This window comes from Arthrobacter sp. AB6 (genome assembly GCF_031844545.1).
Taxonomy (GTDB): domain Bacteria; phylum Actinomycetota; class Actinomycetes; order Actinomycetales; family Micrococcaceae; genus Arthrobacter.
This window is the reverse complement of record NZ_JAUZVL010000010.1, coordinates 57672-115342: the sequence shown is the minus strand read 5'-3', so window position 1 is coordinate 115342 and position 57671 is coordinate 57672. Positions and strand designations below refer to the sequence as shown.

The following is a 57671-nucleotide window of genomic DNA, read 5'->3' as shown; positions in this document are numbered from 1 at the left end:
CAAGGCCCGGGGCCTGGTCCAGGCACAGCGGTGACGGCGGTCGAGGAAGAGGGCAGGACTGTCGTCCCGCTCAAGGGAATCAGGCGGACTGCCGCGCGGCGCATGGTGGCCGCGTGGGAGGCGCCCGCCTTCCACCTTGCCGTTGAGGCGGACATGGGGGCTGCGCTCCGCGTGAAGGAGCGCAGCCCCGGTGCCACGGTCACGGATGCCATCCTTGCCGCCTGCGCGGCCGCGCTGCGGGAGCACCCGGCCCTGAACGCGCACTACGCCGACGAGACCGTCACCCGGTTCGAGCGCGTCAACGTCGGCATGGCCGTCGATACTCCGGCAGGGCTGGTGGTTCCGGTCATCAAGGACGCTGCGTCGCTTGACCTGGCGGGTATGGCGGATGCGCGCCGGGACATCGTCCAGCGCGCCCGCGAGGGCAAGCTCACCATGGACGACGTGACGGACGGTACCTTTACCGTCTCCAACCTGGGCATGATGGGGATCGACGGGTTCGATGCCATCCTCAACGTCCCGCAGGTTGCCATCCTCGCCGTCGGCGCCACGCGCCAGCAGTTCGTGCCGACCGACGACGGGCAGGGTGCGTGGAGGCCCCGTGCGAGGCTTACCCTCACCTGCGACCACCGGGCCATTGACGGCGCCACCGGCGCCCGGTTCCTGGCCGCAATACGCGAAAACCTCGAATCAAGCTGACTGGAAGCACCCGCGGCAAAGGAGGCCGGACAACCGCAAGGTTGTCCGGCCTCCTTTTTGTGTGCTGACGGCGGGTCCCGTGGATACCGAGGACATGTCACCTGCGGAGTAGCAGCTGTTGACCGCGGTGCGGGCCCGCTATCTGTTCCGGTAGGGCAGTTGCCTGTTCGCGCCCACTTACGGGCGCCGACGCACGTTTGTTGGAGTGGCACCGTGGGTATGCGCCGTATCCCGTCTGCCCTGGACCGCATTTCCGGCGCCGCCTGACGGACAGCAGGCTAACGCGACGAACAGGGGACGACGCCGGGCAGCGGCTGCGTCGGGTGGCCGCAGCCGGGGCCTCAGCTCCGGGATGGGTCAGCCTTAGCGGGACAGGCCCAGGGGCCCTGGACACGCAGGAAACCCCCGGCCTTTATGCCGGGGGTTTCCTTGGTTTCAGTGGACGGGTGCCCGTTTATTTCAGACGGGACACAACCTCCTTGACGAGGGGCCATACGCGGGTGACCGAAGTATGGTTCACCGTCTCCTTGGGCGAGTGGAGATCGTGCAGTTCAGTGCCGATCGAGATGATATCCAGTCCGGGGATTTTCTGGCTGAACATACCCAGTTCCAGGCTGCACTGGGAGACGTGGACGTCTGCTTCCTGGCCCATGACATCGCGGAAAGCTTCCCGTGCCACTTTCAGCAGCGGCGAGTCCGGCCGGTAGGGGAATTCGGCCGCGTCCAGCCCGTACTCCTCCACGGTGACCCCGCCGCCTGCGAGTGCGGCGAGCGCCCGGACCCGGTCAAGGATCTCGTGCTTGCGGGAAGTCACCGCGGCGGTGATGGTGGACATGAGCCTGGCGCCGTTGGCCGTGGTGCGCACGGTGCCCAGGTTATTGGAGCTCTCCACGATCCCCGGAACGGTGAGGCTCCAGCTGAGGACGCCGTTCGGGATGAGTGCAGTCAGGCGGGCGAAGCGTGCCGCGGCCGCGGCGGAGAAGACCCGGTCCGGAGTCTCGGCAGGTGCCAGTTCGAGGCGCAGGCCGGGGTCAGCCTGGCGGTATTCGTTCTGCAGCACATCCTCAAGCTCCAGAATGACCTTGCGCACGCCGTCCGCGTCCTCGGGCCGCACGAGAAGGGTGCTCTGGGCGTCCGCCGGGATGGCGTTGTTCTGGGCACCGCCGTGGGGGTCGGAGATCCGCACGTCGTACTGCGCAAGTACGGTGTTGAGTGCCCGGGCGAGGACCAGGACGGCGTTGGCGCGCTCAAGATGGATATCGAACTCGCAATGTCCGCCGGACAAGCCGCGGACCTTGAGCTGCAGCGCATCCAAATGCGTGGCGGGAGCGGGCTCCCACTCGGCAGGAATGTCCACGGTGAAGGTTATGTCGCCGCTGCAGCCGGCGAGGATCTCCTTGTCGGTGATCCAGTTGAAGTCGATCATGCGCTTGCCGGACAACTTGGAGGTGTCGAATCCGGCGGCCCCCACCTTTCCCTTTTCCTCCATGGCGGTCAGGACCGCTTCAAGCGGAGGATGCGGGATGTCCGTGGAGTCGAGGAGGGCCAGGATGTAGGAGACGCCGATGCCGTTGTCGGCGCCCAGGGAGGTGCCGTTCGCCGTGACGAAGTCGCCCTCGATGAGGAGTTCAATCGGGTCGTGTTCGAAGTCGTGGACCACTCCGTCCTCTTTCTCGCACACCATGTCCAGATGCCCGTGGAGGATGAGGGGCGGCGCGTCCTCAAGTCCGAGCTGGCCCGGTTTCCGGACCAGGACGCAGTGCAGGTCGTCCTGGGTGGCTTCCAGCCCGCGGGCCTGGGCGAAGTTGACCACCCAGTCGGCAGCTTCCTTCTCATTGCCGGAGCCGCGGGGGATGCCGGCAAGGGTCTCGAAGAAGGAGAACACCTCTTGCGGCTGGAGTGATTTGAGAACTGACATGGGGTGCCTTTCGGAAAGAGGAGGAAGGCCTCGCGGTGGTTCGGAGGACAAGGACATGGAGTGTTCGGAGGTCCGGCGGTTACTTGACCACTTCAGTGTGGCCCCGGCCCATGGTGAGCGCCACGGCGGCGATAATCACCAGGCCATAGACCAGGCTCTGCGCCTGGGGTGTCACGCCCACGGCAGCCGCGCCGATAGGCACGAGCGCGACCGTGAGGGCGCCAAAAACGATGTTGATCGGGTTGGTGGTGCCGCCGGTGATGGCTGTCCCGCCAACGATGGCGGCCGCGATACCCGGCAGCAGCAGGTCGCTTCCCAGGCCGAAGGACGAGGCCGCCCCGGCCTGTGCAATGACGAGGATGCCGGCGAGGCCAGCCAGAAGACCGGAGAGAGCGAAGGCCAGCACTTTGAACCAGCGGGTCCGCAGGCCCGAGAACAAAGCGCCCTTCTCGTTGAGTCCCACGGCTGTCATGCCTTCACCGGCCCGGGTAAACCGGAGGAAGGCCCACAGGCCCACTGCCATTAGCACACCGACCCAGAAGGCCAGCGGCAGGCCGGCAAACGCGGTCCCAAACAGGGGAGCGAGGAGCTGGCTGTTCGCCGTTGCATACACGGTGGTCGCATTGCTGATCACCAGTGAAGCTGCCTGCAGGATGCCGAGCGTGCCGAGCGTCAGGGCGAAGGACGGGATCTGGCCGAACGCAACCAGGAAACCGTTGGCGGCCCCAATAAGGGTCACGACGCCGAGGGTGACGACGGGTGCGGCGGGACCGAGGGGCCCAAGGGTCTGGGCGAGGATGATCGCCGCGAAGATCACGATCGCTGCATTCGACAGGTCGATGGAACCCACATGGAGCACCATCGCCTGCCCCAACGCAACCAGGAGGATGGTCGCGGCCTGGACGGCAAGGATTGCCATGCCGCCGCCGGTCAGGAATGCCGGCCGGAGGATGGCCACGAGGGCGAACAGGGCAAGGAACACCGCGAAGGGCCCGGCGGTGAACCACAGATTCCGTCGCGGGCGGCGTGCGGACTTCGCCTTGCCGTCGGCGGCGGCCGGCGCTGTGGCCGGATGCTCGAGAAGGGCTTTCTTTGACATGGGATTCACACCATCTTTTCAAGCAGGTCGAGGGAAGTCGGGCTGGCCACGGAGAGGTCGAAGCGGGCGGTGATTTCGCCGTCGCGCATCACGATGATCTCGTCCGCCATCTCGAGGGCCTCCTCGAGCGTGTCGGGCAGCAGGATCACGGCGGCGCCGTCCTCCTGGGCGGCACGGATCTGGTCGTTCACCGTTTGCGAAGCTCCCGGGTCTAGGCCGCGGAGCGGGTGGTCAAGGATCAGGACGCTAAGCTCCTCAGCGCGCAGCCACTTGGCCATGACCACCTTTTGCTGGTTGCCGCCGGAGAAGCGGCCAAGGGGCAGGCGGGGGTCGCGGGGCCGGATGTCGAGGCGCTCGAACCATTCCTCGGCGGCCTTCATACGGGCCTTGCGCCGCAGGAACGGGCCCCTGGCTGCTTCGCGCGGATGGACCAGGGTGAGGTTTTCGGCCGCGCTCAGGCCGCCGACCATGCCCTCGACTTTCCGTTCGGAGGGGATGTAGGCCAGTCCGTTCCGTACGGCGCGGCGCATCGACCACCCCTGGACGGCTCCGCCGGCAACCTCGAGGGTGCCGGAGTCGAACGGCTCGGCTCCGAAGAGGGCCCGGCAGACGGATTCGCGCCCGGAGCCCATGGCGCCCACGATGGCCAGGGACCGCCCGGGAGAGACGGCGAACGAAACGTCCTTGAATTGCCCCTTCCGGCTCAGGCCCTTGGCCTCGATGGCCGCGACGGCGCCCGCGGCGTTGCCGCCCTTGCGCACCCGCGCCCGTGATTCCTGTCCGATCATGAGGCGGAAGAGGTCATCTTCGCTGACTTCCTCCCGCCGCACGTCTGCCACGACTTCGCCGTGCCGCATCACCACTACGCGGTCGCAGATCCGGAGGACTTCGTCGAGCCGGTGGGAGACGAACAGCACCGAACCGATTTCCCGCAGTGAGCGGATCTCGCGCTCAAGGATCGCCGTTTCGTTGCGCTCCAGCACTGAGGTGGGCTCGTCGAGGATCACCAGCGGTGCTGCGTGGATGGCCTCATCCACTCGCAGTGCCCGGGCGATTTCGACCATCTGGCGGTCCACGAAGGAGAGGTCGCTGACCGTGGTGCGAGGGTCGATGGTGGAGCCAACGCGGGCGAGGATGGCGGCTGCCTCCGCATTGAGGCGCTTCCAGCGGTAGAACCCGTAACTGGTGGCCGCATCCTTGGAGGACAGGGCATTCATCGCGATGTTTTCAGCGACGGACAGGTTGGACAGGAGCGACTGCTCCTGGTGCACGACGCCGATGCCCGCGGCAACGGCGTCCTGCGGCCTGCGGAACTTGACCGGCCGGCCGTCTGCCTCGATGACTCCCGAATCGGGCTGGTGCAGCCCGGTCAGGATCTTCAGCAGGGTGGATTTGCCGGCGCCGTTTTCGCCGATCAGCCCGACCACTTCATGGCGCGGGATCTCGAGGGAGACATTCTTGACCGCGTGGGTCGCGCCGAAGGATTTCGAAATGTCGGTCAGCTTGAGTGCCGGGGTTTCGACGCCGGTGCGGGGCGCCAGGGAAGCGTTGGTCATTTTACGATCCTCAGTCTGCTGCGGTGCGGCCAGGTAGCCACGAGGACGGCCGCGATCAGGACGGTTCCGGAGACGGCGGATTGGATGTTCGGGCTGACCCCGCTGAGGATGAGCCCGTTGTTGAGGACGGTCAGCATGAGCACACCGATCGCGGTGCGGAGGATGCCGCCTTTACCGCCTCCCAGGGACGTGCCGCCGATCACCACGGCCGCGATGGTCAGGAAGAGCGTCCCCACGCCCACGGTGGCCGATCCTGCGCCGAGTTTGAGGGCTGCCAACACGCCGGCGGCGGCGCTGCAGGCGCCGGCGACAACGAAGACGTAGAGCTTGTACCTGAGGACCGGAATGCCGTTGCCCTTGGAGATCTCCTCGCTGTCGCCGATTGCGTAGGCGAAGCGGCCCAGCCGCGTGAAACGGGCCACGAACATCCCCGCCAGGACGAAGGCGGCGGCGAGCAGGAATGAGTTGGGCAACCCGAAGGTCAGGGTGGACGGCCAGCCCTTGATGCCGCCGTCGGGCAGGAAGGGAATGGACTCGTCACCGAAGAGCACAGTGGCGATTCCAAGGCCCACGAACCAGACGCCCAGCGTGACGATGAATGAGGGAACCTTGAGGCGCGTGTGCACCAGGCCGCTCAGGAGGCCGAGGCCCACGCCTACGGCGAGCGCCGCAACAATGGCCCAGGGCCCCAGGTCTGCGCTTCCGCGGCTGTTGGCCGTCATCAGGACGAAGGTCATGCCTGCGGCGCCCATCACGCCCTCTACGGAGAGGTCAATTGAACCGGTCAGGATGACCAGGGTGGCGCCGACGCCGATGATCAGCGGAAGGGACGCGTGGTCCAGGATGGTCCGCAGGTTCTCCGGCGTCAGGAACGTCGCGGGGTTCAGCGCCGCGAAAACGGCGATCAGTCCGACCAGGGCAAGCACTTCGCCGAGGTTTTTGGCCTCGAACCGGCGGCCTGCCCGGAGGGGTGGCTGTGATGGGGCGGGCGCCTCGAGGAGGCCGGTCCCGGTGTCCTTTTGTGTCATTACTTTCACCTGTCGTGGTTGCTCCGGATGGGGCGGCTCCGGACCCGTCTGCGCGGTGTCCGGAGCCGCCGTTTGCGGTCCGTTAGGGCAGCTTCTCCGGGCCTCCGGAGACCAGCGGCACGGGCTCGGTGTCCCAGGGGCCGTTTTCGATCAGATCGTCCATCCAGCCGTCGATATCGCCGTCGTACTTGGTGAATTCGGCGTGGTTGTCCGGGGTGACGCAGCTCAGCTTGAACAGGCTGTTGCGCTTCTCCTTGGGCAATTCCGATGGCTTGATCTCACCGGTGGCTGCGAGGTAGGAGGTGTAGAGCCCGATCGCGGCGGCCATGAATCCGCGGTGGAAGGTCTCGCCGGCGATGGCGCCGTTGCCCATGTTCTCCTTCATCATGTCGACGACCGGCGGGTAGAGACCGTCCGAGGCGAACTTGACGTCGTTGATGCGGCCCGCGTCCTTCACGGCCTGCACGGCGCCGATGATCATGCCGTCGTCGGCAGCCCAGATGCCGTCAACCTGGTCGCCGTACTTGGCGAGGAGGTTCTGGGTCTCCTTCAGGCCGAGCTGGGGGTCCCAGTTGGCCGGGCGGGTGTCGAGGAGCTTCACGTCAGGGTAGGCCTTGAGTGCATCCTGCAGGCCGGCGACGCGGGTCTGGCTGGTGGTGCTGTCCAGCACGCCGGCGAGGGCCACGATGTTGCCCTTGCCGCCGATGCTGTCCGCGAGTGCCTTGGCGGTGCACTGGCCGCTCTCGACGCCGGAGTGCTTCTGGAAGGCCACGAAGTTGTCGCCCTGGTCCCACGGCTCGAAGTTGTCCGGCTTGTTCCACCAGACAGTTGCGTAGCCGCCGGCGGCCTTGACGGCGTTGATGATGGGGGGAGCATCCGAGCTGGCGACGGTGTTGACCATCAGTGCCACCTTCTTGCCCTGGGCAAGGATGGCCTGGATCTTGGAGATTTCGGTCTGCGAGCTGCCCTCGGAGTCGACGATCTCGAGGGGCACATCAAGCTTCTTGGACAGGGCCTTGGCGCCCTCGATCATGGAGGCCATGTAGGGGTTGGTCGTGTTGATGACCGACGCGACCAGCACGATGTCCTTCTTGTCGATCGGCTGCTGGGTGCCGGCCGTGGTTGAAGAGCAGGCCGTGGTGGCCAACAGGCCGGCCACCAGCCCGAACGCCGCAATGCGGCGCCCAATGGATTTCCTGAGGTGCATCAAAGACTCCTTTGTGAGAGACGACCCGAAGTGCAACTGAAGATAAATATTCAGCTACTGCATTTGCATGCTAACGAGTGTGCGTTACCTCACAAGCGCCTGTCAAGGGGTTGCCGAACACTGGTGCCCGCGAGGGTTAAACAACTGTGGGGAGCCTGCCAAGCAGGCTCCCCACAGTTGCACGCCGACCTAGCGGAGCGTCCTGAAGAAGGTCCGGACGTCGTCCACGTAGGTGTCCGGCACCTCGAGCGGGGCGAAGTGGCCGCCGTCGTCGTGCACGCGGTACTGCTGGACGTTAAAGTACTTCTCGGTCCAGCTCCGTGGCGGCTTGTAGATTTCGCCCGGGTAGATGCCGATGGCGGTCGGCGCCCCTACTACCGGGAACCTGTCGTGGGAGGGCTTCCAGGGGTTGCCGCGGCACTCCCAGTAGTAGCGCGAGGAGGTGCCGCCGGTGTTGGTGAGGAAGTACACGGCGGCGGTGGTGACCAGATCCTCCTTGGGCCACACGCGCTCAAAGGCTTCGGTGCCCTGGCCGCGCTCCTCGAGGCCCCAGAAGTAACGCTTCTCCGTGATCCAGGCCAGCTGGGCTGCGGGGGAGTCGGCCACGAGGGCTGCAAGCGTCTGGGGCTTCGTCAACTGGATTTCGCCGTAGCCGCTCTCCTTCTGGACGAAGAGCTTGCCGCGTTCGAACCAGCCCTTCTCATCCGCGTCGTTGTACTCGCTCTCGTCCGGGAGTCCGAGGAAGGGGTCGTACTTCACGCCCGGAGGGGCGTCGGGATGTTCGGCGAGATAGTGGCTCATCTGGGCCGGGAAGTGCGTGTAGACGCCGTAGACGTCCTGCTCATATTTGTGGCCGTGCTGCTGGGCGATGAGGGCGCCCCAGTCGCCGCCGGCCGTTGCGTATTTCTCATAGCCGAGGACGTCCTTCATGAGGGCATTCTCCAGGTCCGCGGTCCGCCACCAGTTCCAGCCCGGTTCGGTCAGGGGCGAGGAGAAGCCATAACCCGGGAGCGAGATGAGGACGACGTCGAAGGCGTCCGCCGGGTCGCCTCCGAAGCTCGCCGGGTCGGAGAGCGGTCCGATGACCTTACGGAGGTCCCAAAAAGTCCAGGGCCAGCCGTGGTGGATGAGCAGCGGCATGGGGTTCGGCCCCTTGCCCTTGACGTGGATGAAGTGGAGCGGAACGCCCATGAGTTCCGTTTTGAAGTGCGGCAGTTCGTTCATGCGCCGCTCGACGTCCCGCCAGTCGTATTCGTGGATCCAGTAATCGACGAGCTGCTTGTGGTAGTCGGTGTTGTATCCGTACCGCCAGTCGTCATTGGCGAAGTCCACGGGATATCGGGTGCGGCGGAGCCGCTCGTCCATATCCTTGAGGTCCTCATCCGGGATCGAGATGGTGAAGGGGGTGACCCCGCCTTCGTTGTGCGCAGCCATTGCGCCTCCTCGTGAAAAATAGATGGTTGGGTTTGACGTGCTCAGGTGATGTTGTAGAGGGCCCGCGCTTCTTCATAGGTTGCGATGGGCCGGCCCACCTCCCGCGCGATCTCCTGGGCCTGCTGGAGGAGCTCGAGGTTGGTGGGGTTGCGGGCCGGATCGTAAAAGAGCTCCAAGCCGGTCTTGATGTGGCCGCCGAGCTCGATGGCCCGGCGGAGGATGGCGGTGTCATCGAGGGCGCCCTGTCCCCAGATCGAGATGTACCAGGGGTGCTTGACCTTGGCTTCCTCAATCATCGTGAGGTAGTAGTAAAGGCTCTCAAGGCTCGGTTTCATGCCGTTGGTGCCGATCGGTTCCATGGCGGTGAGACCGTAGTCTCCGATGAGGTAGAAGTCCCACATGGAGCCCTGCGTCGACAGGCCCCGGTTGACGTAGTGCATGGCGTGGCGCAGGTGGCCTGGCTCGTACACGCCGAACACCATGGCCAGGTCCCGTTCGCGGAACATTTTGACCTGGCTTGCCACGCGCTGGTAGTTGAATCCGAACTCCGGTCCGGAGAGGTAGCCTTCCTCGTCTTCCTCGACGGCGAAAAGCGTCAGGCCGGTGTCCACGCAGCCGATGCGTACGTTGCCGCCCTCGTACAGGTGCGGCACGTGCTCGAGCCCGTTTTCGTGGGGCAGCAGCCGGAGGTTGTTGCAGGTGGTGGGGTACCACGTGATGTCCGGGTGCTTCTCGAGGACCCGGTCCCAGGTGCGCATGTAGTCTTTGTAGGCGTTCTCCCCGAGCAGGTCGAAGCTGGTGTTGTGCGCATGGATCGCCCCGGCGCCTGCCTCCCAGCACCTGATCGCGTCTTCCGCGATTTCCTCGTAGGTGATGGGTGTGTTCGGGTTCATCTCCTTGGTGCGGATGCCGTTGATGTGGGACTCGATAACGACCGGGTAGTCCCAGTTCGGTTTCATGTCGGCGTATTTGTCGAGGGCGGTGGACACGGTACCTCCTGCAGGTGGCGTGGCGCCGATTCACGCTAGTCAGCCGCAGGGGTGTGAATCGATATGCGCACTTCTAATGAATATGCAATCGATCATGGGACGTACGTCACACCGTTGTCAATAGGTGCCCGGTATCGCGGGCGGTTTTAGGCTTTCGAGGCGGCCGTCCGCCGCCGCGGGGTTGACTGCGCGGGCTTTAGGTCCGCGGCCGCCTTGCGGTCCGCCGAAGCCGTGTCGACAAGGAAGCGCGCGGTGGCCGCGTCCGTGACCAGCGTGTCCACCCACCCGCCGGCCGCTGCTGCCCTGATGGCCCGGTGCTTTCGGGCGCCGCCGGCTACCGCCCACCGGTGCCGGGCGTTGCGAAGCTGCTCCCGGGTGATGCCGACCACCAGGTCCTCGAGTTCCGAGTCGATCGGGTTCCCGTCGGCGTCGAGGAAGTGCAGGCAGACTTCCCCAACCGCCCCGAGTGCACGCACACGGGCGAACTGCTCGTCCGTGAAGAAATTGTCCCCCGGGCGCAGGTCCGGATCGATCTCGTCAGCGCCGATGCCCACCAGTGCCAGATCCACCGAGTCGAGCATCTGCAGTGCTTCCCGGGCATGCGGATCGCCGCTCAGCAGGAGTTCCTTCATCTCCGGGCTTGCTGCCACGCCGGGCGTCCGGAGGAAAACGGGCTGCGCCCCGGTGAGGGCGGCGAACTGCTGGGTGGACCGTGCCGTGGCGTGCTGCAGCGAGGGCGGGCCGAGGTCGCCCAGCGTTTCGACGACGTGCTTGCACCGGGTGCGCATGGGCAGCATGGTGTCGATCATCATCCGCATCGTCTTGCTCCAGGAGGTCAACGCGATCGTGCTCACCTCGAAGGCCACGTCCTGCAAAAGGGAGGCCATCGTGTGCGCCAGGTCCTTGCCCAGCTCCTGCTCGTTGTCGCTGACCGCGTCGATGATGTGGACCTCGCTGAGTCCGTACAGCGCCTCCACGCGTTCCTCAAGCTCCGCATGGATATGCGGGGGAACAGCCACCACGGTCCGCACGATCGACGCGTCCTCGGCCTGGGCCAGCAGCCTCGACACCCGGGATTGCGAAATCTGCAGACGTTTGGCGATATCCGTCTGGCGCATCTCGTGGGTATGGTAAAGGCGCGCAACCTTGATCATCAGTCGCTGCGCGTCGATGTCATTCATTGGACTCCTTCTTTTGCTCCGCCCATCTTATGGCCCCCTTGACACGTGACTTGGGGCACATGACACTTGTAAATGGAAATGCAGCTTGCAAATATTTATTCTATTGCTTATGGGGCTGGAAGGGAAGCGCTATGGAGGAGTTCAGCACTCCGTTCGACGTCGTCGTCGTAGGGGCAGGGATTAACGGCCTGGGAATCGCACGGGATGCAGCGCTCAGGGGGCTGCGGGTTGTCTTGCTCGAGCAGGATGACATCTGCAGCGGCGTCTCCGCGTGGTCCGGACGGCTTGTCCACGGAGGACTGCGGTACCTCGAACACCGCGACTTCGCGCTGGTCCGCGAATCGTTGCGTGAGCGCGAGCTCCTCTTCCGGCTTGCGCCCCACCTGGTCAAACCGCTCCGGCTCATCATGCCGCTGAGCTCGCACAGCCGCCGTCCCGCCTGGCTGATCCGGATCGGCATGTTCCTGTATGACGCCTTGTCCTTCGACAAGAAGACGCAGGGGCACGAGGTCCTGAACCGGGACGCGATCCTTCGCCGTTTCCCGGGCATTGAACCCGGCGGCCTCCGCGGGGCAGTGGTCTTCACGGACGGACAGGTTGAGTATGCGGAGCGGCTCTGCACCGAGGTGGCCCTTGCGGCAGCCGGAGCCGGCGCCGTGATCCGGACCAAGGCGCGGGTCGAGGAACCTGTCCTGGAAGGCGGACGGGTTGTCGGCGTGCGCTACCGGAACACCCTGACCGATGAAATGCATGAGGTCCGTGCACCGATCGTCCTCAACGTGGCCGGGCCGTGGATTGACCGGATCTTCCGCCGCGGCGCGCCGGACCAGCCGCGCCTGAATGGCGGCACCAAGGGCAGCCACCTGATCGTGGATCCCTTCCCGGGAGCCCCGGACGACGTCGTTTACTACGAGTCCAAGACTGACGGCCGGCTTGTCCTCGTGATCCCGTGGATGGGCCGCTACCTCATCGGAACAACGGACCTCCGGTTCGACGACGATCCCGGCGAGGCCCGTTGCGACGCCGACGAGATGGACTACCTGCTGGGCGAGGTCAATGAACTCATCCCAAGCGCAAACCTCACGCCCGCTGACGTCCTTTTCACCTATTCCGGGGTGCGCCCACTGCCCTACGCACCTGATGTGGAAGAGTGGGAGATCCCCCGGAGCCATGTTCTCCACGACCACGCCCCGGACCTGCCCGGGCTCATCACCGTGGTGGGCGGGAAACTGACCACCTATCGCCAGCTTGCCGAAGACGCGGTGGACGACGTCTTCAAGCGCCTCGGACGCAGGAGCCCGAAGTGCGTGACGGCCAGCCTCCCGCTCCCCGGGGCAGCGGGTGATTTCGGTGCTGCGCGGGCCGCGCTGGGCTGGGAAGGCCTCGACCGGCGGACGATTGAACGGCTGCTGGCCCTGTACGGGACGCGGGCACTGGACGTCATCGCCGAAGCGGACGCCACCGGTGCGGGCCACCCCGTCCTCGATCCCGCAACGGGTGCGCTGGAGGCCGAGATCCTCCTCGCCGTGCGGCGTGAGTTCGCCCAGACGCTCACCGATGTCCTGGCACGCCGGATGCTCCTGGCCTTCGAGCCGGGACATGGCCTCGACGTGGTCGGACGGGCCGCTGCAGTCATGGGTGCCGAATGCGGCTGGGACCAGGCGCGCCAGGCGGCCGAAGTCCGCGGCTACCGCGAATGGCTGGAACGGCTTGCGGTGCCCACCCGCGCCGCGCAGGGCCGGCCCGCAGTGGAGGGCTCCACGCCGTGAGCGCCCGGTACGTCCTGGCACTGGACGAAGGCTCGACGAGCGCACGTGCAGTACTGGTCTCCCTTGACGGAATGATCGTGGCGGAGGCCCGCCACCCGGTGACTCCCCTTTTCCCGAAGCCGCGGTGGGTTGAACTCGACCCCGTCGCGCTGTGGGAGGCCCAGCGGAACAGCATGCAGGCTGTCATGGCCAAGGTGGGCGCCACGACGGACGATCTGGCCGCCGTCGGAATCACTACCCACCGGGAGTCCTGCCTCCTGTGGGACCGCCGGACTGGGAAGCCCGTCCACAACGCGATCATGTGGATGTCCAAGCAGACGGACGGAATCGTCCAGCGCTGGAGTACGGACGGCCTTGACCCGGAGTTCCGGCAGCGGACCGGGCTCTTCAACGATTCCTTCTTCAGCGCGGCCAAACTCGCCTGGGTGCTGGAGAATGTGCCCGGAGCCAGGGAACGCGCCCAGCGCGGGGAGCTTGCCGCCGGCACAGTGGATACGTGGCTGCTGTGGCAGCTGACCGGAGGCCGGTCGCATTTCACGGACCACAGTGAGGCATCCCGGACGGCGCTGTTCTCCCTTGAAACACGCGACTGGGACGAGAAGCTTCTCGAGGCCTGCGGCATCCCTGCCCGCCTGCTGCCCCCCGCCCTGCCGTCCGATTCGCACTTCGGCGACATGCGGCCGGCCGACGTCGGCCTTCCGGGGACGTCCAGCGTGCCCGTCATGGCGATCATGGGTGACCAACAGGCGGGGATGTTCGGCCAGGCATGTTTTGAGGGTGGGTCGGTAAAGAACACCTACGGCACCGCCGGCGTCCTGACAGCCAACAGCGGCCAGGCCCCCGCGATCCTGGACGGCCTCACCGCCAGCGTCGGCTGGACGGCGGGCGGAACAACCGCCTATGAAATCGAAGGCGTTGTGTTCCACTGCGGCCAGACGCTGCAGTGGATGCGGGAGCGCCTGGGGATCCTTTCCGCCGATACCGACCTCGAGGAACTGGGACGGAGGGTGCCGGACACCGGAGGTGTCTACATAGTCCCGGCATTCGCCGGCCTGTGTGCGCCGCACTGGTCCCGGGACAGCAAGGCGAGCATCGTCGGGCTGACACTGGAGAGCAGCGCCGAGCATATTGTCCGGGCCGGCATCGAGGCGATGGCCTACCAGACGCGGGACAACATCGATGTGCTCGTGGCTGGGGGAAACCCGGTTCCCGAGCTTAAGGTCGACGGCGGCGCGGCGCGCAGCAACCTGCTCTGCCAGTTCCAGGCGGACATCCTCGGCGTTCCCGTGCTTCGCCCCACCGAGCTGGAGCGCACGGCGTTGGGGGTAGCCCACCTGGCCGGGATGGGCGCAGGGCTCTGGGGCCGCGACGACCTGGCGACCGGTTGGCATCTCGACCGGGTGTTCGAACCGGCGATGTCCGCGGACCGGCGCGAGGAGCTGTATGCAGGCTGGTGTGACGCCGTGAGGACCGTGACCGGGCGGAATCCGGGTCCCGGAACGCTGTGAACGGCGAGCATCCGCCGTTCGGTTCCGGCTTCATCCGGCTGGTCCGCGATCCGAAACCGCGCTCCGGCCCGGAGGACATGGAGTTCATCGCCGGGCGGCTCCGTGCGCTCTCCTCCGCCTCAGCCGGTGAGCTGAACTTCTCCTTGCCGCTTCCGACGGCGGCCTTCAGCCGCCGGGATTCGCTCCGCCCCGGGTACCCAAAAGCCCGTGACCTCCTGGCAGCGCACGGTTACGAACCGATCATCCGGCCAGTGGGGGGACACCTGGCGCTGTACGGTTTTGGTGACCTGGTGGTCCACCTCTGGGCGCCGCACCCGGACCCGCGGCGCTCGATCAAGGAACGCTTCGAATCCTTCGGCCACCACACCGCCACGGCCCTCCGGGACCTCGGGGCCGATGCGCGCATAGGTGCCGTGCCGGGCGAATACTGCACCGGCGAATTCAGCGTCAACCACGCCGGGCGCGCCAAACTGGCCGGCACCGGGCAGCGCCTGACCAAGGACGGCTATCTGTTTAGCGCCGTCGTCATGGTTGAGGATGCGGGCCCGGCCCGGGCGGCCCTTGAGGAGGCATACGCACTCCTGGGCCTCGACTTCCGCCCCGAATCCGTCGGCTGCGTTGGCGATGCCGTGCAGGGAGCCACCGTGGACGACGTCCGCGAAGCCCTGGCCGGCACGCTGATGCCCCAGCTTCAGCCGGCAGCGCGTGCCGGCTTCACGCCCACGGAGTTCCGTGCCGAGCGTGCCATCGACCCCCATTCGCCTTACACCCTGTCGGGAGCCATCCGTGTCCACTGACCACTCCGTCCGGTCCACTGTCCGGGCCCTTAAAGACCATCCGCGCGCCCGCGTCCTCATCATCGGCGGCGGCATCAACGGCGTCGGCACCTTCCGTGACCTTGCGCTGCAGGGCGTCGAGGTGGCCCTCGTAGAGCGCGGCGACTTCTGCCAGGGCGCCTCCGGGGCCTCGTCCCACATGATCCACGGCGGAATCCGTTACCTCGAGAACGGCGAGTTCCGCCTGGTGCACGAATCAGTGGTCGAGCGGAACCGGCTCCTGCGCATCGCACCGCACTACGTCAAGCCGCTGCAGACCACCATCCCGGTGTTCTCGACGTTCTCGGGGCTGCTGAACGCCCCGCTTCGCTTCATCACGCACCGCTCAGGCAAACCGCAGGAACGCGGGGCGCTCCTGGTGAAGGTGGGCCTGAGCCTCTATGACGCGTTCTCCCGGCGCGGCGGGACGGTCCCGCGGCACCGGTTCGTGGGCCGCAAACGCTCCCTGGCGGAGTTACCCGCCCTGCGGCCGGACGTTAAATACACCGCCACGTATTTCGACGCCTCGGTCCATGACCCCGAGCGGCTGACCCTGGACGCGCTCCGGGACGGACTTGAAGCCGGGCCCCACGCACGCGCCGCGAACTACGTGTCGTTCGTCGGAACGCACGACGGCGGCGCCCGCCTCCGCGATGAGCTCACCGGTGCGGAATTCACCTTCGCCGCGGACGTCGTGGTGAACATGACCGGCGCGTGGGTGGACGCGACCAATGGAGCCCTGGGATCGCCGTCGCGCTTCATGGGCGGGACCAAGGGCTCGCACATCGTCTTGGACCACCCCGGGCTGCTGGCCGCCACCGGCGGACGGGAGATCTTCTTCGAGCACAGCGACGGACGGATAGTCCTCATCTACCCCATGGGCGGCCGCGTGCTGGTGGGCACCACAGACGTGGACGCGGGGGAGGACCTCGAGCCCGTCTGCACGGACGCCGAAATCCAGTATTTCTTCGACCTCATCCGCCACGTGTTCCCCACCGTGGCAGTGGATCGGAAGGACATCGTCCATACGTTCTCCGGGGTCCGGCCCCTGCCGCGGCATGACGACACCGCCCCGGGCTTCGTGTCCCGGGACTACCGCATCGAGCGCTCTGTCCTGCCCGGAACCGACCGGCCCGTCCTGAGCATCGTCGGGGGAAAATGGACCACCTTCCGGGCATTGTCCGAGCAGGTGGCCGACGAGGTCATGGGACTGCTCGGGCGGGTGCGCTCCGTGGATACACGGAACCTGCCCGTCGGCGGAGGACGGGCCTATCCCCAGGACGACGCCGGCATCGAGGCCTGGATCGCTGCCCGCACCGGACCTCGGATCAGCGCGGACCGCGCCCGGACGCTCCTGGCCCGCTACGGCACCCGCGCCGACGACGTGCTGGCATTCCTTGCCCAAGGACAGGACGCCCCGCTGCGGAGCACCGCCGAGCTGAGCGTGCGTGAGCTCGCCTGGATGGCCGAGCACGAGCATGTAGCGCACGTCGCCGATGTCCTGATTCGCCGGACCAGCCTGGCCTTCCGCGGCCTGGTCACCGCAGAACTCGCCCACGAGGTAGGTTCGCACCTGGCGCCCTGCCTCGGCTGGGACGGCCGCCGGACCGAGCAGGAGGCGCAGGCAGCGTTGTCGCTCCTCGCCCAACGCCACCGGGCCGGCACGGCAATCTCGGGGGTGCTGCAATGACATTGGCACCTGAAGGCCGGAAGCTTTTGCGCGTTGAGCAGCGTAACTCCGCTGTCCCGGTGGAGCGGAAGCCGGAGTGGATCAAGGCGAAGGTCCAGATGGGGCCGGAGTTCGTCCAGCTCAAGAACCTGGTGAAGAAAGAGGGCCTGCACACGGTGTGTGAGGAGGCCGGCTGCCCCAACATTTTTGAGTGTTGGGAGGACAAGGAGGCCACGTTCCTGATCGGCGGGTCCGAGTGCACCCGGCGGTGTGATTTCTGCCAGATCGATACCGGCAAGCCGTCCCCGGTGGACATGTTCGAGCCCACCAAGGTGGCCCGCTCCGTGCAGGCCATGCAGCTCCGGTACGCCACCGTCACCGGGGTGGCCCGCGACGACCTCGCGGACGAGGGCGTGTGGCTCTACGCCGAGACGGTCCGGAAGATCCACGAACTGAACCCCGGCACCGGCGTCGAACTTTTGATCCCGGACTTCTCCGGCAAACCCGAACACATCAAGGCGATCTGCGACTCCGCCCCCGAGGTGTTCGCCCACAACGTGGAGACCGTGCCGAGGATTTTCAAGCGGATCCGGCCCGCGTTCCGCTACGAGCGGTCCCTGGACGTGATCACGCAGGGCCGGAACCTGGGCATGGTGACCAAGTCCAACCTGATCCTGGGCATGGGCGAAACCCGCGAGGAGATCTCCGAAGCCCTCAAGGACCTGCACGGGGCAGGCTGTGACCTGATCACCATCACCCAGTACCTGCGCCCGTCCGAGCGGCACCTGCCGGTGGACCGCTGGGTCAAGCCGCAGGAATTCGTGGACCTCCAGGACGAGGCCACCGAAATCGGGTTCCTGGGCGTCATGTCCGGCCCGCTGGTCCGCTCCTCCTACCGCGCCGGCCGGCTCTGGGCCACCGCAATGCGCAAGAAAGGCCGCGACATCCCCGCCGAACTCGCCCACATCGCCGACGGCATCCAGGACTCCGGCACCACCCGCCAGGAAGCCGCAACCCTCCTGGCCCGCTGAAACCACATCGCCTCGCCGCCGACCTGTTCCGGCTTCCCGGCCGGGGCCCTGCAGAACCGAAAGAGGAAGCATGATCCACCACGCCACCCAGCCTGCGGACCTGGCCGCCGACGTGCTGGTCCAGCTAAAACACTGGCCGGGCGCACCCTCCCTCGCCGTCGTGGGGCCCGAAGGGGTCCGGGGCTGCCATGACGAAGGACGCGTTTATCGGCTCGCTTCGGTGACCAAACTGCTCACCGCCCTTACCCTCCTCGTCGCCACAGAACAGGGGGACGCCTCGCTTGACGCTCCGGCCGGCCCCCCGAATTCCACCCTGCGCCACCTGCTGGCCCACGCCTCGGGCATTGGGTTCGAGGAGGAAAAGGTACGGGCTACGCCCGGAGCCAGGAGGATCTACTCGAACCGGGGCATCGACCTGGCCGCAGAGTATCTCAGCGCGCAGACCGGCAGGCCCTTCGAAAGTGAGTTGAGCGAGCGGGTCCTGAAGCCGCTCGGCATGGACCGGACATCGCTGGCCGGCCCGCCGTCCAAAGGAGGCATGGCACCCATCGGTGACATCGCCCGGCTTGCCCAGGAGCTCCTGCGGCCCCGCATCCTCACCAAGTCCGTGGTGGACGCCCTGTCCTCAGTTGAGTTTCAGGGGCTGGCCGGGATACTGCCCGGATTCGGCCGCCATTGGGACAACTCCTGGGGCCTCGGCGCCGAGGTGCGCGGCACCAAGGAACCCCATTGGACGAGTCCGCATAATTCCCCCGTCACTTTCGGGCATTTCGGCATGGCAGGAAGTTTCCTCTGGGTGGACCGGGAAGCGGACTTGGCCTGCGCAGCCCTGTCCACCGTCGATTTTGGGCCCTGGGCCGCACGCCTGTGGCCGGAGACATCTTCCGCCGTCCTCAAGTGTTATCGGGACCGGTTCCCACACCCCACGCCAGCCGGCAGCAGCTAAGTCCGGGCGCCGTTAGCCCGTCACCGCCCGCGTCGCCTTCATCCACTCGCTCAGCCATGGCGCCGCGCGTGGCTACCAGCGCGACGTAACCTACCGGCGGGGGAGGCCGAGGCAGCGGGGCACCCGCTGTGCGTAGTCCGGGTAGGACTCCGGAAACAGCCCGGCGAGCGTGTCCTCTTCGCTCAGCACAAACCGGTGCTTCCCCAGCAGTTCCGCGGGCAGCAGCGCGAGGACCCAGGCTGACCCGGCCATGGTTCCCGCGCCGAGCTGGATGATCCACCAGCCCACGTACATCGGGTGGCGGGTGACGGCATACGGGCCGGTGACCACCAGGTCCTCCGGCCGCTCCAGCTCGAACGGGCCGGCAGAGCGCCGCCGGCGTTCAGCCAGGGCCCAGGCATTCAGGCCGGCGCCAGTGATCACCAGTCCCGCCCCCACCATCCTGTGGACGGAACGGGGGCCGGGGAGCGGCAGTGGGCGGAGCCTGGCGAGCGCAGCATCGAGGGCCATCGCGGCCACGACGGGCGCCGGCAGCGGAAGGTTTTCGTAGACCGCCTTCACGCGTCCCGCCAGGATGCGCACGGAACCGACGCCGGCTTTCATGGCTTCAGGGTACGCCGCGGGTCTCGGTGCAGCACCCTGCTGAGCAGCCAGACTGTCCGCGGGACAGGCCACAGGATGGCCAGCCCCAGCACCGGCACCAGCGAAACGCCCACGTCCGGGAACTGGCGGACGATGACCAGCAGGTCGGTGTCGAACCGGGCGGGTGCGTAGACGAGGCAGAGCCAGAGGGCGAAGGCGTCGAGTGCCAGCGCGGCGGCGGCCCACGCCAGGGGAGCCCAACGCCCACTGCGGGCGAACCGCCGTCGTAAAAGCACCGAGAGGGACAGCCACAGGCTCAGCAGCTCCGCCAGCAGCAGCCCCAGCGAGACGGCCCAGCTGAACTGCTGTAGCCAGTCCTCGAAAACCACGGCGGGGACGGGGGAGTGCCCGTGGAGGATCCTTAGGATGTTCGTGTCGATGGCCTTAAGCCGGGACGGGGCTGCGGTGTCGTTGCCGTTGATGACCAAGGCCACGCCCAGGCGGGAGTCAGGGACCATGGCCAGATAGGTGTGGCTGTTGCCCCATTCCCCCTGGTGCTCCAGCAGCAGCGGCACGTCCCCGGCCGCCGGCGCCGGGGCAGTGGGGTCAACGGATTCCACGAGCGGCCGGGTGTACCAGCCCATGCCGTAGCCCTTCGCGCCGTCCACGGTGGTACGGGGCTCGAACATCGCCGCCACGCTCCCTGGCTCCAGGATGCGCGCTTCCCTGTTCCGGCCGCCGTCGAGCAGTGCGGCCAGCTCGCGGCCCAGGTCCTCGGCCGAGGCATACAGGGTGCTGGAGGGCATCCCCGCGGCTGGCGCCGGAACGTCGGTCCGGACCCAGAACGAGCTGAACCAGCGCGCATGGCCCTCGGCCGCGCTGTCCTCCCGGGCGGCGGCCGCCGTCGTATGGCTGTGCACCATTCCCAGCGGCGCGAAGACGTGCTGCTCCACATACTCCCCGAAGGGCTGGTTGGCGACGGTCTGCACTAAGAGGCCCAGGACGTTGTAGTTGGCGCTGGCGTAGTGGAAACGCTGCCCCGGTTCGCCGGCCAGCGGGGAGCCGGCCATTGCCCGGACTGATGTTTCGAGGGCGCTCGGGTCCTGGCTGAGGGAGGCCTCGAAGGCCGTGTCCCTCGAGGACATGCCGCTGGTCTGGTGGAGCAGGTGCCGGACCGTGATGGCCGGGGACCGGCGATCGTCCAGCGTGAACCAGGGCAGGTAGGTCCGCACCGGCTCATCCAGCCGCAGCCGCCCGGCCTCCACCTGCTGCATCACCGCGATGGCCGTCAGCGACTTGCTGGTGGAGGCCAGCAGCACCGGGGTCTGCGGCGTCATCGGCCGCCCGGCGGGGTCCGCCTTGCCGAAGGCGGCGGAGTGCACCTGCCTGCCGTCACGCACGACGGCGATCGCGGCACCGGGAATGCCGAGGGTTTCGAGCTGGTCGAGGAGGAAGGCGTCCACGGCGGCGTAGGCGTGTTGCGGATCGACGGTTTCCGTGGCGGCCGTGGCGGGAATGGTTGCGAGCGTCGCCGCGTGAGTGGCGCCAACGAGGGCCACGAGGCAGCAGAACAGGAACCAGCGCGGTGACCAGGATATTGTCCGCACGGTCACTGGCCGGGGGTAGGCGTAGCCCCGGCCTGCGGGGGACGGTCCTTAAGGAGCACCGTCCCTGCGATGATGCCCCCGGCTGCCAGGAGGGGTATCGGACTTTGCAGGATGGTGCCCAGGGCAGCCAACCCGGAGTCCGCGCTGGGCCGTGATGCCGCAAAGAGGCACGCCGCGTCGCTGGCAAGCGCTGCCGCGTATCCGGCGATGAAACACACCACGAGTGCGGGGGTTCTGTAGTCCTTGGTGAACGCCCTGACTGCGGCGTCGTACGCGAGGTATTTGAGGCCAACGACGGTGGGAACGAAGGTCAGGACGAAGAAAACGTCCACATCTTCGGGAAAATCGCTGAGGGACACGTTGGCGTTGCCCTGATAGACCCCGGCTGAATGGAACCACAGGCTGTAAAGCTGGATCCCGAGCAGGAGCGCCGAGACCATGCCGTACCGCAGTGCCGTTCCGGCCCGCGTCATCCCCAGTGCCATGGCTCAGCCCAGCGCGGCGTCAGTCGAAAGCGAACCAACTGCAAAGACTGCAAGGACGAAGGCCAGCACCATCAGGCCGGTGGCGGACCGCACGTGAGCTGTGTTTGTGCTCCGCATTGAGTCCCCCTGTGCAGCCCAGTCCATGGCAGCCGTCCATCTGCCCAAGCCAACCTTAGCGTCCTGCAGGGCAGTGACGTTCCTGGGCAGTGACGTTCCTGAGAACCGCTTAGGTGTCCACGGCGGTCCTCCATGTCAGCCACCATTGCGGAGGCCAGCTCCATGGGACCGTTTTACGTCTTCAGCTCGGCGGCGGCGAAGGACACTGTGAAGCGGGCGCACCAGATGCTGACAGAGGTGTAGTCTCCCAGCACTGTGGCTGCCGGGATGTCATAGTTCTGATCGCCCTTGTTGGCTTTGAGCGCGCCCAGGTCGAGGTAGGCGCCGTCATCGAACACATGCCAGCCCGCCAACCCTTCGATCACCGGGGCATCGCTGAGCCACACCCGGAGGTCGGGGCCATCGGAGGTATTGAGGCCCTCAAGGCGGAGGATCCGGCTCCCGTCGGGAAGCTCGAGGATCCGCACCGTTCCCGAGCTGGCGTGTTCATGGCTGATGAGCCGGCCTGTTGCCAGTTCACGTGGAACCGGGGCGGGCGCGGCGGGCGCGGGCGCTGCCGAGGGCCCAACCGATTCGGATGCAGGAGGGGCAGCAGCCGGCACATCCTCGATCACAGTTGAGCTGGTGAAGATGCGCCACGGCTGGAACAGGTATAGCCCCACGGCAACCGCGATGACAGCCATGAGCGCCACAACCGGGATGACAACACGCCGTCTCATACCACATCAACGTCCGGATCCACCGTGCCGTTCCGCGCCCGGAGGGCCAGTCCAATGCGACCTCCAGTGATCGTCCCGGTCCGAGTGGTTACGCGCCCTTCCCCTGCCTGTGACCTACCAGTGGGTAACCGTTTACCCGGTGCTGTGAGGGTGGACCTGCCGGCTGAAACCGCCGGCAGCATTCACTCAACCCGGAGGATCTTCGTGTACTTGATTGCCAGACCGTCCAAGTTCCATCCCGCCCGGCCCTTGGCCCTGACTGCCGCCACCTTGGCAGTCATTGCCGCGGCTTCCCTTCTCAACCCGTCCATCGGCAATGCCGTCGAGCCTGCCGTCGAGCCTGCCGACTGGGCTGCCACGGCATACCGCGGCAGCGTCAACGTGATCGAAGGACCGGACGAGAACCAGCAGGTGATCGACGGCGTCGCCTACGTGGACGAGGACCAGGACTCGGTGCAGGACGGCAACGAGCGGGGCCTCGCCGGGGTGACCGTATCCAACGGGCGTGACGTGGCAAAGACGGACAGCCAGGGCCGCTATGAGCTGCCTGCGTTCGACAACATGACCGTGTCCGTGACCCAGCCGCGCGGCTACCAGGTTCCGGTGGATGCGGACAACGTGGCCCAGTTCTTCTACCACCACCTGCCCGCGGGTTCCCCGGAGCTGAAGTTCGGCGGCCTCGAGCCCACCGGACCGCTGCCTGACCAAGTGAACTTCCCGCTGGCCAAGAGCGGCCTGACCCAGTCGCCGGAGCAGCACTGCGTCATCGGCGGCGACGTCCAGACCTACGACCAGGACGAGGTGGAGTACGCCCGCACCGGCGCCTTCACCGACCTCGCCGCTCGCACGGACTACGCAGGCTGCGGCGCGCTGTTCATCGGTGACGTGGTGGGCGATGACCTCTCGCTGTATCCGCAGACCCGGGAGCTGGCGGGCATGCTGAACGGCCCGGCACGCTTCCTGCCCGGCAACCACGACCTCGACTTCGATGCCACCAGCAGCGAGCACACGTTCGATACGTTCAGGGCCAAGCTCGGCCCGGAGTACTACTCCTACGACGCCGGCAAGGCCCACGTCGTCGCGCTGAACACCGTGGAATTCCCCACCAAGCAGCCGGCCGCCAAGGGCGACTACACCGGTTCGCTGGATGAGCGGCAGCTTGAATGGCTGCGCAACGACATTGCCCAGGTGCCGGAGAACCAGCTGATTGTCCTGGCCGCCCACATTCCGCTGCTGGATTACGCGGACCAGGGCAGCAGCAAGCACCAGGTGGCGCAGGTCAAGGAGGTCTACGAGATCCTCGAAGGCCGCGAGGTGGTGGCGCTCGGCGGGCACACCCACAGCATCGAGAACCTCCGCGAAGGCGACTCCCTGGCGGGCTGGTCCGAGCTGTTCGGCATCGACGCCCTGCCGTTCACCCACATCACCGCCGGCGCCATTTCCGGCGACTGGTACTCCGGACGCCAGACCGCTGAAGGCTACCCGCTCGCGTACCAGCGCGATGGCGGCCTGCCGGGAGTGCTGACCCTGGACATCAAGAACACCGAGTTCCAGGTGCGCTTCTCCGTCCGCGGCGAGGACGAGTCACTGCAGATGTCCCTGGGCCTGAACACCCCGCGCTACCGCGAGTGGTACGCCCGGAACCTCGCCAACAAGGGCAGCGCCCCCGCGTTCGCTGATCCGATGACGGTTTCCCGTGAGGACCTGGCCAACACCACATGGCTGACCACCAACTTCTGGATGGGCAGCACCGGCTCCGCAGTGAAGGTCCAGCTTGACGGCGGCGAGACGGTTGAGGCGGTACGTACCCAACAGATGCAGGGCGAAGGCCAGTTGGCCGGTGCTGAGTACTCTGACCCGGTGGCCGTCCAGGAGCAGTTGGTCAACGGCGGAAGCCTGGCCGACCGCATGATGCACCTGTGGCGGCTGCAGCTGCCCGCGGACCTGGCAGCAGGCGAGCACACGGCCACGGTCACTGCCACTGATGCCTACGGCCGGACGTTCACGGAGACCCTGGCGTTCCGGGTCGCCGGATAGCGGTTACACGCAGCACCGCGGCTTAGCAGAGAGAGAAAGGCCCTGGCACGGTTCGTGCCAGGGCTTTTCTCTGTCTGGACTCACGACGGCGGCGCCTGCGTTGGGCGCGGCAGGCAATCTCCGTGCACGGTAGGGCCAGCCCACGCGGGGGGCAGGCGTGCTCCGCATGGCGCGCGGCGCCGTCGTGCTTGCCCGTAAACCAAGCCTCAGCACATGGTTGGAGCACCTTGACTTGAACACGTGGCCCATCATCCTGACAAGAGCCGGAGCAGCAGCCCTTCCAGCGCACTGATTTCCGGTGGCAGGATGCCCGGCGGCCATTGAGGTGGTTCGCGGTCGGGTTGTTCGGCTTGGTACTGCTGCCCTGTGGGTGACGTCCAGCCGGGCGGTTCGTCCTTGGCAGCCGGCGTCGGTTCCCAGCCGCTGTTGTGTTTGAGCCGGTGATGTTTTGGGCAGACCTGTGCCAGGTTGCTGATTCCGGTGCTTCCGCCGTGTTGCCAGGCCTTGAGGTGGTCGATTTCGTTGTCGAGGGCGTTGTTGCTGCAGCCGGGGAAAGCACATTTGCCGTCCCGAAGATGCAGCGCTTTCCTCATGGCTTTGGTGAGTCGATAACTGGTGCGACCGATTTCCAGTGGTGTTCCGTCGCTCGGGTCAAGCAGGACGCGGCGGAATGACTCGGCACCCGCGGAGAGGAGTTGGCGGGCCATCGAGGCGGGGATGGGGCCGTAGCCGTCGAGCACGGCGGGTTCGCCGGTGAGTCCGAGAAGGGCGAAGAACGGAACGGTCACAAGCACGTCGGCGCGGGGAGTGGGGACCTTCGCGGCATCCGCCGGTGCCCGGTTGCCATGGCTGCCGGGATGGTCGCTAATGCCCGGGTCTGTTGCGGGTTCGTCGGAGCCGACGACTGTGGCCAGGCCGAGCATGTCCTCCGGCGCATCGCCCAAGACGTAACCGGTGCCGGTGGGCCCCGGGGCTATGGCGCCGCGGTAGGTGAGGAGCCGGTGGATGAGGATGTCGGGCCGGAGTTGGGCGAGGGTGCGGGGTTCGTTGGGGCCTTGGAGGCTTCGGGCGGTTGCGGTGAGGTCGTTCCAGACCGCCAGCGCTTGGTCGGCGGGCAGGTATGAAGCGATCCAGGCCATCCCGTCACGGTCCGGCGTGAATTCCACGCGCCGATCGGCCACGCCCTTGCGGTGGCGTTTCTCGATCGACTCCGGGTGATGGCGTTCCCGCCAGCCCCGCACCTTTGCCCGTAACCGGGCCGGCACCAGTTCCGGGGCGGGGCAACCCCGGGCCGGATTGGGTGCGTCGGGGTCGAGGAAGTGCTCCACCAGCGCGGCTGCGGCGGCGTGGTCCAAGCCCTCAGTTTCGTCGGCAAAAATCCGGGCCTGCTGCCAGGAGAGGCTGCCGGCGGACAGGGCGTCCATGACCGGCGGCATTGCACACACCTGCCGGGACTGGGTGACGAACGCGGACGCGGCACCGGAGCTGATGGTGAGGATCCCGGCGATTTCCTCAACAGTGGAGATCTCGGCGTAGGTCCGGTCGTGCAGGGGCGCGTCCGGCGGGGTCATGGCGTGCTGCAGGTCCATCGCTTCGGTGGCGGACCGCACCTTCCGCGCCGAGGCCTGGGACTCCAGCTTCTTCTCCAGCCCCATCCGCTCGAGCCGGATTTCGTACGCCCGCTGCAATACATCGACTCCGTCCCCAGCGGTACCCGAGGCTCCGGCAGAAGCGAGGGCGGCGTCCTCGGCATCAAGCGCGGCGAGCGCAGCAACGGTGGCGTAGATAGCCTCCACGCCCGTCCCGGTTCCCGCTCCGTTTTCCACAGGAATATCGTCTAACGGGGGTACGACATTTTGGTCGACCCTCACTGGACGGGGCCAAAGCAGCAGACCTGGGGGCCAGGCAGGGTCCGCCCAAGCGGAGCACACGCCCGCGCTCTCAAAGTGCGTTCCGCCGTCGTACTTCTCCCAAAAGCGCAACCGTTGTTGCCCTGGCGGGTGCGGTGGCAGGATGATCGAAAGTGTTGGGCTCCTGCCGGCCAGGCGGGCTGGAAGAACGACGACGTATGCCCAGCCAAGCGAGCGAGGCGGCGGTGAGCGGGCCATGACAGAGCACAGAGGGCAGCAGCGGCGGTTGCAGGTATCCGACGTCAACGTCGTCAACCCCCGCACGCTGAAGAAGGCGCTCGGCGGGACCATCGTGGGCAACACGATGGAGTGGTACGACGTGGGCGTGTTCGGCTACCTCATCACCACCATGGGGCCGGTGTTCCTGCCTGAGGCGGACAGGGCCGTGCAGAACCTGTTCCTGCTGGGGACCTTCGGCGCCACCTTCATTGCCCGGCCGCTGGGCGGGATCTTCTTCGGCTGGCTGGGCGACAAGATCGGCCGGCAGAAGGTGCTGGCCATGACCCTGATGCTGATGGCCGTCGCGACGTTCGCCGTCGGCCTGCTTCCCGGGTACGCGGTGCTGGGCATCTGGGCGGCGGTGCTGCTGGTGGTCCTCAAGCTGGTGCAGGGCTTCTCCACCGGCGGCGAATACTCGGGTGCCACCACGTTTGTGTGCGAGCATTCGCCGGACCGCCGCCGGGGCTTCTACGTCAGCTTCCTGGACATGGGCAGCTATCTCGGTTTCGCGGCGGGCGGGCTGGTGGTGTCCCTCCTCCAGCTGGCGCTGGGCCAGGAGCAGATGGAGGCGTGGGGCTGGCGGATTCCCTTCCTGGTGGCCGGTCCGCTGGGCGCCGTGGCCGTCTATTTCCGGATGAAGATCGAAGAGTCGGCCGCCTTCAAGGCCACGCTGGAAGCCGAAGCCGTGGCAGCCAAGCACCCCGAGGCCGGGGAGGACCTCCGCCCGGTGGGCCCGGTCGGGATCCTGAAGGCGCACTGGCGGCCCATCCTGCTGGCCATGATCCTGGCGGCGGCAGCCAATACGGTGGCCTACGCGCTCACGTCTTATATGCCCACATACCTGACCAGCAACAAGGGGTACAGCGAGGTGGAGGGGACGCTGCTGACCATCCCGGTCCTGGTGGCCATGGCGCTGTGCATCCCGTTCACGGGGCTGCTTTCGGACCGGATCGGCCGCCGCCGCGTGCTGTGGATCGGGGCTTTCAGCACCGTGGTGTTCGCGGTGCCCGCGTTCCTGGCGATAGCGGCGGGCAGCCTCCCTATGACGTTGCTGGGCCTGGCCCTCATTGCTTTCCCGGTGGCGTTCTCGGTGCCGAACCTCGCCTCGGCGCTGCCGGCGCTGTTCCCCACCGAGCACCGCTATTCCGCCATGGGCATTGCCTACAACCTGGCGGTGGCCATCTTCGGCGGGACGGCACCGTTCATCATCGCGTCCCTCATCCAGCTGACCGGCGACGACATGGCGATTGCGTACTACCTCATGGCCGTGGCCGCGGTGGCTGCAGTGGCCATCCGGTTCCTGCCCGAGTCAGCCCGGCGGCACCTGCCCGGGTCCATGCCCAGCGTGGAGTCGGAGGAAGCCGCCCGGAAGCTGGTGGAGACCCAGGACAGCAACCCGCTGCTGGACGTGGACTCGCTGCCGTTCGAGAGCAGCTTCGAAATCGCGCGGGCGGAGCGCAAGGGCCGGCCCGGGAATCCGACGGCGAAGTGAAACGTGGACTGACGACGGCGGCACTTGCGTTGGTGCCGACAGCGTGATCTCGCCGACTAAAGGCCAGACCGTTTTGCCAGCCCTTCATACGCGTGGCACCCCCATCACGGGCGAGGGCGGGAGAACGTAGACTCGGCGTCATGTCAGCTCATGGGGGGATGCCGGCTCGGCACGCAGGAATATTCATGGCTGCGGCCGTTCTGGCCATGTCGCTGGCGGGGTGTGAGTACAGCGGCCCGGACGAGCCGCCGGCGCCTTCATCCCCACCGCCCGCAACGCCGTCGGCCGCGTCCTTCAAGGACAACGTCAACGAAGTGGCCCGTTTGCTCGAGGCTTCCCCCACGGACCCCGGCATGCCGTCGGAGGCTGAACCTGCCGGGAAGCTGTCCCTTGAGCTGGCGCCCGGAGACTACCTGGTCACCGGCGCCTGCGCAGGGGTTTACGGGGCCAAGCTCACTCTCATGAAGGCTGACGGCGTCCCGGAAGCGACCAGCTTCGAGTGCACCTCCACGCTGGACCGCTTTGTCAGGCACGACGGCGGGCCCCTCACCATCAGCGCGGTGCCGCCCACGGGCAGACCCGCCGCAACGGGCGTCAAGGTGCAGCCCAACCCTGACCGCAGGCTTTCGGAGCTCGAAGACCTTTCAGACTGGGCAGCACAGCAGCTGCAACCGCCTATGCCCGGAGAGCTGCGGGGAACCAGCAGCGGGAACACAACCACCACGGCCAGCCTGTCGGCCCCACCGGGCCAGTATGAACTGCACCTGGTCTGTGCCGGACTGCCGCAGGCTGAGCTGTCCGTCTCCACCTGGAAGGGTGCGGAAGTCCTCGCCCCCGTGCTGGTCCCTTGCGGCGGGAGCGTGTTCAAGGCGCCGGTGGTGCTGCCCACCGAGGGGGCCGACCTCAGGATCGGACCCGGTGGCCCGGACAGCCGGTTCGCTTACCGGCTCGTCCCCACAGGCCAGCCCTGAATCGCCTCCGGACGCCGCGGATCGGGCTGGGCGTAGGGTGGGGAGTTGGACGATAGGAGCATTTCATGAAGAAAATCCTCATGGTACTGACCAGCGTTTCCGAGATCGGCGATACGGGAGAGAAGACCGGCTACAACGTGGCCGAGGCTGCACACCCCTGGAAGGTGTTCAAGGATTCCGGGCATTTCGTCGACTTTGCATCCATCCAGGGCGGCCAGCCGCCGCGCGACGAGGTGGACACGAAAGATCCCATCCAGGTCGCCTTCACGGAGGATGAGACCACGCGCGCCGGCCTCTACAACACTGCCCGCGTCGACGTCGTGGATCCGGAACAGTACGACGCCGTCTATCTCGTGGGCGGCCACGGCACCATGTGGGACTTCCCGGACAGCGAAGGCCTGCAAAACCTGGTGGCCAGCGTTTACAACAACGGCGGTTTGGTGGGCGCTGTATGCCATGGACCGGCCGGCCTGCTGAACGTGGTACTGGAGAACGGGCTCCGCCTCGTCGAGGGCCGCAAGGTGGCCGCCTTCACCAACGACGAGGAGGTCGCTGCAGGCAAGGACAAGGTCATTCCGTTCTTCCTGGCAGACAGGCTTAAGGAGCAGGGCGCCACCCACGTCTTCGCTGATGTCTTTGCGGAAAAGGTTGTTGTTGACGACCGGCTGGTGACCGGCCAGAACCCGGCGTCCGCCGCCGGCGTGGCCAAGGAGATGGAGAAGCTTTTCGCAGTGGTCATCCACCAGGAAAAAGCAGAGGAACAGCACGACGCGGAGGCTCTCCGGGCCGAGAAGGACGCCGTCAAGGCGGCTGCCGCGGAAGCGGAGCAGTAGCACCCAGCAGGCACTAAAAACTCACGGCCACCCGGATGAACGGGTGGCCGTGAGTTGTCGTATGAGAGGCGACAAACGGGGGCAGCTTAGGCTTGGCCTATGTCTACTGATGATGAGAAGGACCCTCCCGTCCCCGCTGACGTTGAGGGCAAGATCCCGAAGAAGGTTCACGACAAGCCCGGTGCAGACGATGATAAGTCACGGGCCGAGGAGCCTCAGGGCTAACTAATCGCCGTGCATCCGACTGGGTGACCAACACCAGGTATCCGAGCCCACCCGCGATGTGGAGGGGACCTGGCCGCTACCCCGCCACCGCCGCCTTCGCTGCCTGGGAGGCCTTCATCCATTCGCTCAGCCACGGTGCCCGCACGGTGGAGGTGATCCGGCAGTCGGCCACGAAGGTTCCCTTAGCGCCGGCGTCGGTCCAGTCCTGCAGCGCGGACAGGTCGGCCAACGAGCGGATGATCGCCGACTCGGCGCCCAAAGCGCGGGCAATCCCGCTGAAGTCCACCTCGGGGATCAGCATGGGCTTTTCGGTCAGGCCCTGGGAGCCGTACTGGTGGATTTCGGCGCCGTAGGCGGCGTCGTTGTAGATCACCACGATGGCGCTGCGGGCCGCGGCAATCAGCGATTCAAGGTCGGAGAGGCCCATCAGGAAGCCGCCGTCGCCGGAGGCCAGCACCAGGGTGCGGCCGTCCTCCAGGGCACGGGCTGCTCCAACGGCGCTCGCCAGTCCCAGCCCGATGGACTGGTAGGCGGTGCCCACCATCACCAGGTCCTGGGGCCGCGGGATGTTCCAGTACATGGGCGCCCAGCCGACGAAGTGCCCGCCGTCCTGGACCACCGTGCGGCGCTCCGGCAGCACGGCGTCCAGCGCGGTGGCGAGGGCGCGCGGGTCCAGCCGGCCGTCCGGGGTTTCCGCGGAGCCCTGGTGGTGCCCCGGCCCCTCGGCCAGCCGACGGCGGGCTTCCGCGCGCCAGGCTTCCGCCGCGGTCCCACCGTCGAGCAGCGCCAGGAGACGCGAAGTCGCCACTTTCGCGTCCGCGCTGACGAACAGGTCCACCCGGGGGTGCGTGGGCTGCAGGCCGGCGTCGATCTGGATGACGGTGCTGTCCGGGCCCAGCAGGTGCCCGAAGCGCATGGTGAACGGGCTCAGACTGGCCCCGGCCACCAGGACCACGTCGGCCTCAGCCATGAGTCCGGCCGCGGTGTCCGTGCCGAAGCCGCCCGCGACGCCCAGGTACCCCTCGCCGTTGAGGAGGTTGAGCGCCAGGGCGGTTCCGGCCGTCAGTGCGCCGAGCCGGTCGGCGAGTTCGCGGAGGTCAGGGCCGGCACCGGCGAGGTGCGCGCCGCGGCCGGCGAGGATCAGCGGCCGCCTTGCCCCGGCGAGCAGGCGGGCTGCCTGCCCAAGTCCGCCGTCGGCGTCGTCCGTCACCTTCGGTGCCTGCGGCGCCGGAAGTACCTCGTCCGCCGCCTCGAGTGCCGCGAGGTCGTATGGGATGGCAAGCACGACGGCGGTGCGCCTGGTGAGTGCGTACTCCACCGCCTGCCGGGTGATGGCACCTGCGGCGTCGCGGGTGACGGTGAAGGTGGCCGCGCCGAGGCCGGCGGCGATGGCCGTTTGGTCCACGTCCCAGGGCCGGGCGCCGCTGGTGGGTGCATCCCCGGTGACCAGCACCACCGGGATCTGCGCCTGGACCGCCTCGGCCAGGGCGGTGAGCGCGTTGGTGTAGCCGGGACCGTAGGTGGTGGTGCCCGCAGCGAGCCGTCCCGACGTCCGGTAGTACGCGTCCGCCGCGGCGACGGCGGCGCCCTCATGCCGGACGGGGGAGAAGCGGAGGCCCTGCTTTTCCGCGGCGTCCAGGAAGTAGACGTTGCCGTTGCCCATCACGCCGAACACATCGCTGACATAGCTGCTGAGGACCTGCGCCACGCGGCCAGAGACGGTGAGAGTAGTCATGCAGGCATCGTGTGGCCTGCGTCTCATGTTTGCAATACCAACAGATTCTGCTGGGACTTTTGGCAGCAGGAGGCGCGAGCAGTGACAATCTGCCCACCTGTGGCCCGCCCAGCCCGTCAGTCCGAGGGGCGAGCTTCCAGCTCCGACAGCCGGCTGATGAGGCCGTCGTAGCGGGGCGGCATGAGTTCCAGGATGGAGATGGCCGTGCTGGTGCGCTGGACCCCTTCGATTTCCAGGATCTGGTTGGTGATGCGGTAGAGGTCGCCGGTGCCGCGGGCCACCACCTTGGCCACGAGGTCCGCATCCCCGGTGGTGGCATGAACCTCGATGACCTCCGGGATCGCCTCGAGCCCGCTCTCCACCGAGCCTGTCCGGGTCTGGCTGATCGAGAGGGAAAGGAAAGCCATCAGGTCGTATCCGAGCGCGGCGGGGTCCAGCCTGCGGCTGAACGAGCGGAGGGCGCCGCTGCGCTCCAGCCGCGCCAGCCGGGCATGGACGGTGTTGCGTGCGACGCCGAGTGTCCGGGAGAGTGCCAGGGCGCTGGCTTCGGGATCCTTGTCCAGGGCCAGGATGATCCTGCCGTCGAGGGAATCCAGGGTGCGAGAGTTCGCGATGGTCATATTTTCACCACACACAGTAGAAGTTGAGCAGAAGTCCCAATGGTTAGAGCGTATCTTGCTATGTGGCCCGGGTCACTCCCATGATCGGACCTCATGACCAGTAATCAGCTTGTGGCCGGTCCCGAGGCAGCGCTGCCCGCCCTTCGCGGCGCCGTCGCCGGCCTTCCGTCCTACGTGCCGGGCCGCCGCGGTGCCGGCGTGGACGTCGCGGCCCTCGCCAGCAATGAAAGCCACTACGACCCGCTGCCCGCAGCCGTCACCGCGGTGGCCGAAGCGGCCGGCAGGATGAACCGCTACCCGGACATGGCCGCCGTCGAACTCCGCGAACGGCTCGCCGCGCACCTGGGCGTCACCGCCGCAGAGGTGGCGGTGGGCCCCGGCAGCGTGGGCGTCCTCCAGCAGATCATCACCGGACTGTGCGACGCCGGCGATGAGGTGGTGTTCGCGTGGCGGTCCTTCGAGGCCTACCCCATCCTGGTGGAGCTGGCAGGCGCCCGGCCGGTCCGCATCCCCTTGGACGAGGCGGAGGGCCACGACCTTGAGGCCATGGCCGCGGCCGTCACTGACCGCACCAGGGTGATCCTGCTCTGCACGCCCAACAACCCCACCGGGGTGCCGATCAGCCACGACAGCATCGAGGCGTTCCTGCAGGCTGTGCCGTCCAGCGTCCTGGTGGTGATCGACGAGGCCTACGTTGAGTATGCCGAAGCGGGCCCCGATTCCCTGGCGCTCTACCGCCGGTACCCGAACGTCTGCATCCTGCGCACGTTCTCGAAGGCTTACGGCCTCGCCGGGCTGCGCGTGGGCTACGCCGTGGCGGCGCCGGCCATCGCCGAGGGGCTGCGCCGGACCGCCCTGCCCTTTTCCGTGAGCGCGCTGGCCCAGAAGGCGGCCGTCGCCTCGCTGGACGCGGGGGAGGAGATGGAAGCGCGGGTTGCCGCCGTCAGGCAGGAGCGCGCACGGATGGCCGCGGAACTGGCGGCCCAGGGCTGGAGACTGCAGCCGAGCCAGGGCAACTTCCTGTGGATCCGTGCCGATGAATCCCTCCTTGCCAGGCTGTTGGAGGCGTTCGACGGCGCGGGCATCCTGGTCCGGGCGTACCAGGGCGACGGCGTGCGGATCACCGTGGCCGATCCCGCCTCCAACGACCGCGTGCTCCGGATCCTTGAAGCCCACGCAGCCTGAAGTTTTATCCCCAACAGTTCCACCTACAACCAGAGGAATCCCCATGGAACAACAGACAAAGACGTCTGCGCGCGCCCTCGGCGCCGCCCTCAAACCCCGCCAGCTCACCATGATGGGGCTCGGAAGCGCCATCGGCGCGGGTCTCTTCATCGGCTCCGGCGCAGGCATCCAGGCTGCCGGCCCGGCGGTGCTGATCTCCTACCTCGTGGCCGGCACCCTCATCATCCTGGTGATGTGGGCCCTCGGCGAGATGGCCGCGGCCAACCCGGACAGCGGCGCCTTCTCCGTCTACACCGCCAAGGCCTACGGTCCGGTGGCCGGCGCCACCGTCGGGTGGCTTTGGTGGCTGCAGCTGGTGGTGGTCATTGCCGCCGAAGCGCTCGGTGCGGCGGGCCTGCTGGCGACCATCTTCCCGGCGCTGCCGGTGTGGCTGATGGCCTTCGTGTTCATCGTGGTGCTGACCGCCGTGAACCTGACCAGCGTGAAGAACTTCGGCGAGTTCGAGTTCTGGTTTGCGCTGCTCAAGGTGGCGGCGATTGTCGGGTTCCTCTTGGTGGGCTTTGCGCTGCTGTTCGGCTGGCTGCCGGGTGTGCAGTCGCCGGGCCTTTCCAACTTCATGGGCGACGGCTTCGCGACCAACGGATTCGCCGGGATTGCCACGGCACTGTTCGTGGTGGCGTTCGCGTTCGGCGGCACCGAGATTGTGTCCGTGGCCGCAGCCGAGACCGCAGAGCCGGCCCGCAGCGTGAAGAAAGCCGTCCGCACCGTGCTGTGGCGCATCCTGGTGTTCTACATCGGTGCCATCTTCATCATCGCTGCGGTGGTTCCCGTGGGTTCGGCGGGGCTGAAGAGCCCGTTCGCCGCCGTGCTGGAGGCCGCCGGCATGCCCGGTGCGGCCACCGCCATCACCCTGGTGGCCGTCGCGGCGCTGCTCTCCGCGCTCAACGCCAACCTCTACGGCGCCTCCCGGATGGCGTACTCCCTGGCTGAGCGGGGCGAAGCGCCGCGGCTGCTTGCTTCCGTGTCCAAGGGGCGGGTTCCGGTGGCCGCGGTGCTGGCGAGCGTTGCCTTCGGCGTTGTCACGGTGGTGCTGGAGCTGGTTTTCCCCGAGATGGTGCTGGGCGTCCTGCTCAACATCGTGGGCTCCACCTGCCTGCTGGTGTGGACGTCCGCGCTCCTGGCCCAGCTCGCGCTGCGCCTTCGTGCCGACCGCGAGGGTACGGAGCTTCCCCTGCGGATGCCCGGCTTCCCCTGGCTCACCGTGCTTGGCCTGGTCATCCTCGCGGCGATCTTCACGGTGGGCTTCATCGGCGAGGATTCCCGTCCCCAGCTCCTGAGCACGTTCGCGCTCGTCGCGCTGCTGGCGGTTGGGTGCTGGGTGAACCAGCGGAACCGTAAAGTTGCGCCTGTTGAAGCGTCGGAGGACGCCAAGCAGCCGGTGCTCGTCGACTGAATAATCCGCTTGGCCCCGTTTGCGGGTTCAGAGCCCACGAAGGGCGCGTCCGGCTTTGGCCGGGCGCGCCTTTCTGTACCGACCGGAGATGTGGGGAATACGTACCTGGCGGGGAGTGTCGGTCTGTCCCCGGATGAGCGACGGCGGCCACAGCACACCTGTATCCTGAGTATCTAGTTCAAGGGCCCCGGCGGCCATCGACCAAGCCCGGCGCGCAGCCGGATGAGGGGTCTGGAAGCTGGGCAGCAGCCTTGGACGTCGTCGAACCGCCGCCGCAATCGTCACCCCGGCCGGCTCCTGAATTTTCGGAATGGATCCTTCATCAGCATTGACCCGCCAGCACCCGCGGTAATCCCGACGCCGGTCCCCAATCCCGTGCGCGCTGCTTCGGCGGATGAGCCTGCCGTTGTGACCTGGGTTGAGGCCGGGACCAGCATGACCCTGCGCTGGCGGTCGGCAAACGGCAGGCCGGCGCCGGCGCGGGCCGACATGGTGGACGATTCCCTTACGGCCGATGAGGCGTACCGGATGGCGTCACAGGGGATCGCGATGCTCTGGCGCGGTGACTTCCATAACGGGCGGCAGCTCCTCAACGCCCTGGACAGGCGGGTAGGCGGCGGTAAGAAAAGGACCTCCGGAACCGGTGCCGAGAGGTTCTACCGGCACCGCCAGTACGCCTCGCACCGTGCACGCATTCTCGGTCTGCTGCTGATTCCCATTAATCCGGGCCCGGTGGTGCCGCTGCGCCGCGCCCCGGACATCCGGGAGGCCGCAGCCGAGGCGTACGGTGGCATAACCGAACCGTCCGTGGTGTCCCTGCATGAGCTGGTCGGGGCCATTGGCGCCCACGAGTGGCGACGGAACGGCGTCTACGTCGATGCCCTGCAGGGCCGCATCCACCCGCACTATGGCACGTTCTTCCCCACCCGGAGCGAGTATGTGGATCTCGTGGCGGCCGCCGCGCTGCCTACTGAGACGCTGGCGTTCGACGTCGGAACCGGCACCGGGGTGCTCGCTGCCGTCCTCGCCCGCCGCGGCGTCCGCCGCGTGGTGGCGACGGACAATGAGCCCCGCGCCGTCGCATGCGCCGCCGAGAATTTCCGGAACCTCGGTGTCGCGGACCGTGCCGAGGCGGTCCTGACCGACATGTTCCCGCCGGGCCGGGCGCCGCTGATCGTGTGCAACCCGCCCTGGATCCCGGCCACGCCGCATTCCAGCCTGGACAGCGCGGTCTACGACCCCGGGAGCAGGATGCTGTTCCGCTTCCTGAACGGACTGCCCGACCATCTGGAGCCCGGCGGTGAGGGCTGGCTTGTCCTCTCCGACCTGGCCGAGCACCTTGGCCTGCGCTCGCGTGAGGATCTGCTGGCCGCCATCGGTGCTGCAGGGCTGAAAGTGGTGGAGCGGCTCGACACGAAGCCAACGCACCCGAAGGCGTCGGACCGCGACGATCCCCTGTTCGAGGCGCGCGCGGCCGAGGTCACGTCCCTCTGGCGGCTGGTTCGCCGTTAGCCCTAAAAAATTTTGTAAGACCGCAGAATGCTTGCGGCCGAGGTTGCGTTCCTGGGGTGGCAGAAAATGGAAACACCAAGCGAAAACTGCGACGACGAAGTGCCCGGTTTGCGGCCACGAATCATGGCGCATTATCTACGGCATGGTCATGCCCGACGCAGTGAGCAGGACCCCAAAGCCGAATTTGCCGGCTGCGTAATCGTCCCCGAAGAGCGCTTCTACCCTGCCACGGGCAAAGTTGAAAGCGGCATAGCCAAATGGGCGTGCCAGAAACCCGAGTGCTGCCATCGTTGGTGATGAAGCCGCACCAACATATCTAGCCCGCTACCGGAGCCTTCGCGGCCCGCGGGGCGTAAATTCACTAGCCAAGGGCCCGGACGCTGGACGTGATCCGGCAGCCGGCCACGAACGTTCCCCGGGCGCCGGCGTCGGTCCAATACATGGGTGCCCAGCCGATGAAGCCCCGGCCACCAGGGCCACGTCGGCGTAGGCCATGAGCCCGGCCGCGGGTCCGTGCCGAAGCCGCCGCGACGCCGAGGTGCCCCTCGCCCTCGTGGAGGTTGAGCGCCAGGCGGTGCCGGCAGTCAGCGCGCCGAGGCGGTCGGCGAGCTCGTGGAGTTCCGGCCTAGCTCCGGCCAGATGCTCTCCCCGGCGAGCAGGCGGGCAACCTGCCCAAGGCCGAGGTCGACGTCGTTCGCCGCCTTTGGTGCGTCCCGCGCCGGAAGTTCCTCGTCCGCCGCCTCGAGCGCTGGCCGGGTGCGCCCTTCGTCATGCACCTTTGCCGGGCATGCCGTGGGGCCTCCAGCCCAGGAAGGCCGCCGCAGCCTGTGGCTACCTCGCCGCTGCTCCGGAGGTGGCCTCCTCGGCTTCATCGCGGATTTTCTTAGGCGTTTCCTCGTTGACGGGGCTGACGAACTTGTGAATCATCGAGCCGATTCCCTCGATGGTCGTCGTGAGTACGTCCCCCTCCGAAAGATAGATCTGCGGAGACCGCCCAAGCCCTACGCCCTCTGGCGTACCTGTGAAGATCACGTCGCCCGGATAGAGGGTTACGATCTTGGACAGGTAGGAGACAAGCTGCGGAACCGAGAAGACCAGGTCCGAAGTCCGGGAATCCTGTACCGATTCCTCACCCTTGAGGCAGCTCACCCGCAGGTCATCCGGGTTCTCGAATTCATCCGTGGTCACAAGCCAAGGGCCTATGGGAGCGTACTTTTCGAACGACTTGCCCATGCTGAACTGCGGTGAGGTACCTTCCAGTTGCACCTGGCGATCCGAAATGTCCTGCCCTGCAGTCAGGCCAGCCACATGTTGCCACGCGTCTGCTTCGGATACATTCCTTGCCTCCGCCCCTATGACTGCGACCAGCTCAACCTCCCAGTCGACGGAGTTGCCGGATAGCTCGATCGTTCCGGACGGGCCCGTTATGGCGCTGGGGAACTTCGTGAAGACCATCGGGACGGAAGGCACTGGCAGGCCAGATTCCTTGGCATGGTTTACGTAGTTCAGACCAATAGCAAAAACTTGGCGGGGGCGAGGCACTGGTGAACCGAGGGCGTCAAAGTCGAACGGGGCCGACGACGAGAGGTCGGCAGTGCGCGCCCAGCCGACGAATGCTTCCCATTCGTCATACACAGACTGCGGATCGGGGCCGAAACGTCCACCGCTCGCAGCCGCAACATCCACGGCCCCTTCCCCGGTGACGATAGTGAGTCGGTTGGTAACGTTTGCGATGCGCACTTATGTTCCTCCTGGTTATTGGTCTTAGGCTGCAATGTTTGCTGCGGCGCGAAGTTCGTAGAGCAACTGGAACTCCCCGCCGGAGCCTATCGTCTTCGGATCGATCCCGGACCCTTCGATTCCCTTGCCGAATTCCTTGATTACGCGCTCTGCATCGACGCCTGTTTGCAGTTCGGCGAGAATTGTCCAAGACGCGGGCAGTGCGCTGGCGGTTGCGCGGCCTTCCCGGGTTGAATCTTTCGCGGAGCTCACTGCGGCGTCTGGTTCCATCAGGCACGCGGTGTGTACAAGGTGTCCTGCGATCACACCCGGCAGCAGCGTATCTGCGATCAGCGTCCGCAACGGTTGTTCGTGGCGACGCTCGGGCGAAAGCTCGATCGCCAGTACGCGGCTGGAGGAACCGAAACCGCGCTGTACGCTGATGACGCAGGCTGCCCGCCGGAACTGCCGGAAGGTGGGGATAACGCGTTGGGTCAGTTCGGTCGGGTTGTTGAGCCGGTGAAGGTATTCCGGCGAATTCAATACCGAGAGGTCAGCTGTCTCATACACGGTGAGGTAGTTTGCTTCCGCTGAATCGGGTTGGTCAGTTGCTATGAAACGGCGGGCGCGCATAAAACCCGGTGTTGAAACCCGTTCCGGCACATGTTGGTAGTTGTACCAGTCATCGAATGTGGGTACGTCGCTGCGCCCGACCGTGATCCAGTTGACCAAGGCCGCCGCGCCCGACAGTGATTGAAAATGCACGGATAGTTCCTTTCTGAGGCCCGGCTATCTTGTCCGTGGTGGACAGGGGATCAGCAGCTGGGACGTGTCTTTGGCAGTGCCAGGATCGGCGGGACGCGAAGGCGGCGGCCGGGTTGGCTCGGTCGCTGCGGCCAAGCGTGAGGCGGCGATGCAGTTGCTGATCCGGCGGATTTCTGCGTACCCGGCCCGCTCGCTACCAGTCGTGGCGGTTGATTAGCTAGAGAGCATTGGCCCTTGTGAGGTTTTCAAGCTGATGCGAGCCTTCGTCCGGTGTCCATGGCGTCAGCTGTTCCGGGCAGACGATTGCCCTGCCATGGATTTCGCCCTTTTCCATTGCCGTGAAGGCCTTTTGCACGTCAGCGAGCGGATACTTGCGGGTCACGACCTGATCCAGTGCATACCCTCCGGTCTTGGCCATGTCTACTACGAGCGGCAGATCGCTTCGGGTTCGTGCGCCGAAGGAACCCACGATTGACTGTCCTCTCCGGACGAGGGGCGTAATCGGAACCGAAGCGGTCTGGGCACCCGCAGCGATCCCCACAGCCACCATTCGTCCCCCCTCGCTGAGAAGGAAAATGGCTTGGGCAAAAGTCGCCGGGTGACCTAGTGCTTCGAACGCAACGTTTGCACCTCTCCCTCCCGTCAGCCGCCGTACCGCTTCTACGGCATCCTCTTTGCCTGAGTTGATGATGAAGTCAGCCCCCAAGGACTTCGCTGCTGCAAGTTTGGCGTCGCTTATGTCGATTGCGATGATGGGAGCGGCGCCGGCAAATTTTGCGACTTGGATGAGGCTCGATCCGACCCCGCCAACAGCAACGATGGCGACGGATTCCCCGGCCTCAAGCCGGGCAGCGCGGGTGACTGCCCCGAATGCGGTGAAAGCCGCGCAGCCCAGGACGGCGGCCTCTTCCAGCGGAAGCTCATCAGGCACCGAGGCTAGAGCTGAAAGCGGCACGACTGCATATTCAGCCATGCCGGCCATTGAGTACATGGAGAGGCGGCTGTTGTCAGAGCGGCGAAGTCTGGAGGTCCCGTCGAACAGGTTTCCGTGCAGCCGGTTCTCCTGGAAGAACAGTTCGCACAGGTCGTCGCGCCCCTTGCTGCATGAGTCGCACTTGGTGCATGGCATGATGAATGCCCCGACCACCCGGTCTCCCACAGCTCTTTCCGAGTGGAAGGTACCTTCGCCGATTGCAACGATGGTTCCGCTGATTTCATGGCCGAGCACGGCCGGCGAGGGAAACGCCACTTCGCCCTTCATCACGTGCAGGTCGCTATGGCAGACCCCGCAGGCCGCAATCTTGACCAGGGCTTCGTCCTTTTGCGGTTCCGGGGTAGGAATCGACTCTACGTTGAGCCTGGCCCCTTCGCCGTCCCACACGGCCGCCTTCATCGTGGCCGGAATGACCGGCCCTTGTGGTTCTTCCTTGATCATTTGCAATCCCTGTCTGGTTAATGCGGTGCTAGGCCGCGGCAAAGCTGCGGTCGGAGTTTGGGGGCTTCGGTCTTCTCACCGCCTGGGTTTGTCAGCCGGACCCGGTAAGCGGGAACTCACGCTCCGGCTCACCGCTGGCCCAAAGTATGGAGGGAATCGGCCAAGCCTTTCGACGTGCCCGAGGCCTTCACTTTGCGGCTTCCGTCCGCGGTAATTACCTTGTTGGTGAGTACGCCAATGCCCTCGATTGATACTTCGACGACGTCGCCAGCGTGAAGGAATGCAGCCGGGTGTCGTGTAAAGCCCACTCCCGCTGGTGTTCCAGTGATGATGACGTCTCCGGGTGCGAGCGGCCAAACGGATGAGACATGCCGCACGATGTCCACGACACCGAAAATCATGTGGCTGGTTGATGAGTCCTGGCGTCGCTTCTGGTTTACAGACAGCGAGATCTTGAGATCCTCCGCGCACCCGAGTTCGTCGGCGGTCACCATAAGCGGTCCCATGGGACCGAAGCTCGGAAAGGATTTCGCCGCCATCCATTGGCTTGTCCGCCGCTGCCAGTCCCGGGCCGTCACGTCATTCATGATCGTGTAACCGGCGATGGCATTCCGCGCTTCATCGACATCGGCATGGAATGCCGGCTGTCCGACGACGATTGCGAGTTCTGCCTCATAGTCCACTTCCTGTGATGCTTCAGGCAGGATGATGTCACGCCCGGGCCCCACAATGCAGGATGGGTGCTTAGCGAAGACGACGGGTTCGGATGGGCGAGGTGAACCGGTTTCGGCGGCATGATCCTCATAGTTGAGGCCAATTCCGATCAGGGATCCGGGGCTTGGTACCGGTGCGAGAATCTCCACCTCCGCTGCAGGCAACCAGTCTTCGGGCCTGGATCCAGCCGCCAGCTCGCTTAAGCGGCCCTTCCAATATGTCCAGTCCTGTAAAACGTCGCGCATACTCACAGCACAGGTCATGTCCTCGGCAGCGGCCCACGAGGTTACCGGCAGCACCTTGGAACCGTCAGCGCTTTCCCGGACTATGGCAAGTGCAGCAAATCCGGACTGATCGTAGGAAATGAGCTTCATGTCATTTCCTACGAAGGATTCTTCACGGCCAACAGGCGGCGGATCTCGCGGCTGACATGATCCACTTCGGGATGGTCCTCGTCGTCCAGCCGCCGGGGTCGGTCGCGATTGAGCTCGAACTCGGCGAGGATGCGTCCGGGCCTTCCTGAAAGGACGATGACCCGGTCTGAAAGCAAAGTGGCTTCCGCGATTGAGTGGGTGATGAAGAGAACGGTGGGACGTCGTTCAATCCACAGCGCTTGCAGGTCGTAGCACATCTGTTCGCGGGTGAGGGCGTCAAGGGCTCCGAAGGGCTCGTCCATGATGATAAGGGGAGGTTCATGCAGAAGCGCCCGGCAGATGCCGACCCTCTGTTGCATGCCGCCGGAAAGCTCATGTGGGCGGTGATTTTCGAATCCGGAAAGGCCCACCTGGGCGAGCAGAGCCTTGGCTTTCGCGGTGGCCTCCTCTTTGGGCATGTCCCTCATCTCGGCTTGCAGGAGCACGTTGGAGATGATCGTCCGCCAGTCCATTAGGAGCGGATTCTGGAAAACGATCCCCAGATCTGAGTGGGGCTTCGTGACCGTGATTCCTCCGACTCGGACGCTGCCGGACGAGGGGCGGATGAGCCCGGCCACTGCCTTAAGGAGCGTCGATTTACCGCATCCGCTGGGCCCCACGACGGATACGAACTCCCCGGCCTTGATCTGCATCTTAATCGGTTCCAAGGCCCTTACGGTCTTGCTGCCCGATTGGTACTCGATCGACAGGTCCTGGATATCGATCGGTGTCCCTGCGCTGCGCTTCATGTTCACTGCCCCTGGCGTTACCGTGTGGCTCATTGTGCGTGCTCATTGGTGTAGTAGAGATCGAGCGGCTTTTCCTGAAGGCCCGTGTTTTCGACAAGAATTTTTTGGGTTTCTTTCCAGTCTGATTCTTCCGTCACGCATGCAGGCTTCCCCTCGGTGGCCTTTGTGTGCAGCAGCGGGATAGTGGCCTCGATCTGCTTCAATGCCAGCTCCCTATCGAAGCGCGGCACACCTTTTACAAAGTGGTCGGCTGCCTTCGCTGGGTTCGCCACCACGAAATCGACAGACTCCTGCGTTGCTTTGATGAAGCGGTCGAGAAGCTCCTTGTTCTGGCTAGCCCAGCTCGTGTTGGTCACGATCGCCATGCTGAGCGTGTCCACGCCAAGTTTCGAGAACGAGAGATAGTCCATGTCTTTGCCCGAACTCTGCTCGACTGCGGGGAGCTGCAGGGTGTAGTAGCCGAGAAAAGCATCCGAGGCTCCTGTCAGTACCGAGTTCTGCTTCGCTGCAGGGTCGGACAGGCCCACCAATTTCACGTCGTCCTTGGACATACCGTTCTTCGCGAGGACTGCCGGAAATATTTGCGACAGCGAGTCGCCGGGCGTCACAGCCACCGTTTTTCCCGCCAAATCCCGGATCGATGAGATGCCCGCGCCGGCCGGGAAAATGGCAGACATGGGGTTGCGCTGTGCCAGAACGCAGGCTGACTTGACGGGTAGCCCCTTGCCCACGCCACCCATCATTGTCCCTGCATCGACGAGACCTACCGGGTCGCTGCCGGATGCCACCAACTGCAATGTCGAGGCAGATCCTGTTCCTTCTTGCGGCTGGAGTTCAATGCCGTGCTTGGCATAAATGCCTTCGACCATTCCGGCAAAAAACCATGGATGGTCGGCCGCTTCAAATGTCCAGTTCAGGCGGATTGGCAGCTTGTCCAATCCCTTGGCCTCGGATCCGGACGGGTTTGAAGCCGGGGTGGCGCAGCCGCTCAAAGCCATAATGGCCGATGCTGCCAAGGCGGTGAACGTAACTTTTTTTCGTGCTTTCACGAGAACTCTCCGATGGGTTCTAGGGAATAAGGACTGTGGTTAGAGAGCAGGTCCGGTGGTGACCGCTGTCTCGGCGCGCTGGGATACGTGCCAGGGAATAGCAAGGCGTTCGATCAACGTCACCGTGTAGTAAACGATCAGACCGAGGACTGTGAGGATGACGATGGCCGCAAACAGCAAGGGCGTGTCCAGGTTGGCGTTCGCCCGCAATAGCAGGTAGCCGAGACCCTCCGTGGCTCCGACGAACTCCCCGACCACTGCTCCGACGACTGCCAACGTTATGGCAACCTTCAACCCGGAAAACAAGTGGGGTAAGGCGGCCGGGAGGCGTACCTTCGTGAAAATAGACCACTTGCCGCCACCCATCGACCTGACCATGCTGGCCATCTCGGGGCTGGAAGAGCGCAGGCCGGTCATAGTGTCAAGCAGGATCGGAAAGAAGCAGATCAAGAACGTGACCAGTACTTTGGGCACGATGCCGAAGCCGAACCAGACGACGAAGAGCGGAGCCAGCGCAATCTTCGGTACGGTCTGTAGCAGAACAAGGAACGGATAGACGATCGTCTCGAACCACTTGAACGAGACGATCAGCATGGCCACGGGAACGCTAATGAGTACGGCGAGTATGAATCCGGTAAGGACCTCGAATGTGGTCACCAGCGTTGCATTCCACAGATCTGCCCGTTCGGTCCAAAGAGTGTTTGCCACTTCCGTGGGCAAAGGCAGGATGTACGTGGGGACTTTCAACGATGTCACCAGGACTTGCCAAAGAAGAACGGCGGCGATTCCTACCACCACAGGCATGATCCAAGTCCGATGTTTACCCCAGGCCGCTGCAGCACGGCGTGTTCCGACAGGTCTGGATGCAGGCCGGGGTTGCCTGTCCGTAACGCTCAATGTCATTTGATTGCTTCCTGGCTTGTCGCGTCTGGGCTAGAACTGTCCATTGCGCTGTTGGAATTTTGTTGGTTTTCCTATCGTGGGTCCCTGCGCCTGTGTCCACTCAGATACTCGCTCGATCATCTGATGCAGAGTCACGGAGGGATAGCCGAACTCTCCCTGTAGTGCCGTTCCGTCCATGACATAGGCGGTTTCGTTTTCCTGGCCCTCGAAGGTCACTTCCTTGCCGAACCGCCGCCCGAATTGTTCGGCCAACCACCGGACAGAGACAATTTCCGGTCCTGTGATGTTCAGCTTCCGGGGAGGAGTCGAGGCAAGGTTCAGGCTGCGGATGGCATATTCGGCAACATCGCGCTGCCAGATAACGCTGGCATGGCTCATCTCCAGGCTTACCGGCTTCGAATCGAAAACCGTCTGGGCGATTTCCTGGAGGACCCCGTACCGGGTTTCGATCGAGTAACCGAGCCGGAAGATAAGCAGCGGGGTCTCATTCTTGAGGGCGAAGTGTTCGAATACCCGCTCCCGTCCCACGCAAGAAGCGGCGTATTCGCCGAGAGGACCTGGCGCGTCGGACTCTGTCGACCCGCCGTGGCGCACATCGGCCATGGGGTAGGTCAGGAGTGTCGAGAAGGCCACGATCCTGGAGTCCCGAAACTTTTGGGCGACACGGCCCGGAAGGTACGAATTCATCATCCAGGTGAAGTGCTCGTTGCCCGTCGTCCCGAATTTGGCGCCGGCCATGTAAATGACATTTTTGGTGTCCGGCAGGGAGTCCAGTTGCTGGTCGTCGGTGAGATCCACTGCCAAAGTCCTGACTCCATGAGAGTCAAGGAGGGTTCGGGTTTCGGGGTCCGAGAAACGGGCGATCCCGAAAACTTCCTTATTCAGGCCGGCCTTATCAATTGCCCGTTTCGCCATGATGGCGACGCTGGGGCCGACCTTTCCTCCGACGCCGAGTACCGCAATGTCTCCTTCTAGGGAGGCGATGTCCTGGATCAGTTCTTCGGAAGGCGTCGTCAGATCGGATTCAATGTCGAGAGGAAAGTTCATATTTTCTCCTTGCGGGTTCACGCACGTCGTCGTGCGTTGCTCCAATGCTGACATGTGGGAAAGACCCAAAGAAGAGGGCAAACCCCCACCGTTGGGCGCTATCATATTGTGATGGTTTCACAATCAGGGGCCCGCAGGTATGATCCGGACATTGCACGCTTGACGTCCGAAGTGGTGGACCTGATCTGGAACGAACTGCCCGGGTACTCGGCCGATATGTTGCAAAAGCCGGATCTGATCAGGTCTGTGGAACGCTACGTTAGGCTCACCATCAACGTGCTGCGACGCGGCGAAGCGCCCACATTCGGCGAGCTTGCGATAGAGAGTGATCTCGGAAGCCGGCGTGCGAAGCAGAATGTCCCATTGGAATCGGTCATTCTGGCGTTCCGCGTGACTGAACGGGTCCTCCTGCTGGATGTCTTGTCGGACCGCCATCGGTGGCCGCTAAAGTTGACCCGGCATTATGCGGATCTGGTAATTGACACCTTCGACCGACTTTCCCAGCACACGGTCAATTCATATCGTGAGACCTACTCCGTGCTGGAGTCGCTGCATGAACGCGCGCAGAGCGACTTGATGGATGCGCTCATAAGCGGTATCGCGCTTCATCCCGCGCAATTGTCGACGTGGGCGCAGATGCTTTCGGTGGAGCCCGGCCGCCCATACCTGGCGGTGGCCATAGCGACCGAGGGAGAAAAGGACCCTTTGAAGGCGCTTCGCCTGCGGACCAGGTTCACGCTTGCCCTGCAGCCGTCCGCTGTGGGGCCGGTCCTGTTCGGAGGAACCTCGGCAGCGCAAGTCGGCTTATTTTCTCCCGCTGGCCCGGTTGCCAGAGTGCTCGAAAATTTAAAGTCGACCATCGCAGGGCTTCACTGGGACGGGCGCCTCATCGTCGGTGTCGGCACTGTCGGCGAGGATCTCGCAAGTGCTGGCTCTTCTTGTCTTGAAGCCCTGTCGGCCGCGGATGTGGGCATGCGCCAAGAGCGGCGGCAAGCCGTAGTCACTTATGAAGCTGTCTTGGTCGACTCTTTGCTATTGGACCGGGCTAAGACCTCCGATGCTTTGATGGCCACCCGATTGCGGCCGCTGGAAGACCACCCGCATCTGCTGGAGACACTCCAGGCCTTGGTAGACAATGACTTCTCTCAATCCAAAACTGCGAGGAGCCTCTTTGTGCACATCAACACAGTGGCCCACCGACTGAAGAAGATACAGACTTTGACCGGGTACGATCCGCTACGGCTAAATGACCTGTTGGAACTTGCCCTGGCTATTCGCTACCGCAATCTGACGCGAGGGGATACGGCAGGCGCGGATCACTGAGCTGGCGAGAAGACCTTTTTATTAGTCGGGAGAGGCCTCTAATGAGCCGCCTTCTTTAGTCCCATGAACATCGTCCGGTGCAGGATGTCCACGTGCTTCCGGGCCACCTCCACGGCGTCCTGGACATCTCCGGCGCGGAGGCCTGCCACCAGGGCGATGTGGTCCTGGTTGGACTTGTGCAGCTTATCGATAGGGTAGGGGATGAAGTAGTCGTAGAGCTCGGCGAGCGTCTCGTGATAGACGTCGACGGCGGTGCCCATCCCTGACGCTGTCCCCACCAGTTGGTGGAACCGCTCGTCCGCCTGATGGTAGACGGACCAGTCGGTGGCCTCAGCCATATCCCGGGTCAGCCGCTCCAGCTCATCCAGCTGTTCTGCAGTGGCGTTGACCGCCGCGTAGTGCGTCACGGCGCATTCAAACAAAAGCCGCCGGTCCACCAGCCGGTTCACCGCCTGGGATTCGGCGGGGGATGCCGACAGTGAGGCCAGAACATCAGTCGGCGGCGCATCCGCCACGAACGTCCCGCCGGCCCGGCCGCGCCGGCGCACCACCACGCCCTGCTCCGCCAGGCTTGCCAATGCGCGGCGGGCGGTGATCGGACTGACCGAAAGGCCCAGGGCAACGTCCTCCTGGTCCGGCAGCCGCTCGCCCGGTTTCAGCAGCCCCAGAGATATCGCCATGCCGATCCGCATCCGCACGGCGTCCATGGCACTCCGGCGCTCCATGCCGGGCATCCTGCCGGCGCCGAGGGGCGGGGGCTCGACGGTGTCCTCCAGCTGACGGGTCATATCCGCTACTTTACGGCCCACGCCGGCCCCCTTCCCTTTATTGGATCATTCTGATCTAATAAAACCCGGATCACACCCCAACGCGGAGAAAAACCCATGCAACGCATCCTTCCCCTCGTCGCGGCCCAAGCAAGGCCCCGGCTCATCGGCGAGCCCGTCTCGGCCTTCGCCGATGAGGTCAAAGCAGCCCTCGAAGCCCAGCTGCACAGCAAGCTGGTGGTCTTCCCCGAGCTGCACCTCTTCGGAGATGAAAACCCCGACCTGCAGCGCACGGAAATCCTTCAAGAATCTGCCGAGCCGCTGGACGGACCACGGGTCAAAGAACTCAAACAGCTGGCGAAGGACCTCAACATCTGGCTGGTCCCCGGCAGCGTCTGCGAACGCGGCCCGGAAGAGCAGCTCTTCAACACCCAGCTGGTCCTGTCCCCGGAGGGGGAGCTCGCCGGCTACTACCGGAAAATCTTCCCCTGGCGCCCGTTCGAGCCCTACGATCCCGGTGACAAGTTCACCACCGTGGACCTGCCCGGCATCGGCAGGGTGGGCCTGAACATCTGCTACGACGCCTGGTACCCGGAGGTGTCCCGCCAGCTCGCCTGGATGGGCGCCGAGGTGATCCTCAACGTCGTCAAAACCACCACCCCGGACCGCAAGCAGGAGCTGGTTTTGGCCAAGGCCAACGCCATCGTCAACCAGGTCTTTATGGTCAGCGTCAACTGCGCCGGCCCCACCGGCCAGGGCAAAAGCATCATCGTGGACCCGGAGGGCAACACCCTCGCCGAGGCTCTCGAGGATCAACCGCAGCTGCTCACCGCGGAACTGGACCTGGCCGCCGTCGAGCGCGTCCGCACCCATGGCACAGAGAACCTCAACCGCCCCTGGTCGCAGTTCCGCGAGGGGGAGCCCGCCGTCGAACTTCCTGTCTACCAAGGCCGCATCAACCCGGCCACCTGGACACCGCCGTCCTACAAGCCCTAAGGAAACACCGTGACAACCACCCTCACCCGCACGCTGAAGCTGCCCTCGCTGGTCCTGTTCGGGCTGGCGTACCTGACCCCGATCATCGTCCTGGGGATCTTCGGCATCATCGCCGAAACCACCGGCGGCGCCGCGCCCGCCGCGTACCTCGTGGCGCTCGTGGCCATGCTGTTCACCGCGCACAGCTACGGCCGGATGGCCGTCGCCTACCCCGTGGCCGGCTCCGCCTACACCTACGTCCGCCGGTCGATCGATTCCCGCGTCGGGTTCCTGGTGGGCTGGGCCGTGCTGCTCGACTACCTGTTCCTGCCCATGGTCATCTGGCTCATCGGCGGCTCCTACCTGAGCGCGCAGTTCCCGGGCATCCCAATCGGCGTCTGGATTGTGGGCTTCATTGTCATTACCACGCTGCTGAACATCCTGGGCATCAAGGTTGCGGACAAGGCCAACTATGTGCTGATGGCGTTCCAGCTGCTGGTCCTCGTGTTCTTCGTGGCGCTGGCCATCGGCAATGTGGTGTCCGCCAACGGCGCCGGGGGACTGGCCAGCGGGCAGCCGTTCTTCAACGACACCGCCAGCTTCGCCACCATCTCGGCCGGCGCCGCCATCGCCGCCTATTCGTTCCTGGGGTTCGACGCCGTCACCACCCTCACCGAGGAAACCATCGACCCGCGCCGGACCGTGCCGCGCGCCATCATGCTCGTGGCCCTGATCGGCGGCGGCATCTTCGTGGCCGTCTCCTACGTGACCCAGCTCGTCCACCCCGGCGGGGTGTTCGAGGATTCGGCGTCCGGGGCCAGCTCCATCGCCCTGCAGATCGGCGGGCAGCTGTTCGGTGCCGTGTTCCTGGCCGGCCTGGTGGTGGCGCAGTTCGCCTCCGGCCTCGCCGCGCAGGCCAGCGCCTCCCGCCTGCTGTACGCGATGGGCCGCGACTCCGTCCTGCCCAAGGCGGTCTTCGGCCGGCTCAGCGAGAAGTTCCACACCCCGGTGGCGAACCTGGTGATCACCGGCGTCGTGGGCCTGATTGCGATCTTCCTGGACGTGGCGACGTCGACGTCGTTCATCAACTTTGGTGCCTTCACCGCCTTCACGCTGGTGAACGCCGCGGTGGTGTTCCACTATGTGCGCCAGTGCCGGGCCGGGCAGCAGCTGAACCCGGTGTCTTACGTGGTGGTCCCGGTGATCGGCGCCGTCATCTGCGCCTATCTGCTCTCCCGGCTGGACAGCAACGCCATTACGCTGGGACTGTCCTGGCTGGTGCTGGGCGTGATTGTCCTGGCCCTGATCACGCGGGGCTTCAAGGCGGCGCCGCCGGAGATGGCGGCGACCGAGAAGGCAACGGTCGAGGCGGCTGCCTGAGTCCGTTTCGTTTGTAGTTTGTAGTGTGGCCGGTGGGCCGAGGGAAGGAACTCTTGTGCGGATAGCGCTGGGGCAGCTGGAGTCGGGCGCCGACATCCGGGCCAACATCGCCGCGATCGACAGGTTCGCCGCCGAGGCAGCGCACGACGGCGCCGCGTTGATCGCATTCCCGGAGTACGCCACCTACGAGAAGAAGAAGGTGGACGCGACCTTCCCCGCGGTGGCCGAGCCGCTGGACGGCCGCGTCTGCCGGGAGCTCGCTGACATCGCCCGCCGCCACCGCATCGCGCTGGTGGCGGGCGTGGTGGAGACCTCGGAGGAGTCGGGCAGGGCATACAACACGCTGGTGGCTTTCGGGCCCGACGGCGGCCGGCTGGCTTCCTACCGAAAGATCCACCTTTTCGACGCGCAGGGCTTCGGGGAGTCGGAGTTCATCAAGCCTGGCCCGTCTACCGCGCCGGTGGTGTTCGAGCACGGGGGAGTGCGGTTCGGGCTGATGACCTGCTACGACCTGCGGTTCCCCGAGCTGGCCCGGTCGCTGGCCGACGCCGGCGCGCAGGTTCTGCTGGTCTGCTCGTCCTGGGTGCCGGGCTTGCACAAGACGGAGCAGTGGCTGGCGCTGAACGCGGCCCGGGCGATCGAGAACAGCGTGTACGTGGCAGGCGTGTGCCAGGCGCCGCCGGTGTCCGTGGGCCGGAGCGTGCTGGTGGACCCAATGGGTGTTGTGGAAGCGGACCTTGGGCTGGATCCCCGGGTGCGGACGGTGGAAGTTTCGCTGGAGACGGTGGAGCGGGTGCGGGAGTCGTTTCCGATGTTCCGGCAGCGGCGGCTGTAGGGCGGCTGGGTGCCAGAGCTTCACGAAGGCGAAGGCCCCCTGCATCCCATCACGCGGTTGTAACGGGCGGCACGGGCAGGTTTCACGTGGACCTCGACCACCAGGAGGCAGTGCTGTTTTAGTCTTTAGCCAGTGGCCTCGTCTTCCATTTGGCCCTAACGTCGATGCTAGGGGGACGATGTCTTGTCAGATGACTTGGTAACTGGGCTCCTGCCAGTGCTGGGCAGGTCCCTCAAACTGGGTTTTAACATCTTTGACGTCATGCATCACGGACTCCACGAGAAGCAGATCTCGAATGTATTCAGATGGTTGTTGGACCCCGAGCAGACGCACAACCTGGGCGACCGTTTTCTGCGGATCTTTATCGACGAGTTGAACCGGGTTTCGATGGGGAGCGAACCCCTCCCGCATGGCAGCTACTTGGTGCGTCAGGAGGTGGACACCTCGGTGGGCGGGGCGGGAGCGGACATCGCCGACCTTGTCCTTGAGAGCGAAGATGCGGTCATCGTCATCGAGAACTACTTCACCTCTGACGGTCATGGTCACAGTTACAGCGGTTACCTGGCGTTCAGCGTCCGGGACGGCAAGCGTGGCGTCGTCGCTCTTTTGTGTCGCGATGAGGATGTGTCCCTGCAGACCCTGGGGTGGGAGGACGCCGCGGTCCTCACGTATGGCAAGTTAGCTGAGGGACTGCTGGAACACGTCGGTGGCGACAGGGCTTATCAGCGGAAAAATCCCGATGCCTATGCGTTCATCGAGCAGTTGCACCGTAAGTTCGTTAGGGGAAGGGGTCGCGTGGGTGATCAGGAAGTGCTCAACTTCGTTGTTGCCATGTGTAACACCGGAGAGGTTCGCAGGTACCAATTGCAGCCCCAAGATGTAGCCGCTGAACGCTTTGCTGAAGATCTTGCCGTTCAGGCGAAGGAACGGTTTGGCGAGGGCCGCGACCTCCTTCAGCGAGCCAAGGGTCGCCTCAGTGCCTTCAGTGAGGGACCGCTCAGACGCCAACTCAACGCGACGCGCGGTGAGGGGTTTGTGCAGGGAGTCAACGCGAGATTCGCGGGGATATACCAGTGGACGATCAACATCGACGTGAAAGATGAATCGAACGACTTGGGCCAGTCGCGGCTCCAACTCAAGTTCGGGCCGTCAGCGTGGTTCGCCAACGAACAGGATCCGAGCTGGACCCGGACCGTCGATTCGAGCCAAGCGGACTACTCGCGATTGTTCCTTACGTGGCCCGGCGTCAAAGAAGTCCGTCAGTCGACCGTGACTATCCATGACGTGCTTGATGGCCTCGAACCCGCCGACCTTAGGCTCCACGACGAGATTAGTGGGTTCCTCAGCGGAAACTGAAGGCTGTCGGACGGGGGTGATTTCGGCTTGTGAAAATTTTCGGTGAGATACAACACACACCGCTAAGCTGCTGACGGCCAAAGGGAAGTTCTTGGGTTACAAAAAACGCTTATCCATAGGAAATTCTTGTAACTTGTCAGAATGTCCGTCACTGCGGCTAGGTTTCCGCTATGACCGAAAAGGGAAAAGCAAGGAAATCAGCTGTGACAAGCCGCTGCCCGGTGTGCGGGCACGAATCCTGGCGCATCATCTACGGAATGGTTATGCCTGACGTCATCGAGCAATATCCGAAAGCGGAATTTGCCGGCTGCGTCATTGTGCCCGAAGACCGCTTCTACTTTGCTACCGGCAAAGTTGAAAGTGGCATAGCCAAGTGGGCTTGCCAAAATGACGAGTGCCGCCACCGCTGGTGGTAGACGGCACTCGTCACTTTACGACTCGGCCTGTGCTTTGGTGTGCCGTGCCTGACGGCGGATTTCAGCATCTCCGGTTCGGCAGAAGATCAAGACCAGTTCACTCACTTTTTGACCGGTGATGCCCTCCACCATGCCTGCATAGGTCGACAGCTGGCGCCAGTAAGCCGCCAGGGTCTCCTGCGTGACACTGATGTCAGTCTTGAAGTCGGCGATGACCAAGGTTTCGTCGTCCTCGCGGTACATCAGGTCAATGATGCCCTCGAGAGTCATTCCGTTGTGGGGTGTGACCACGGGAAGCTCAAGCCAGTGCTCCCGGTCAGCCGCACGCTGTACAGGCGTGCTGCGTAGTGAAGAACGGGCACGTTCAGCCAGGCCAGCGGGATCTGCCAGGCCAGATCCGCTGGCGATCCTTTCGGCGAGCACTTCGAGGTTCTCGCTGTCTCGCAGGTCACTCAGCTCGAGCAGCCGGTGAAGAGCCGTACCGAATTCCTTGCCATGTTCCCGGCCGGACGCTGCCGAGGACGGCAGCGCACCGTCCTCATCAATGCTCACAAAATGCGGGGTCCTCTCGCTCTCGGACGCGGCCAAGTCGTCACCTCCCTTGGCAATCGCAGTGACGGACGTAGATGACACGAGGGCTGAAGTCTCCTGCCAAAGATCCCGCTGTTGCCGCCACTCGTCAAACGTTTTGACGGGCTGGACTTCGTGGGCTGTCCTCGCCTGGAGCGGCATGTCCTCTGGAACACGAAGATCTGGCGCCGGAACAGCGTCGGCTGCCTCTTTGAGGAACTGGCCGAGACTATTCCTGGCGTTCACGTAGTGGGAAACCACAAGGTGGCTTTCCGCGCGGGTGCATGCAACGTAAAGCAGGCGGCGCCGTTCTGCATCATCGAAGTCCTTTTCGATGTCCTCAGCGGTTCCGTATCCTGCGGACCGTATGTCGCCGATGAAATGCACCTGTACTTGTGAGCTCTGATCCCAAAGGGCTGCCGCCTTCTGGTTGTTGGGTCCGGAGCCTGTACCGGCGAGAATCACCATTGGGAACTCGAGCCCTTTAGAAGCATGGATGGTCATGATCCTGACGGCCTGGACGTCCGTTTCCGGCACTACAGCTTCTTTGACCCGTGAGTTTTCCTCCTGCTGCACGGCCGCCCACACCAGGTAATCGCGCAGGCTGCCGTGGGTGGCCTCCGTCCAAGCCCGTGCTTGATCGATGACAAAGCGTAGCCGTCGCCAGACGTCCCGGTAGCGCGGTGCATCAATGGCTGCCTCGAGCATGCGTCGGTCAGCAGCGAGGTGCTCCATAATTTCGGCCGGTGTCATCACCTCTATCTCCCGGCACAGGGCGGCAAGATAAGCGATGGCGTGTGCGACGGTGGAATTTTCAAGCGCATCGGGCGCCTCCGCAAAGAGGTTCCAGCGGCCTCCAGCCCGCTTCCACTCGAACAGTTCATCATCACCGCACCCGAACATCGCCGACCGCAGGGACAGCACAAGCGCCGCCTCATCCGCGGTGTTGGAGATTGCCCGCATGGCGAGCAGCAGATCGGTCACTTCCTGCGTCGAGTAAACCAACGACGAAGCCTCAGCCCGGTATTCGATGCCGGCGTCGTCGAGTGCATCTTCGAGGGCGGCGAGGGCGGTCCGGGTGGGGATCAGGACACAAATGTCCTTCAATTCAACAGGCGAACTTGTAAAGCCGTCACCCGATCGCTTGCTCTGCTTCTGCCAAGCTGAAAGACCTGCGGTACCGGTCGCGATTCTGATGGCTGCGGCAACGTCGGCAGCTTCCTGCCGGCGCATGCTGTCTGCAGAAACCTTTCCCGATTCGTCGGCCTGTGCGCCGCCGCGACCGATGATTGAGACGGCTGGACCGTATGCATCGCTCCATTCCGGTCGCTGGGGGTCGGGACTTAGCGCTCGGTATTCCGGCTGGACCGTGCCGTTCGCCGTGATGAGCTCGCCGAATGTGCCGTTGATCCACTCAAGCAGTTTTCCCGTGGACCGGAAGTTGGTCTGGAGAGAAGCGGTCTTGGAATTCCTGTCTTCTGAAAAGCGCTGCTGTGCCGCGAGGTAGGTGGCGATGTCGGCCCTGCGGAAGCGGTAGATGGACTGCTTCGGATCCCCGACCGTAAACAGCCGGCCTGGGGGTACGCTGAGCTGCTCCCAGCCGTCGGGCCCACAAACCTCACTAGCGGCAATCCGCGTGGCCAGTTCAGCCTGGATAGGGTCCGTGTCTTGGAATTCGTCCAGCATGATGCAGCGGTAGCGATCATGCAGGACAGCATGGACAGCCTGCTTGTCCTGGCCGACAAGGAGGTCCCGGGCGTGAATGAGGAGATCGTGGTACTCAAGCTCGCCGCTGCGCTGGCGTTCGTGAGCCGCCTGAAGAAGGACCTCGGCCATGGCGGCGGTAACGGTTTCAACGGCGGGCTGCACAAAGCTGTTGCGCAGGGCTATCGCATCCTGGGCGAGATCTTTGCAGGAGCTCCGCACATCGGCGACGTTGATGGACCAGTTGCCCCTTTGCCCGATACGAGAGTCGGGTCGCGGCACCGCATGGAGCAATTCGAGGACAAGTCCCAGTTCACCTGTCTCCGCCTCCGCAAGGCGGCCGTGCCAGCTCTTGATGAGTTGGATGGCGGCCAACAGTCTGTCAGCAGGGTCGGTGCAGTGGTCGGAATGGGCGACAACGTCAGTGGCCTTGTGCAGAAGGGGCTCCAAGTCAACTGCCGGAATGGTGCGCTTCCGGGGAGGATGGCTTTCCAGCCGGTCCCAGTTGGCGTCCAGGTCAACCGCAACGTTTTGCAGGTGATCCAGCGAAACGCCGACGGCGAGCAGTATACGGAGTGCGTCGTCCATGGACGAGTCGGCGAACAGTTTCTGGCGGGCATCTTCCCACCGCCGCGTGAACGCAATCTGGGACCGCAATTCATCCACCACGGTGATCAGGGGAGGGACTCCAGCCTCGATGGGATGTTCGCTGATGATGCGTGCTGCAAAGGAGTGAATGGTGCCAATGGGAGCCGTATCCAGCTGGTCGAGCGCCCGCCGGCGCAGGTCTGTGGGGCTGGCATTCGTTAGCTGCCGGCGGACCCGTTCCCGGAGCTCACCTGCTGCCTTTTCGGTGAAGGTGATGGCTGCCACGCTCTTGAGTTCGACGCCGGCGTCAACCATCGCGCAGATGCGCTCGACGAGTTCATGCGTCTTGCCGCTGCCTGCACCCGCTTCAACGAAGACGTTCGCTTCGAGCTCCTGCTCGATCAGCGTTCGGTCGGTCTGGTCTGTGAGGTCCATGAGTTCCGGGTTCATTTCTCCGCCTTCAGGAGCTGGGCATAGGGCTGCAGTTCGGGGGCGTTTTGCAGCTTAAGCCATTGCTGGCCAAGCTCTTGGGCGCCCATCATGGTGGTGAAGTTGACGTATCGGTCGGACTCGGGCCGTGGCGGGAAGACTCCGTTCCGCAGCGCAGAAATGATCAGACCCACATCCGCGCGCAGTTGCTCCACAACCTCGTCAGTCACGGTGTAACCGATTCTCTTGAAACCGCCCGCTTTCGAGATGAACCAGTATTCCGCTGCGACATCGGACGAATTGTCGCGGAGGGTCCGGGCAAACAGTCCGTAGACGGGAAGCTGGTACCGAGTGCCAGCGGCAGTCGGGTGCTTCGCGAGCGGCTCATAATCTTTCGACTTGCCTGTCTTGTAGTCGATCACCCGGACACTGCCATCGGAATGCTGGTCGATCCGGTCCACCTTTCCCCGGAAGCGAACCGTAGTGCCGTCGTCGAGAGTCAGTTCAACAGGCGGGTGGCTGTCCGTGTCCTCGGGCCCGAAGGTCGCCTCTTCGGCGAGATACTTCCAGCCTTCGGTAAAGCTGTCTTGGTCGTCCGCCAGCACACGCTTTAGGTCTTGGCGGAGCATGGCCTGATTGCGGTCCCACACGTGGCTGAGCCATGCCGGATTTGCGACGTCCTCAAAAGCGGAGTCTGCCAACTCCATAAGGCGGTCCGACGACGGCGGAAGGCCGTCTTTCGTGATGCTGCGAACGTAGTCTTCCAGCACTCGGTGAACTAGGTTGCCCCGTTGCTGTGGCGAAATCTGCACTTCGAGTGCCGAGTCCTCCAAGATGCTGACTTTCAGGACGTGTTTCATGAAGTAGCTGAACGGGCTGGTGACCCATTCCTCAAGTCGGGTGGGGGACAGTGGCTTTTCGGGGTCCGCGATGATCCCCGCAAATGCACCGAGGTTGCCGTTGAACCTGGAGAAAATGCCATCCCGCCTGTCGCGGGTTGCAGCCAGCGCATGCTGCAGCGCCCTGTCCTCTTCCAATACGGAGGTGCGCTCCTCGGCAGTAAGGATACGACGCAGCCGCCATTCCTGGGCTGTGGGGGGCAGCGCGTCGGAGGCGGGTGCGCCGTTCTCGATGCCGTGGGCGAAGGACCGCAGCTGGTTCTGTGGCTCAGGCTTGCGGTTGATCCAGCGTGACACTTCGTAGCTCCCGGAGCCGCGCAGGTCCCCGCGGGGGCTGGTAATGAACGGTTCCGATCCTGTAGCGAGGGCAGCAAAGAACTGCTCCTTGCTGGCTTCGGCACGTTGCTCCACCGTTGGGAGACTCCCGCCCAGCATGGCACGGGCGCTGTCCGGAAGCAGAGGGTTCTCCCGTGTCCGTGCTGGGGCAAGCCCTTCCGCAACCCCCATAAGAAAGACGACATCAAGGTCCCTGGCGACCGCATCAGCGAAACTGCCCACGACAACCCCCGTGCCGCTTTTCCCGGTCCAGCGGCCTTTTGAGGCTACGCCGTCTTCCAGGGCGCTTTGTAGGAGCGTCGGGCGGGGCAAAGGGCCGACAAGGTCCAGATGCCGGAGATCCGAGGCGGCTTCGACCAGCGCGTCGCGGGCAGCGCTTTTCTCCGGACGTTCGCCAGCGCCCCGGGGACCCATGAAGTCCTCAAGAAGTGAGATCAGCGACGCGGAGGCGTCATTCCATGAGGCAGCAGCTAGGACCTGGCTTATCCGTGCCGCAAGGGCCTCTTTGAAGGACTGGAAGATCCGGAACTTTTCAAGGTAGTCCGCGTGGGCGGAGGTGTCTGCTCCTGCATAATCCTCTTCGGCAGGTGGATTTGCATAGAACCTTTCACATGCTGCGCTACTGGGCAGTTTCTGCTCATGCCAGGAGAAGGCACCCTCCGCATGGATTTTCAGGATGGCGCGTTCGTCGAGTTCCTGCGGGTCCAGTTTCAGCAACTGAAGGAGGCCGCGTGTCAGGGGCGAGTCC

At 65.0% G+C, this 57671-nt stretch carries 49 protein-coding genes (2 of these 49 cut by a window edge); 22 read left to right on the top strand and 27 right to left on the bottom strand.

Going from position 1 to position 57671, the window contains the following annotated elements:
* Positions 1-34, top strand: partial view of a class II fructose-bisphosphate aldolase gene (locus Q9R30_RS10410; protein ID WP_104997023.1) — the 3' end only. 830 nt of this gene lie to the left of the window's left edge; the window shows 34 of its 864 coding nt (coding positions 831-864); its start codon lies beyond the left edge, outside the window; its stop codon occupies positions 32-34.
* Positions 31-699 carry a 2-oxo acid dehydrogenase subunit E2 gene (locus tag Q9R30_RS10405; RefSeq protein WP_199775334.1) on the top strand — a complete coding sequence of 223 codons (669 nt, stop codon included), beginning with the start codon at positions 31-33 and terminating at the stop codon, positions 697-699. The genes Q9R30_RS10410 and Q9R30_RS10405 overlap by 4 nt, the downstream gene beginning before the upstream one ends.
* Before the next feature lie 454 nt (positions 700-1153).
* Here Q9R30_RS10405 and pepD read toward each other — a convergent pair whose 3' ends face one another.
* The 8 genes from pepD to Q9R30_RS10365 all read right to left on the bottom strand — a co-directional run bounded on the left by pepD (position 1154) and on the right by Q9R30_RS10365 (position 11111).
* The gene (gene pepD, locus Q9R30_RS10400; RefSeq protein WP_311217550.1) at positions 1154-2617 is read right to left on the bottom strand and encodes a beta-Ala-His dipeptidase; all 1464 of its coding nucleotides are present in this window, start codon (positions 2615-2617) and stop codon (positions 1154-1156) included.
* A gap of 79 nt (positions 2618-2696) precedes the next feature.
* On the bottom strand, positions 2697-3716 hold the full coding sequence (locus tag Q9R30_RS10395; RefSeq protein WP_311217549.1) for an ABC transporter permease: 1020 nt from the start codon (positions 3714-3716) through the stop codon (positions 2697-2699).
* Positions 3717-3721: 5 nt separating this feature from the next.
* Positions 3722-5272, bottom strand: a complete 1551-nt coding sequence (locus tag Q9R30_RS10390; RefSeq protein ID WP_311217547.1) for a sugar ABC transporter ATP-binding protein — start codon at positions 5270-5272, stop codon at positions 3722-3724.
* Positions 5269-6300, bottom strand: coding sequence for an ABC transporter permease (locus Q9R30_RS10385; protein ID WP_104997028.1), 1032 nt, complete (start codon positions 6298-6300; stop codon positions 5269-5271). The genes Q9R30_RS10390 and Q9R30_RS10385 overlap by 4 nt, the downstream gene beginning before the upstream one ends.
* A gap of 82 nt (positions 6301-6382) precedes the next feature.
* Positions 6383-7507 (bottom strand): sugar ABC transporter substrate-binding protein, encoded by a 1125-nt coding sequence (locus Q9R30_RS10380; RefSeq protein ID WP_104997029.1) that lies wholly within the window; start codon positions 7505-7507, stop codon positions 6383-6385.
* A 189-nt stretch (positions 7508-7696) separates the two neighbouring features.
* The gene (locus Q9R30_RS10375; protein WP_104997030.1) at positions 7697-8941 is read right to left on the bottom strand and encodes an epoxide hydrolase family protein; all 1245 of its coding nucleotides are present in this window, start codon (positions 8939-8941) and stop codon (positions 7697-7699) included.
* Positions 8942-8982: 41 nt separating this feature from the next.
* Positions 8983-9930 carry a 3-keto-5-aminohexanoate cleavage protein gene (locus Q9R30_RS10370; protein ID WP_311217546.1) on the bottom strand — a complete coding sequence of 316 codons (948 nt, stop codon included), beginning with the start codon at positions 9928-9930 and terminating at the stop codon, positions 8983-8985.
* A gap of 146 nt (positions 9931-10076) precedes the next feature.
* On the bottom strand, positions 10077-11111 hold the full coding sequence (locus Q9R30_RS10365; RefSeq protein ID WP_311217545.1) for a sugar-binding domain-containing protein: 1035 nt from the start codon (positions 11109-11111) through the stop codon (positions 10077-10079).
* 131 nt (positions 11112-11242) lie between these two features.
* Here Q9R30_RS10365 and glpD point away from each other — a divergent pair, with 131 nt between their 5' ends.
* The 6 genes from glpD (at position 11243) to Q9R30_RS10335 (ending at position 18849) form a co-directional block, all read left to right on the top strand.
* Entirely contained in the window at positions 11243-12880 is a 1638-nt protein-coding gene (glpD, locus tag Q9R30_RS10360; protein ID WP_311217544.1) for a glycerol-3-phosphate dehydrogenase, read from the top strand.
* Positions 12877-14388, top strand: a complete 1512-nt coding sequence (locus Q9R30_RS10355; protein ID WP_311217543.1) for a glycerol kinase GlpK — start codon at positions 12877-12879, stop codon at positions 14386-14388. Before glpD ends, Q9R30_RS10355 begins: the two co-directional genes overlap by 4 nt.
* On the top strand, positions 14385-15185 hold the full coding sequence (locus tag Q9R30_RS10350; protein ID WP_311217542.1) for a lipoyl protein ligase domain-containing protein: 801 nt from the start codon (positions 14385-14387) through the stop codon (positions 15183-15185). Before Q9R30_RS10355 ends, Q9R30_RS10350 begins: the two co-directional genes overlap by 4 nt.
* Positions 15175-16893, top strand: a complete 1719-nt coding sequence (locus Q9R30_RS10345; protein ID WP_311217541.1) for a glycerol-3-phosphate dehydrogenase/oxidase — start codon at positions 15175-15177, stop codon at positions 16891-16893. Before Q9R30_RS10350 ends, Q9R30_RS10345 begins: the two co-directional genes overlap by 11 nt.
* Positions 16890-17903 (top strand): lipoyl synthase, encoded by a 1014-nt coding sequence (gene lipA / locus Q9R30_RS10340; RefSeq protein ID WP_311217540.1) that lies wholly within the window; start codon positions 16890-16892, stop codon positions 17901-17903. The genes Q9R30_RS10345 and lipA overlap by 4 nt, the downstream gene beginning before the upstream one ends.
* Positions 17904-17973: 70 nt before the next feature.
* Positions 17974-18849, top strand: a complete 876-nt coding sequence (locus tag Q9R30_RS10335; RefSeq protein WP_311217539.1) for a serine hydrolase domain-containing protein — start codon at positions 17974-17976, stop codon at positions 18847-18849.
* A gap of 90 nt (positions 18850-18939) precedes the next feature.
* Here Q9R30_RS10335 and Q9R30_RS10330 read toward each other — a convergent pair whose 3' ends face one another.
* From Q9R30_RS10330 to Q9R30_RS10315, 4 genes are all read right to left on the bottom strand, one after another.
* On the bottom strand, positions 18940-19452 hold the full coding sequence (locus Q9R30_RS10330) for an isoprenylcysteine carboxylmethyltransferase family protein (protein ID WP_311217538.1): 513 nt from the start codon (positions 19450-19452) through the stop codon (positions 18940-18942).
* A complete protein-coding gene (locus tag Q9R30_RS10325) occupies positions 19449-21038 on the bottom strand; it encodes a serine hydrolase domain-containing protein (RefSeq protein ID WP_311217565.1) in 1590 nt (529 codons plus the stop codon). Before Q9R30_RS10325 ends, Q9R30_RS10330 begins: the two co-directional genes overlap by 4 nt.
* A gap of 2 nt (positions 21039-21040) precedes the next feature.
* Positions 21041-21523: a hypothetical protein gene (locus Q9R30_RS10320; RefSeq protein ID WP_311217537.1), complete on the bottom strand. Its 483-nt coding sequence runs from the start codon at positions 21521-21523 to the stop codon at positions 21041-21043.
* Positions 21524-21813: 290 nt separating this feature from the next.
* Positions 21814-22359 (bottom strand): DM13 domain-containing protein, encoded by a 546-nt coding sequence (locus tag Q9R30_RS10315; protein WP_104997040.1) that lies wholly within the window; start codon positions 22357-22359, stop codon positions 21814-21816.
* 204 nt (positions 22360-22563) lie between these two features.
* On the opposite strand from Q9R30_RS10315, the gene Q9R30_RS10310 reads away from it, so the two are divergent.
* Complete coding sequence (locus Q9R30_RS10310; RefSeq protein WP_311217536.1) at positions 22564-24396, top strand: calcineurin-like phosphoesterase family protein; 1833 nt, start codon at positions 22564-22566, stop codon at positions 24394-24396.
* A 248-nt stretch (positions 24397-24644) separates the two neighbouring features.
* On the opposite strand, the gene Q9R30_RS10305 is transcribed toward Q9R30_RS10310, so the two are convergent.
* Positions 24645-26222: a DUF222 domain-containing protein gene (locus tag Q9R30_RS10305; RefSeq protein ID WP_311217535.1), complete on the bottom strand. Its 1578-nt coding sequence runs from the start codon at positions 26220-26222 to the stop codon at positions 24645-24647.
* Positions 26223-26502: 280 nt separating this feature from the next.
* Here Q9R30_RS10305 and Q9R30_RS10300 point away from each other — a divergent pair, with 280 nt between their 5' ends.
* From Q9R30_RS10300 to Q9R30_RS10285, 4 genes are all read left to right on the top strand, one after another.
* Entirely contained in the window at positions 26503-28017 is a 1515-nt protein-coding gene (locus Q9R30_RS10300; protein ID WP_311217534.1) for an MFS transporter, read from the top strand.
* A 185-nt stretch (positions 28018-28202) separates the two neighbouring features.
* Entirely contained in the window at positions 28203-28988 is a 786-nt protein-coding gene (locus Q9R30_RS10295) for a hypothetical protein (RefSeq protein WP_311217533.1), read from the top strand.
* A gap of 65 nt (positions 28989-29053) precedes the next feature.
* Positions 29054-29821 (top strand): type 1 glutamine amidotransferase domain-containing protein, encoded by a 768-nt coding sequence (locus Q9R30_RS10290; RefSeq protein WP_311217532.1) that lies wholly within the window; start codon positions 29054-29056, stop codon positions 29819-29821.
* Positions 29822-29920: 99 nt separating this feature from the next.
* On the top strand, positions 29921-30046 hold the full coding sequence (locus Q9R30_RS10285) for a hypothetical protein (protein ID WP_267895222.1): 126 nt from the start codon (positions 29921-29923) through the stop codon (positions 30044-30046).
* Positions 30047-30122: 76 nt separating this feature from the next.
* Here the strand turns inward: Q9R30_RS10285 and Q9R30_RS10280 are convergent, their stop codons facing one another.
* Positions 30123-31781 carry a thiamine pyrophosphate-binding protein gene (locus Q9R30_RS10280; RefSeq protein ID WP_311217531.1) on the bottom strand — a complete coding sequence of 553 codons (1659 nt, stop codon included), beginning with the start codon at positions 31779-31781 and terminating at the stop codon, positions 30123-30125.
* A gap of 116 nt (positions 31782-31897) precedes the next feature.
* Positions 31898-32401: an Lrp/AsnC family transcriptional regulator gene (locus tag Q9R30_RS10275; RefSeq protein WP_311217530.1), complete on the bottom strand. Its 504-nt coding sequence runs from the start codon at positions 32399-32401 to the stop codon at positions 31898-31900.
* A 93-nt stretch (positions 32402-32494) separates the two neighbouring features.
* Between Q9R30_RS10275 and hisC the strand changes: the two genes are divergently transcribed.
* From hisC to Q9R30_RS10260, 3 genes are all read left to right on the top strand, one after another.
* On the top strand, positions 32495-33586 hold the full coding sequence (gene hisC, locus Q9R30_RS10270; protein WP_311217529.1) for a histidinol-phosphate transaminase: 1092 nt from the start codon (positions 32495-32497) through the stop codon (positions 33584-33586).
* Positions 33587-33629: 43 nt separating this feature from the next.
* Complete coding sequence (locus Q9R30_RS10265; protein WP_311217528.1) at positions 33630-35039, top strand: amino acid permease; 1410 nt, start codon at positions 33630-33632, stop codon at positions 35037-35039.
* 408 nt (positions 35040-35447) lie between these two features.
* Complete coding sequence (locus Q9R30_RS10260; RefSeq protein ID WP_396136719.1) at positions 35448-36551, top strand: methyltransferase; 1104 nt, start codon at positions 35448-35450, stop codon at positions 36549-36551.
* A gap of 584 nt (positions 36552-37135) precedes the next feature.
* Here Q9R30_RS10260 and Q9R30_RS10255 read toward each other — a convergent pair.
* The 9 genes from Q9R30_RS10255 to Q9R30_RS10215 all read right to left on the bottom strand — a co-directional run bounded on the left by Q9R30_RS10255 (position 37136) and on the right by Q9R30_RS10215 (position 45345).
* Positions 37136-37327 carry a hypothetical protein gene (locus Q9R30_RS10255; protein ID WP_311217527.1) on the bottom strand — a complete coding sequence of 64 codons (192 nt, stop codon included), beginning with the start codon at positions 37325-37327 and terminating at the stop codon, positions 37136-37138.
* Positions 37328-37382: 55 nt separating this feature from the next.
* Positions 37383-38291 (bottom strand): fumarylacetoacetate hydrolase family protein, encoded by a 909-nt coding sequence (locus tag Q9R30_RS10250; RefSeq protein ID WP_104997049.1) that lies wholly within the window; start codon positions 38289-38291, stop codon positions 37383-37385.
* 24 nt (positions 38292-38315) lie between these two features.
* Positions 38316-39035, bottom strand: a complete 720-nt coding sequence (locus Q9R30_RS10245) for a DUF4286 family protein (protein WP_311217526.1) — start codon at positions 39033-39035, stop codon at positions 38316-38318.
* 217 nt (positions 39036-39252) lie between these two features.
* A complete protein-coding gene (locus Q9R30_RS10240; RefSeq protein WP_311217525.1) occupies positions 39253-40470 on the bottom strand; it encodes a zinc-binding dehydrogenase in 1218 nt (405 codons plus the stop codon).
* 128 nt (positions 40471-40598) lie between these two features.
* The gene (locus tag Q9R30_RS10235) at positions 40599-41558 is read right to left on the bottom strand and encodes a fumarylacetoacetate hydrolase family protein (RefSeq protein ID WP_311217524.1); all 960 of its coding nucleotides are present in this window, start codon (positions 41556-41558) and stop codon (positions 40599-40601) included.
* A gap of 8 nt (positions 41559-41566) precedes the next feature.
* Positions 41567-42346 carry an ABC transporter ATP-binding protein gene (locus tag Q9R30_RS10230; protein ID WP_311217523.1) on the bottom strand — a complete coding sequence of 260 codons (780 nt, stop codon included), beginning with the start codon at positions 42344-42346 and terminating at the stop codon, positions 41567-41569.
* A 29-nt stretch (positions 42347-42375) separates the two neighbouring features.
* A complete protein-coding gene (locus Q9R30_RS10225) occupies positions 42376-43395 on the bottom strand; it encodes an ABC transporter substrate-binding protein (RefSeq protein ID WP_158677182.1) in 1020 nt (339 codons plus the stop codon).
* 39 nt (positions 43396-43434) lie between these two features.
* The gene (locus Q9R30_RS10220) at positions 43435-44199 is read right to left on the bottom strand and encodes an ABC transporter permease (protein WP_158677183.1); all 765 of its coding nucleotides are present in this window, start codon (positions 44197-44199) and stop codon (positions 43435-43437) included.
* A gap of 129 nt (positions 44200-44328) precedes the next feature.
* Positions 44329-45345, bottom strand: coding sequence for an NAD(P)-dependent oxidoreductase (locus tag Q9R30_RS10215; RefSeq protein ID WP_104997056.1), 1017 nt, complete (start codon positions 45343-45345; stop codon positions 44329-44331).
* Positions 45346-45504: 159 nt separating this feature from the next.
* Between Q9R30_RS10215 and Q9R30_RS10210 the strand changes: the two genes are divergently transcribed.
* The gene (locus Q9R30_RS10210) at positions 45505-46668 is read left to right on the top strand and encodes a helix-turn-helix domain-containing protein (RefSeq protein WP_311217522.1); all 1164 of its coding nucleotides are present in this window, start codon (positions 45505-45507) and stop codon (positions 46666-46668) included.
* Positions 46669-46706: 38 nt separating this feature from the next.
* On the opposite strand, the gene Q9R30_RS10205 is transcribed toward Q9R30_RS10210, so the two are convergent.
* Positions 46707-47456 (bottom strand): FCD domain-containing protein, encoded by a 750-nt coding sequence (locus tag Q9R30_RS10205; RefSeq protein ID WP_311217521.1) that lies wholly within the window; start codon positions 47454-47456, stop codon positions 46707-46709.
* A 96-nt stretch (positions 47457-47552) separates the two neighbouring features.
* Here Q9R30_RS10205 and Q9R30_RS10200 point away from each other — a divergent pair, with 96 nt between their 5' ends.
* The 5 genes from Q9R30_RS10200 (at position 47553) to Q9R30_RS10180 (ending at position 52397) form a co-directional block, all read left to right on the top strand.
* The gene (locus tag Q9R30_RS10200) at positions 47553-48431 is read left to right on the top strand and encodes a carbon-nitrogen hydrolase family protein (RefSeq protein WP_311217520.1); all 879 of its coding nucleotides are present in this window, start codon (positions 47553-47555) and stop codon (positions 48429-48431) included.
* A gap of 9 nt (positions 48432-48440) precedes the next feature.
* A complete protein-coding gene (locus tag Q9R30_RS10195) occupies positions 48441-49790 on the top strand; it encodes an APC family permease (RefSeq protein WP_311217519.1) in 1350 nt (449 codons plus the stop codon).
* A gap of 55 nt (positions 49791-49845) precedes the next feature.
* Positions 49846-50625, top strand: coding sequence for a carbon-nitrogen hydrolase family protein (locus tag Q9R30_RS10190; RefSeq protein WP_311217518.1), 780 nt, complete (start codon positions 49846-49848; stop codon positions 50623-50625).
* Between the two features lie 183 nt (positions 50626-50808).
* The gene (locus Q9R30_RS10185; protein ID WP_311217517.1) at positions 50809-51981 is read left to right on the top strand and encodes a PD-(D/E)XK nuclease family protein; all 1173 of its coding nucleotides are present in this window, start codon (positions 50809-50811) and stop codon (positions 51979-51981) included.
* 170 nt (positions 51982-52151) lie between these two features.
* A complete protein-coding gene (locus Q9R30_RS10180; RefSeq protein WP_311217516.1) occupies positions 52152-52397 on the top strand; it encodes a hypothetical protein in 246 nt (81 codons plus the stop codon).
* A 15-nt stretch (positions 52398-52412) separates the two neighbouring features.
* Here the strand turns inward: Q9R30_RS10180 and Q9R30_RS10175 are convergent, their stop codons facing one another.
* Together Q9R30_RS10175 and Q9R30_RS10170 are read right to left on the bottom strand one after the other, a co-directional pair.
* Positions 52413-55709 (bottom strand): UvrD-helicase domain-containing protein, encoded by a 3297-nt coding sequence (locus tag Q9R30_RS10175; RefSeq protein ID WP_311217515.1) that lies wholly within the window; start codon positions 55707-55709, stop codon positions 52413-52415.
* Positions 55706-57671: the 3' portion of a PD-(D/E)XK nuclease family protein gene (locus Q9R30_RS10170; RefSeq protein ID WP_311217514.1), read on the bottom strand. Its footprint extends 869 nt past the window's final position; only the last 1966 of its 2835 coding nucleotides appear in the window; its start codon lies beyond the right edge, outside the window — the gene reads right to left on this strand; it ends in the stop codon at positions 55706-55708. The genes Q9R30_RS10175 and Q9R30_RS10170 overlap by 4 nt, the downstream gene beginning before the upstream one ends.

What these genes read in the sequence shown, in the direction of transcription:
- Q9R30_RS10300 (WP_311217534.1), top strand. Translation starts at nt 26,503, where the DNA reads ATGACAGAGCACAGAGGGCAGCAGCGGCGGTTGCAGGTATCCGACGTC.
- Q9R30_RS10180 (WP_311217516.1), top strand. Translation starts at nt 52,152, where the DNA reads ATGACCGAAAAGGGAAAAGCAAGGAAATCAGCTGTGACAAGCCGCTGC.
- Q9R30_RS10235 (WP_311217524.1), bottom strand. Translation starts at nt 41,558, where the DNA reads ATGAAGCTCATTTCCTACGATCAGTCCGGATTTGCTGCACTTGCCATA.
- pepD (WP_311217550.1), bottom strand. Translation starts at nt 2,617, where the DNA reads ATGTCAGTTCTCAAATCACTCCAGCCGCAAGAGGTGTTCTCCTTCTTC.
- Q9R30_RS10380 (WP_104997029.1), bottom strand. Translation starts at nt 7,507, where the DNA reads ATGCACCTCAGGAAATCCATTGGGCGCCGCATTGCGGCGTTCGGGCTG.
- Q9R30_RS10295 (WP_311217533.1), top strand. Translation starts at nt 28,203, where the DNA reads ATGGCTGCGGCCGTTCTGGCCATGTCGCTGGCGGGGTGTGAGTACAGC.
- Q9R30_RS10390 (WP_311217547.1), bottom strand. Translation starts at nt 5,272, where the DNA reads ATGACCAACGCTTCCCTGGCGCCCCGCACCGGCGTCGAAACCCCGGCA.
- Q9R30_RS10375 (WP_104997030.1), bottom strand. Translation starts at nt 8,941, where the DNA reads ATGGCTGCGCACAACGAAGGCGGGGTCACCCCCTTCACCATCTCGATC.
- Q9R30_RS10215 (WP_104997056.1), bottom strand. Translation starts at nt 45,345, where the DNA reads ATGAACTTTCCTCTCGACATTGAATCCGATCTGACGACGCCTTCCGAA.
- Q9R30_RS10330 (WP_311217538.1), bottom strand. Translation starts at nt 19,452, where the DNA reads ATGAAAGCCGGCGTCGGTTCCGTGCGCATCCTGGCGGGACGCGTGAAG.
- glpD (WP_311217544.1), top strand. Translation starts at nt 11,243, where the DNA reads ATGGAGGAGTTCAGCACTCCGTTCGACGTCGTCGTCGTAGGGGCAGGG.
- Q9R30_RS10335 (WP_311217539.1), top strand. Translation starts at nt 17,974, where the DNA reads ATGATCCACCACGCCACCCAGCCTGCGGACCTGGCCGCCGACGTGCTG.
- Q9R30_RS10320 (WP_311217537.1), bottom strand. Translation starts at nt 21,523, where the DNA reads ATGGCACTGGGGATGACGCGGGCCGGAACGGCACTGCGGTACGGCATG.
- Q9R30_RS10175 (WP_311217515.1), bottom strand. Translation starts at nt 55,709, where the DNA reads ATGAACCCGGAACTCATGGACCTCACAGACCAGACCGACCGAACGCTG.
- Q9R30_RS10365 (WP_311217545.1), bottom strand. Translation starts at nt 11,111, where the DNA reads ATGAATGACATCGACGCGCAGCGACTGATGATCAAGGTTGCGCGCCTT.
- Q9R30_RS10205 (WP_311217521.1), bottom strand. Translation starts at nt 47,456, where the DNA reads ATGACCCGTCAGCTGGAGGACACCGTCGAGCCCCCGCCCCTCGGCGCC.
- Q9R30_RS10220 (WP_158677183.1), bottom strand. Translation starts at nt 44,199, where the DNA reads ATGCCTGTGGTGGTAGGAATCGCCGCCGTTCTTCTTTGGCAAGTCCTG.
- Q9R30_RS10385 (WP_104997028.1), bottom strand. Translation starts at nt 6,300, where the DNA reads ATGACACAAAAGGACACCGGGACCGGCCTCCTCGAGGCGCCCGCCCCA.
- Q9R30_RS10240 (WP_311217525.1), bottom strand. Translation starts at nt 40,470, where the DNA reads ATGATCAAGGAAGAACCACAAGGGCCGGTCATTCCGGCCACGATGAAG.
- Q9R30_RS10290 (WP_311217532.1), top strand. Translation starts at nt 29,054, where the DNA reads ATGAAGAAAATCCTCATGGTACTGACCAGCGTTTCCGAGATCGGCGAT.
- Q9R30_RS10265 (WP_311217528.1), top strand. Translation starts at nt 33,630, where the DNA reads ATGGAACAACAGACAAAGACGTCTGCGCGCGCCCTCGGCGCCGCCCTC.
- Q9R30_RS10395 (WP_311217549.1), bottom strand. Translation starts at nt 3,716, where the DNA reads ATGTCAAAGAAAGCCCTTCTCGAGCATCCGGCCACAGCGCCGGCCGCC.
- Q9R30_RS10230 (WP_311217523.1), bottom strand. Translation starts at nt 42,346, where the DNA reads ATGAAGCGCAGCGCAGGGACACCGATCGATATCCAGGACCTGTCGATC.
- hisC (WP_311217529.1), top strand. Translation starts at nt 32,495, where the DNA reads ATGACCAGTAATCAGCTTGTGGCCGGTCCCGAGGCAGCGCTGCCCGCC.
- Q9R30_RS10275 (WP_311217530.1), bottom strand. Translation starts at nt 32,401, where the DNA reads ATGACCATCGCGAACTCTCGCACCCTGGATTCCCTCGACGGCAGGATC.
- lipA (WP_311217540.1), top strand. Translation starts at nt 16,890, where the DNA reads ATGACATTGGCACCTGAAGGCCGGAAGCTTTTGCGCGTTGAGCAGCGT.
- Q9R30_RS10280 (WP_311217531.1), bottom strand. Translation starts at nt 31,781, where the DNA reads ATGACTACTCTCACCGTCTCTGGCCGCGTGGCGCAGGTCCTCAGCAGC.
- Q9R30_RS10285 (WP_267895222.1), top strand. Translation starts at nt 29,921, where the DNA reads ATGTCTACTGATGATGAGAAGGACCCTCCCGTCCCCGCTGACGTTGAG.
- Q9R30_RS10315 (WP_104997040.1), bottom strand. Translation starts at nt 22,359, where the DNA reads ATGAGACGGCGTGTTGTCATCCCGGTTGTGGCGCTCATGGCTGTCATC.
- Q9R30_RS10200 (WP_311217520.1), top strand. Translation starts at nt 47,553, where the DNA reads ATGCAACGCATCCTTCCCCTCGTCGCGGCCCAAGCAAGGCCCCGGCTC.